This is a genomic window from Kineococcus terrestris (genome assembly GCF_041020755.1).
In the GTDB taxonomy this organism is placed as follows: Bacteria; Actinomycetota; Actinomycetes; order Actinomycetales; family Kineococcaceae; genus Kineococcus; species Kineococcus terrestris.
This window is the reverse complement of record NZ_JBEUEI010000029.1, coordinates 1-49,205: the sequence shown is the minus strand read 5'-3', so window position 1 is coordinate 49,205 and position 49,205 is coordinate 1. Positions and strand designations below refer to the sequence as shown.

The window sequence follows — 49,205 nt, the reverse complement described above, 5'->3', positions numbered from 1 at the left end:
GCCTCCAGCGTGCGGGGGGGTGCGGACCCGACGGGGATCCGCGCCGCGGTGGGCGCGCGGGCCCGGCCCGCGGGCCCCCCACTACGGTGGCCGCCATGACCACCTGGGAGTACGCGACCGTCCCCCTCATCGTCCACGCGACCAAGCAGATCCTGGACCAGTGGGGGTCCGACGGCTGGGAGCTCGTGCAGGTCGTGACGGGCCCGGACGGCAACGGCCTCGTCGCCTACCTCAAGCGCCCCAAGGGCTGAGGGTGACCTCCCCGAGCGAGCGGCTGGCCGAGCTCGGCCTGCAGCTGCCCGAGGTCGTCGCGCCGCTGGCCGCGTACGTGCCGGCGGTGCGCGAGGGCCACCTCGTGCACACCTCCGGGCAGCTGCCGGTGAGCGGCGGGCAGTTGCCCGTCACCGGCAAGGTCGGCCAGGGCGACGGCACCGTCGACCCCGGCACGGCCGCCGAGCTGGCCCGCACCTGCGCGCTGAACGCCCTGGCCGCCGCCGCGAGCGTCGCCGGCGGCCTCGACGCGATCGAGCGCGTCGTGAAGGTGACGGGCTTCGTGGCCAGCGACCCCGCGTTCACCGGCCAGCCCGGCGTCGTCAACGGCGCCAGCGAGCTGCTGCAGCAGGTGTTCGGCGAGGCGGGCCGGCACGCCCGCAGCGCCGTGGGGGTCGCGGTGCTGCCCCTCGACGCGCCCGTCGAGGTCGAGATCACGGTGCGTGTCCGCTCCTGAGGCGCCCGGGCGCGGTGGCCCGGTCACCGACCGGGCCACCCGCGTCCTGCAGGACAACCCCGGCCCGCTGACGCTGGACGGGACCAACACCTGGGTGCTCGCCGAGCCGGGGGCCCGCGACGCCGTCGTCGTGGACCCCGGTCAGGACGGCCCGTCGGCCGCCGCGCACCGCGACGCCGTCCTGGCCCGGCTGGCCGGACGGGGCCTGCGGTGCGCGCTCGTCGTGCTCACCCACCACCACGCCGACCACACCGGCGCCCTGCCGCTGCTGCTGGCCGCCTGCCCGGGGGCCGGGGTCGTGCGCCGGGACGACGTGGCCGACGGCGAGGAGCGCGAGGTCGGCGGGCTGGTCCTGCGGTTCCTGCGCACCCCCGGCCACACCGCCGACTCGCTGTCGGTGCTCGTGCCCGCGGACCGGGCGCTGCTGTCCGGGGACGTCGTCCTGGGCCGCGGCAGCACCGTCGTCGGCCCCGACGGCGACCTGGGCGACCACCTGCGCTCGCTGGGGCGGCTGGCCGCCGAGCCGGACGCGGAGGTCCTGCTGCCCGGTCACGGCCCGGCCCGCCGCGACGGGCGGGCGGTCGTGCGCGAGCAGCTGGACCACCGGCTGCAGCGGCTGGAGCAGGTGCGCGCCGCGGTCGACGCGGGCGCGGGCAGCGTCGCGGCGGTCGTCCTGGCGGTGCACGGGCCGCTGCCGGAGCCGCTGGCCCGCGCCGCGCGCTGGTCCGTCGAGGCGCAGCTGCGCCACCTCGGCCTGCACCTGCCGGCCTGACCCCGGGGGGTCAGCGGGCGCGGCGGGCCAGGCGGTCGACGTCGTGCAGGACGACGGCGCGGGCCTCCAGGCGCAGCCAGCCGCGCGAGGCGAAGTCGGCCAGCGCCTTGTTCACCGTCTCGCGCGAGGCGCCGACCAGCTGCGCCAGCTCCTCCTGCGTCAGGTCGTGCGCCACGAGCAGGCCGTCGGCGATGGGCCGCCCGAAGCGGCGCGACAGGTCCAGCAGCGCCTTGGCGACGCGGCCGGGCACGTCGGTGAAGACGAGGTCGGCCAGCGCCACGTTGGTGCGACGCAGCCGCTGGGCGAGGGCCTGCAGCAGGTGCTTGGCGACCTCGGGGCGCCGCTGCAGCCAGGCCATCATCTCCTCGTGGTTGAGGGCCACGAGGTCGGACTCGGACACGGCGCGCGCCGAGCTGGTGCGCGGGCCCGGGTCGAACAGGGACAGCTCGCCGAACATCTCGCCCGGCCCCAGGACGGCGAGCAGGTTCTCCCGGCCGTCCGGCCAGCGGCGCACCAGCTTGATCTTGCCCGCGCGCACGACGTAGACGCGGTCGCCCGGGTCGCCCTCGGCGAACACCTGCTCACCGCGCTCGAGGTGCACCGGCTCCATGGAGCGCAGCAGCTCCACCGCGGCCGGCTCGTCCAGCGCGGCGAACAGCGGCGCCCGGCGCACGACGTCGCTGAGCGCGTCCCCGCCCGCGTCGACCGCCGCGTCCCCCTGGCCCTGGCTCACCCGTGCTCCCCTCCGTGCCGGCGCCGGGCCGCCACGCCCGTGCGTGGCCGGTGGTCTCGACGCGCTGCCAGTGTGCCGCACGTCTCACGATCGGGCTCGCCGCTGCGCGCGGGCCGTCCCCCGGCGGTGGGTCCCGGGCCTCCGCGGGCGGGCCGGTGTGAGGGGTCAGCCGGCGCTCGGGCGGCGCACGGGCAGCGGGCGGGCGCCCAGGGCCTGCGCGACGACGGCCAGCTCCTCCTCCAGGGCGGCGCCGTAGTCCTCCAGCAGCCGCAGCGTGCGCGAGACCTGCGCGAGCTCCTCGCTGCTGCGCCCGTCGGCCTCGGCCGGGCGCACCCCGGCCAGGGCGCGCAGGCCCGCGCCGGGGTCGGCCAGCGGCCCGCCGCGGGCGGCCAGCCACCGCTCGACGGGACCGCCCGCGGCGGCCGCCTCCACGGGCACGCGCAGGTCCTCCAGCTCCACGACGCCCGCGACGAGCAGGTCCCGGCGCGCGCGCACCAGCCGGGCCCAGTGGCCCACCCGGCGCACCTCGTCGGTGAGCAGGTCGCGGCGCCGGCGCAGCAGCGGCAGCGGCAGCGCGTCGAGCTCGGCGCGGGCGACGCGCACGGCCCGGCGCGCCGCCCCGACGCCGCCGCTCGTGCGCCCGGCCGGCTCGGCGGGCCCGGTGGACGCGGTGGACGCGGTGGACGCGGTGGACGTGGCGCGCTGCGGCTCCCGCGGGGCCGCCGGGACGTCCAGCGGCGCCGCCGGCGGGAGCACCAGCGGGGTCACCAGCGGGGCGTCCGGCGCGGCCGCCACCTCGAGGGCGGGCGCGTCATCGCCGGGGACGGCGGGTCCGGGGTGTTCCACAGGGTCCACGTCGTCGCCGGGACCGCCCGCCTTGACCGCGCGGGCGGCCGCCTCACCCTCCCGGTCCACGCGCCTCACCCGCCCGCGCGGGCGGCCACGCCCCGCCACCGGCCGGGCGGCGGGGTCCGCCGCGTCCCGACGTACCCTCGGCGCGTGGACGCACCGGCCCTGCTGCGCGCGGAGACACCCCTCGCGCGGACGCGGCGGGCCCGCAAGGTGCACCGCCTCCTCACCGAGCGCTACCCCGACGCGCACTGCGAGCTGGACTTCACCACTCCCCTGCAGCTGCTGGTGGCGACGGTCCTGTCCGCGCAGTGCACCGACAAGCGGGTCAACGAGGTCACCCCGGCGCTGTTCGCGCGCTACCCCTCGGCGGCCGACCTGGCCGGCGCGGACCGCGCGGAGCTGGAGGCGCTCGTGCAGCCCACCGGGTTCTTCCGCGCCAAGGCCGACGCCCTGCTGCGGCTGTCGGCGCAGCTCGTCGAGCGGCACGGCGGGCAGGTGCCGGGGCGGCTGGAGGACCTCGTCGCCCTGCCCGGGGTGGGCCGCAAGACCGCCAACGTCGTCCTGGGCGACGCGTTCGGCGTGCCGGGGCTGACGGTGGACACGCACGTGGGCCGGCTCTCGCGCCGGCTGGGGTTCACCGTCCACGAGGACCCGGTGAAGGTGGAGACCGACCTCGCCGGGCTGATCCCCCGCCGCGACTGGACGATGTTCAACCACCGGATGATCTTCCACGGGCGGCGCACCTGCCACAGCCGTCGGCCCGCGTGCGGGGCGTGCCCGGTGGCCCGGCTGTGCCCCTCGTACGGCGTGGGCGAGACGGACCCCGCGCGCGCCGCGCGGCTCGTCAAGGGTCCGGACGCGCCCGGAGGCCCCGGCGCGGCGGTCCCCGCGTGAGCGCGACCGGCCGCGCCCCGCACCCGCCGTCGCGGCCCGCGGCCGTCCCGGACGCGGGCCTGCCGGTCTGGCTGCGCCCGCTGGCCGCCGCGCTGCCCGGGCTGCGCGCCGAGGACGTCGGCTGGCCCGAGCACCGCCTCGACGACGGCGCGGACGCGCGGGACGCCGCCGTGCTCGTGCTCTTCGCCGACGGCCCGGCCGGCCCGGAGGTCCTGCTCACCGAGCGCGCCGGGACGCTGCGCCAGCACTCCGGCCAGGTCGCCTTCCCCGGCGGGCGCGCCGACCCGGGCGACGCCGACCCGGCCGCCACGGCGCTGCGCGAGGCCGCCGAGGAGACTGGGCTGGACCCCGCGGGCGTCGACGTGGTCGGCCAGGTCCCGGCGCTGCTGCTGTCGCACTCGCGGCACGCGGTCACCCCCGTCGTCGCGCACTGGCGCGCGCCCGGCCCGGTGGGCGTGCGCGACCCCGCGGAGGTGTCGCGGGTGGAGCGGGTGCCGCTGGCCGAGCTGCACGCGCCCGGCGCCCGGCGGCGCCTGCGCGGGCCCGGCGGGTACACCGGGCCGGCGTTCGCGGTGCGGGGGCTGCTGGTGTGGGGGTTCACCGCCGAGGTGCTCGTGCGGGTGCTCGCCCTGGGCGCCCTGGACGTCCCCGAGGCCCCCGGCACGCCGGAGCTGACCCTGGACGAGGCGCTGCGCTGGGCCGATGAGCGCGGCGGGCGGGTGAGCGGGTGACGCCCTCCCTCGTGCTGGACGTCCTCCTCGTGCTGCTGCTGCTGGCCCAGCTGGTCGCCGGCTACCGGGAGGGCCTGCTCGTCGGGCTGTTCAGCCTCGCCGGGCTGCTGGGCGGCGCGGCCGCCGGTGTCCTCGTGCTGCCGGGGGTGGTGGCCGACTGGGCGCCGGGCGCCCAGCGCACCCTCGTGGTGGTCGTGGGCACGCTGGCGCTGGCGCTCGTGGGCCGCCTCGTCCTCGGCGTCGTCGGGCTGCGGCTGCGCCGGGCCGTCTCGTGGGCGCCGGCGCGCGCCGTGGACGCGCTGCTGGGCGCCGCGGCGAGCGTGCTCGCGACCCTGCTGGTGCTGTGGGTGGTCGCGGGCGCGGCCCGCACCGCTCCCCTGCCGGGGGTGGTGTCCGCCGTGACGGGCTCGCGGGTCGTCGCGGCCGTCGACCGGGTGGTGCCCGCGCGCACCGCCTCGGTGCTCACGCAGTTCTGGTCCGCGGCCCAGGCCAGCGGGTTCCCCCGCGTCTTCGACGGCCTGGCGCCCGAGCCGATCCGCTCGGTGGACCCGCCCGCCAGCACCGTGCCGCAGACGGAGGGCCTGCGCGCCGCCCAGCCGGGGATCGTCAAGGTCACCGGCGTGGCGGCCTCCTGCCAGCGCGGCCTGGAGGGCAGCGGGTTCGTCGCCGAGCGCGGCGACGGCGCGGTGCGCGTGGTGACCAACGCGCACGTCGTCGCCGGTGTCAGCGCCCCGCTCGTGCAGCCGCAGGGCGTGGGGCGGCAGTACCCGGCGACCGTCGTCGCCTTCGACGCCCAGCGCGACCTCGCCGTGCTGGAGGTGCCGGACCTGGACGCGGACCCGCTGCCGCGCCGCGATCGCCTGGAGCCCGGGGACGCGGCGATCGTCGCGGGCTTCCCGCTGGACGGGCCGTACACGCTGGCCACGGCCCGCGTGCGGCAGGTGCTGCAGGCGCAGGGCCGCGACATCTACGACGCCGCGGTCGTCTCCCGCGAGGTGTACTCGGTGTACGCGACGGTCGAGCCGGGCAACTCCGGCGGGCCGCTGCTGACCGAGGACGGCGAGGTCGCCGGCGTCGTGTTCGCCCGCTCGCTGGACGACCGGTTCACCGGGTACGCGCTGACCCTGGTGGAGATGGACGCCGCGCTCGCCGCGGCCGGGACGTCGGCGGTGCCCACGGGGGCGTGCGCGGCAGCCTGAGCGGACGACGCTCTACAGGCGGGCCAGCCAGGAGGTCAGGACGGCGGTCATCCGCTCCGGGGCCTCCTCGGGCACGTAGTGCCCGGCGCCGGGCACCTCGACGACCAGGTGCGGGCCGTGCGCGTAGCGGGCGGCGGCGTCCAGGGCGGCGCGCCCGACGGTGGGGTCCAGCTGCCCGCGCACCTGCAGCACGGGCACGTCCGTGCCGGGGCGCAGCGCGGCGGCGAAGCGGCGGCCGTCGGCGCGCACGGCCGAGCGCACGGCCCAGCGGTGCTGCTCCAGCGCCGAGTGCGCCACGAACGGCACGCGCACGGCCTCGGTGTAGCGGCGCACGTCCTCCGCGGTGGGCCAGCCGGGTCCCGAGCGCGAGCGCAGCACCTGCTCGACGCCGTCGCCGCGCAGCAGGGAGCGCTCGGGCAGGACGGGCACCTGGCGGCGCAGCGCCGCCCCGGTCACCCCGGCGCCGGTGCGCGAGACGCGCTCGCGCAGCACCGAGCGCGACAGCAGGGGGTGCGCGGCGCCGACCGTCACCACGGCGCGCGCCTCGGCCGGGTGCAGCGACGGCAGCGCCCACGCGGTGCGCCCGGAGACGCCGTGGCCGACGACGACGGCCTCGCGCTCCCCGAGGGACCGCACGAGGGCGGCCACGTCGGCCGCGGACGTCGGGGTGTCGTACCCGCGGGGCGGCTTGTCGCTGGCCCCGTAGCCGCGCAGGTCCATGGCGACGGCGCGGTAGCCGGCCGCCGCCAGCCCCTCCAGCTGGGCGCGCCAGGCCCACCAGAACTGCGGGAAGTCGTGCAGCAGCAGCACGAGCGGGCCGCTGCCCAGCTCGGCGACGTGGAAGCGCGCGCCGTGGGCGGCGACCAGCCGGTGCCGCCACGGCCCCTCGACGAGGACGGCGGAGACGTCGGTGGCGGCGCGGGCCACGGGCGCCGGGCCGGCGGTGAGCGCGGTCAGCGGGTGCTGGCCGCGCCGCTGACGCCGGCCTTGACCGCGGCGATGGTCTCCTTGGTGCTGCGGATGGTGCGCTCGGGCGGGCGGACCTTGCGCACGCGCCCGAAGCCGATCGCGCCGGCGAGGCCCGCGACGGCCAGCAGGGCGACGGCGACGACGAGGTAGGACAACCACAGCGGCCAGCCGGCGCCCTCGTGCAGGGCGTAGGCGACGGTGATGCCGAGGAAGACGAAGGCGACGAAGCCGAAGACGCCCGCGACGGCGAACAGGCCCGCGCCCAGGCCGGCGTTCTTGACGTCGGCGGTGACCTCGGCCTTGGCCAGGGCGATCTCGTAGCGGACGAGGGCGGAGACGTCCTGGGTGGCGTCGGCGACGAGCTGGCCGATCGTGCGCTCCGGGACTGCCGGGGTGGGTCGGTCCTGCAGGGTCGCCATCACTTCCTCCTCCGCACCGCCGCGGTCAGCGGCGGGGCGCTCAGCCGGGCCGGTCGCGGTCTCGCGCGGCGAGGAGAACCCTAGGCGTCCGCGGGGTCCGCTGCAGCGGCAGGTCCCGCGACACGCGAGGGCCGGCATCGGCGGCGCGCGAGGAGGGGGTGGGGCGGGGTCGCGCCGCCGTCGGCGGGGGGACCGACGGCGACGCCCGGTCGTCCATGATCAGGGGGACGTGGCCGACCAGGAACGACGGTAGGGGCCCGCGGCCGCGCGCGCGGCAGAACCGACGAACCTGTGAGTGGGCCGGGGGTCAAGTCCCCCGTCCGGGGGTGTCAGCGGGTCCCCTCGTGGTCACCGGGTGACGCCGTCCCCGGTGCGGCGACCGGGCGCCAGCGGGCCACCACCGCGCGGTGGTCGCTGCCCGGCAGGTCCGCCACGACCGTCCCCGCCGGCTCCCACGAGGCGGCGTGGCCGAGGACGTGGTCGATGCCCGCGCCCAGCGCGGCGGGCACCCGCTGCGGCCAGGTGCCGCGCGCGCCCGTGCCGGTGGCGCGACCCGCGTCGACGCAACCGTCCGCGCCGGCCAGGCCGGGGTGGTCGAGCGTGGCGTTGAGGTCGCCGGCCACGAGCGCGTCCGGTGTCGCTCCGCACCAGTCCGCGACGGCGGCGACCTCCGCGCGCCAGGCCTCCAGCAGGGCGCTGACGGGGGCCGCGGTGTGGGCGGCGGCCAGCACGGGCCCCTCGCCCGCGACGGGCGCGGCCGTCACGACGGCCTTGAAGCCGTCGTCCAGCTCGCCGGTGTCGCGGTAGGGCCCCCACCGGTCGGTGACCAGCAGGGCGGTGCCGAAGCGGTCGCGCCCGTCACCGCGGTCGGTGCGGAAGAGCACCTGCATCCGCGGTCCGCCCGCCGCGGCCACGCGGGCGGCGACGTCGCGCGCGTAGGCCAGGTCCGCCTCGGGCAGGGACAGCGCGTCCGCGCCGTGCCTCACGACGAGGTCCGCGACGGCGTCCCGGTCGGCGGAGGCGAACCGGACGTTGGCGGCCACGACGGTGACGTCCGCCGGGCCGGCGGGCGGCAGGGACCCGGCGGACAGGCCGCGGGTCAGCGTGACGCCCAGCGACCCGGCCGCGGCGACCCCGAGCACCGCCGCGACCGGGGCGGCGAGCTGCCGGCGGAACCCGCCGCGCGGACCGCTCAGCCCGACGAGCCCGGCCAGCCCGGCCAGGCCCGCCAGTCCCAGCCCGAGGGGCAGGCGGAAGGACACCGCCCACGCGAACGGGCGGGTGCCGCCCAGGCCCCACCAGTGCGGGGCGGCGACGACGGCCGCCCCCACGGCCGCAGACACCGCCGTCCCCACGACGAGCGCCGCCCCGGCGCGCGGGCGCCGGCCGGCCGTCCCCTCCTGCACGCGACCACCGTGCCGCAGCGCGGGTCGCGGCGGGTGGCCGCCCCGCGCACGGGCGGTGCAGACCGTGTGCCCGACCCTCCCCGCCTCCTCCCCTCCCCTCCTCCGTCGTGATCACGGAGGGGTCGAGCGGGCGGGGTGGAGCGGGCGGGGTGGGGGGGCGGAGCGGGGCGGGGCGGTCAGTCGGCGGACGTCATCCCGGAGCGGATGGAGTCCATCACCGAGGAGTCCGTCAGCGTCGTGACGTCGCCCGGCTCGCGGTTCTCGGCGACGTCGCGCAGCAGCCGGCGCATGATCTTGCCGGAGCGGGTCTTGGGCAGCTCCGCCACGACGAGGATCGACTTGGGCTTGGCGATCGGCCCGATCTCCTTGCCGACGTGCGCGCGCAGGTCCGCGACGGTGTCCGGCGTCTCCTCGTGGCCGCCGCGCAGGATGACGAACGCGACGACGGACTGCCCGGTCGTCTCGTCGCTGGCGCCGACGACGGCCGCCTCGGCGACGTCCGGGTGCGACACCAGCGCCGACTCGATCTCCGCGGTCGAGAGCCGGTGGCCGGAGACGTTCATGACGTCGTCGACGCGGCCCAGCAGCCAGATGTCGCCGTCCTCGTCGCGCTTGGCGCCGTCGCCGGCGAAGTACTTGCCGGGGAAGCGCGACCAGTAGGTGTCCTTGTAGCGCTGCTCGTCGCCCCAGATGCCGCGCAGCATCGACGGCCACGGCTCCGGCAGCACCAGGTAGCCGGCCTGCCCGTGGGCGACGGGCTCGCCGGCGTCGTCGACGACCTCGGCGACGATCCCCGGCACCGGCACCTGCGCCGACCCGGCCTTGAGGGTGGTGACGCCCGGCAGCGGGGCGATCATGTGACCGCCGGTCTCGGTCTGCCACCACGTGTCGACGATGGGGGTGCGCCCGGAGCCGATGACGCGCCGGTACCAGCTCCACGCCTCGGGGTTGATGTTCTCCCCGACGCTGCCCAGCACCCGCAGCGAGGACAGGTCGTGCCGCTGGGGGTACTCCTCGCCCCACTTCATGCACGTGCGGATGGCGGTGGGCGCCGTGTAGAGGATCGTCACGCCGTACTCCTCGACGAGCGACCACCAGCGGTCCTTGTCGGGGGTGTCGGGGGTGCCCTCGTAGATGACCTGGGTGGCGCCGTTGGCCAGCGGGCCGTAGGTGACGTAGCTGTGCCCGGTGACCCAGCCGATGTCGGCGGTGCACCAGTACACGTCCCGCTCGGGGCGCAGGTCGAACACCGCGCGCGTCGTGTACGCGGTCTGGGTCAGGTAGCCGCCGGAGGTGTGCAGGATCCCCTTGGGCTTCCCGGTGGTGCCGGAGGTGTAGAGGATGAACAGCGGGTGCTCGCTGTCGAACGCCTCGGCGGTGTGCTCGGGGCTGGCGGCCTCCAGGGCCTCGTGCCACCACACGTCGCGGCCGTCGGTCCAGTCGACCTGCTCGCCGTTGCGCCGCACGACGAGGACGTTCGTGACGCTCGGGCAGCCCTTGGCGATCGCCGCGTCGACGGCGGGCTTGAGGGTGGTGGGCTTGCCCCGCCGGTAGGAGCCGTCGCAGGTGATGACGACCTTCGCCTCGGCGTCGTTGATGCGCGAGTGCAGGGCGTCGGCGGAGAAGCCGCCGAAGACGACGGAGTGCGGGGCGCCGATGCGCGCGCAGGCGAGCATCGCCACGACGGACTCGACGAGCATCGGCAGGTAGACCGCCACCCGGTCCCCGGCCCGCACGCCCAGGGCGGTCAGCGCGTTCGCGGCGCGCGAGACGTCCTCCTGCAGCTGGGCGTAGGTGACGGTGCGCCGGTCCCCCGGCTCGCCCTCGAAGTGCAGCGCGACGCGGTCGCCGTTGCCGGCGGCGACGTGCCGGTCGACGCAGTTGACGGCCACGTTGAGCTTGCCGCCGACGAACCACTTCGCGAACGGGGCGCCGGACCAGTCGAGGACGTCGGTGAAGTCGGTGTCCCAGTCCAGGGCGGTGCGCGCCTGCTGGGCCCAGAAGGCGAGCCGGTCGGCGGCCGCGGCCTCGTACAGGTCGGCCCCGGCGACGGCCTCGGCGGCGAACTGCGGGTCGGGGGCGACGGGCGCCGGCTGGCTCGGACCCTCGGTGGTCGTCATCGACGTCTCCTTCGGCGGTCGGGCTGGTCCTGCCGACGCGGCACCGGCGCCGCCGTCGGCTCGTGCAGGAGGTTAGTCCGGGTCCCGTCGCGCGCACGTGGCACCGGGTGGCGGCACCGGTGTGGCGCCCGCCACAGCGGCGGTGCCCGTCGCGTCCGCGGTCCCGCGGTCCGGGCGGGGCCGCGAGCGCGCCGTGAGGGTGGAGCCGGCGCTGGCGACGACGACGACCGCGATCGCCGCGACCGAGGTGGCCGGCAGCGCCTGCGACAGCAGCAGGAAGCCCACGAGCGCGGCCAGCGCGGGTTCCAGGCTCAGCAGCACGCCGAAGGTGCGCTCAGGCAGGCGGCGCAGCGCCACCAGCTCCAGGGAGTAGGGCACGACGGAGGAGGCGAGCGCGACGACCACGCCCAGCAGCAGGACGTGGACGTGCAGCAGGTCCGCGCCGGCGCCGGCCGCACCCGCCGGGGCGACGAGGACGGCGGCCACGACGCTGGCGACGGCGAGGCCGCCCTGGCCGGGCACGGCCGCTCCCACGCGGGCGCTGAGCAGCACGTAGGCGGCCCAGAACCCGCCGGCCACCAGGGCCAGCGCGACGCCGAGGGGGTCCAGGCGCCCGCCGGCGCCGTCGCCGCCCAGGCCGAGCGCGACGACCCCGGCCAGCGCCAGCACCACCCACAGCAGGTCGCGGGCGCGGCGGGTCAGGACGGCCGCCAGCGCCAGCGGCCCGAGGAACTCGCACGTGACCGCCACCCCGAGCGGGACCCGGGCGATGGCGGCGTAGAAGGCGGAGTTCATCGCGGCCAGGCTCACGCCGAACGCCGCGGACAGCAGCCACTGCCGCCGCGTCCACGTGCGCACCCGCGGGCGGACGAGGAGCGCCATGACGAGCGCCGCGCAGACCAGGCGCAGCGCCGTGGCCCCGCTCGCCCCGACCAGCGGGAACAGCTGCGCGGCCACGCCGGCGCCCACCTGCACGGACGCCGCGGCGCCCAGGACCATGACGACCGCGCCCGCGTCGCCGCGGCCGGTCGCCACGCCCTCCGAGCCGGTGGTGGAGCCGGCGCTCACCGGGAGGAGCGGGTCACTTGCGCCCGGTGCGCCAGCGCATGCCCCAGCCGTAGGCCTCGTCGAGGGCCTGCTGCCCGCCCTGGACGTAGCGCACCTCGCGCTGCACGGACACCTCGCGCCCGTCGGAGACGAGCTGGGCGATGGCGCACATCGGGGAGCGGTCGTCGTGCTCGTCCAGGCGCACCTCGACCTCGGGGCCCTGGGCGGGGTGCAGGGTGACGACGCCGTCGGCGGCCGCCCAGTTCGGCACGCCCTCGTAGATGAACGCGAAGACGAGGACGCGCTTGATCCGGGAGGGGTCGCGCAGGTCGACGTACAGGTTCTCCCCGCCGCCGCCGCGCCGGTCGTCGCCGTCCAGCCACACCAGCGGGTCGCCGGTGCCGCGGTCGCGGAAGGCGTTGCCGAGGGCCTGCACGACGCCCTTGGAGCCGTCGGCGAGCTCGTACAGGGCGCCGAGGTCGAGGTCGATCGCGCCGTCGCCCGCGGCACCGGTGGCGGCCTGCTTGAGCTTGGCGAGGAAGCCGCCGCCGGCGGGGGCGGGCGCCTGGCCGGGGCGGGCGTTCCACGCGAGGTGGACGCGCAGGGTGCCGCCGGTGGAGCCGGCCTTGGTCAGCGAGACGCGCGGCGCGGCCTTCGTCAGCGTGACCTTGCTGAGGTTCACCCCGCCGGCGGGAGCGCCGGCGGGCGGGCTCGCCGGGGCGCTGTCCGCGGGCTGTCCGGGCCGCTTGGTGTAGTCGATGGGCACGCTGCCTCCAGCTGTCCGTCCGCGACCGGTCCGCCCGGTCCGCGCACGGGCAACGCCCGCGCGCTCCCCAGCGTGCCCCAGGCGCCCGTGCACCACCGCCCCGCCCCACCCCCTGCCTCCGCGGTGGTCATGGAAGGGTGAGCGTTCACCCATCCATGATCACCGCTGGGGAGGAGCGGAGGAAGCCGACCGGGCTCAGGTCCAGGGGCCGGCGAGCAGGGCGCCGGTCAGCGGGGCCGAGGGGTCGGCGGCCAGGTCCAGGCCCGAGGCGGGGGCGCCGCCGCGCACGAGCAGGTCCCCGACGGCGGCGATCATCGCGCCGTTGTCCGTGCACAGCCGCGGGCGCGGCACCCGCAGCTGGATCCCGGCCGCGGCGCAGCGCTCCTCCGCGAGGGCCCGCACCCGCGAGTTGGCCGCCACCCCGCCCACCAGCAGCAGCGCGTCGACGCGGTGCTCGTGGCAGGCCGCCAGCGCCTTGCGGGTCAGCACGTCGGCCACGGCCTCCTGGAAGGAGGCGGCCACGTCGGCCACGGGCACCTCGCCGCCGGCGTCGGCGCGGGCCTCCACCCAGCGCGCCACGGCCGTCTTCAGGCCCGAGAAGGAGAACGCGTACGGCGGGTCGGAGGGGCGCGAGAGCGCGCGCGGGAAGGCGATGGCGCGCGGGTCGCCGTCGCGGGCGGCGGCGTCGATCGCGGGCCCGCCCGGGTAGGCCAGGCCCAGCACGCGGGCGACCTTGTCGAACGCCTCCCCGGCCGCGTCGTCGGTGGTGTCGCCCAGGTGCACGACGGGGTCGCGGGCCAGGTCGCCCAGCAGCAGCAGCGACGTGTGCCCGCCGGAGACGACGAGCGCCACGCAGCGCGCCGGCAGCGGCCCGTGCTCCAGGACGTCGACGGCCGCGTGCCCGGCGAGGTGGTGCACCCCGTACAGGGGCCGGTCGATCGCGAACGCGAGGGCCTTGGCGGCCGCCAGCCCGACCTGCACGGCCGTGGACAGCCCCGGCCCGGCGGTCACCGCGACGGCGTCGACGTCCGCCAGGTCCAGCGAGGCCGCCTCCAGCGCCTGCCGCACGACGGGAACCATCGACTCCAGGTGGGCGCGGGCGGCGACCTCGGGCACGACGCCGCCGAAGCGGGCGTGCGCGTCCATGCTGGAGGCGAGCGCGTCGCCGAGCAGGACGCCGTCGCTGACCAGCCCGACGCCGGTCTCGTCGCAGGACGTCTCCACGCCCAGGACGACGGGGGCGCTCACGCCAGCCCCGCGGCGGCGAGGATCTCCTGGCGCTGCCCGGCGGGCAGGCGGTCCACGTACACGACGCCCTCGAGGTGGTCGCTCTCGTGCTGCAGGCAGCGGGCCAGCAGCCCGGTGCCGACGATCTCCACGGGGTTCCCGTGCACGTCGACGCCGGTGACGCGGGCGCTGTCGGGGCGGCCCAGCTCGGCGTACTCGCCGGGCACGGACAGGCACCCCTCCCCGTCCACGTCCAGGCGGCGGCGCCGGCCGGTGGGCAGGTGCAGGACGGGGTTGACGACGTGGGCGACGACGTTGCGGCCGGTGGTCTCCGTCTCGTCGTCGGGGCAGTCGACGACGAAGACGGCGGCGTCGACGCCGATCTGGTTGGCGGCCAGGCCCACGCCGTCGGCGGCGGCCATCGAGGCGAACATGTCGGCGACCAGCTGCACGAGGTCGTCGTCGAAGGCGGTCACGGGGCGGCAGCGGCGGTGGAGGACGGGCGTGCCGTAGGTGGTGACGGGGTGCACCGCGCCGGTGCGGCCCTCGAAGACCACGGGCTCCCGCTCCCCCGGCCCGCCGTCGTGCTGGTGCTGGTCCTCGTCCGCCACGGCGTCGATCGTAGGCGGGCGGGTGGTGCTCAGTCCTGGGGGTGGAAGCGGACGGCGAGCACGGCCACGTCGTCGCCGTCGGTGCCCAGCTCGGCCAGCAGCGCGTCGAGGCCGGCGGCCAGGTCGGGGTGTGCCAGGACCCCGCCGACGGCCCGCAGCCGCTGCAGCCCGGCGTCCAGGTCGCCGCGGCGGCGCTCGACGAGGCCGTCGGTGTAGAGCAGGAGCGTGGAGCCGGCGGGCACGGGCGCGAGGTGGTCGGTGCGCTCCAGGCCGGCGCCGGTGCCGACGATCAGCTCCGGCGGGGAGGTCAGCAGCCGGGTGCGCCCGTCGGCCTGCACGAGCAGCGGCGGCGGGTGACCGGCGTTGGCCCAGCGGAACCAGCGCAGCGAGCGGTCGAGGTCGTCGCGGCGCTGCTCGACGCGCCCGACGAGGCAGCTGGCCAGCAGCTGCTCGTCGCCCAGGGAGGTGACGACGCCCTCCAGGCGGGTCAGCAGGGCGGCCGGGCCGTCGTCGCGGTCCACCGCGAGCGCCCGCAGCGCGATGCGCAGCTGCCCCATGGCCGCGGCGGCGCGCACGTCGTGGCCGGCGACGTCGCCGATGACGGTCAGCGTGCTGCCGGTGGGCAGCAGGAGGACGTCGTACCAGTCGCCGCCGACCTGCCCGCCGCCGGCGGCGACGTAGCGGGCGATGACCTCCAGGTGGTCCGGCTGCGGCAGGCTGCGGGTGAGCATGGCCCGCTGCAGGGTCCGCGCGGTGCGGGTGTGCTCGGCCAGCAGCTGGGCGCGCTGCAGCGCCTGGGTGGCGCCGGCGGCCAGCGCGACGAGGAGGGCGCGCTCGTTCTCGTCGAGCGCGAGGTCCTCGTGCCAGACCATGGTCAGCAGGCCCACGGAGGTGTCGCGGGCGAACAGGGGCACGGTGACGACGTAGCGCACGTCCGCGGCGCGCCAGCGGTGCGCCAGCTCGGGGAACTCGGCGTGCAGGGTGGCGGCGTCGTCGAAGCGGGGCCGGCCGGTGCGCAGGGCCAGGGTGCCGGGGCCGGGCCCGTCCAGGGGCAGGTCGGTCCACTGCTCGACGGCGCCCTCGGCGTACTCGCCGGAGAACGGGGTGCGCAGCAGGCCGCGCTCGTGGTCGACGACGGACAGCGCGGCGTAGGCGGCGCCGAACTCGCGGCGGGCGACGTCGACGACGGCGTCGGCGACGTCCTGCAGGGTCTCGGTGGCGGTCAGCGCCTGCGACAGGCGCAGCAGGCGGCGGGTGTGCTCCAGGCCCTCCTGGGTGGTGCGCAGCAGCTCGTCGCGCTCGACCTCGACGCGGTGCTGCTCGGTGACGTCGCGGAAGGCGCACAGCACCTTGCCGTCGACGCGCTGGGCGCGGGCGGTGAACCACAGCTCGCGGCCGGGCACCTGCCCGGTCCAGGTGACGAGGTCCTCGGTCTCGCGGGTGCGGGCCAGCGCGGCGCGCCAGCCGGCGCCGCCCGCGTCGGGGAAGAGGTCGGCGAAGGGGCGCCCCACGACGTCCTCGACGGGCAGCTCCAGCAGCCGGGCGCCGGTCGCGTTGACGTGCAGCACCTCCCAGCGGTGCTCGGCGTCGAGGACGACGATGCCCTCGGACACCTCCTGCCACGCCCGCAGGAGGAGCGGGTCGACCGCTGCTCCGGCTGCCACGGGAGCGACCTTAGGGACGGTCGGAGCGCGGCGCAGGTGATCGCGCGCTTCGCCGCCGTCCCGCGACCGGCCCGCGACCGGGGGACAGCGGGCGGGCGGCGCGCGGGCGCGGGGGCGGGCGCGTCAGCCGCGGGCGGCGAGGACGGAGAACTCCAGCTCGCCGTCGCCGGCGACGGCCACGAAGCCGAGGTCGGGCGGGGTGACGCCGAAGTCCGTCCAGGTCACGGGCACGGCTCCGGTCACGGTGACGGCGTCCTCGCCGGTGCGCTCGACGGCCGCGGGGACGGTGACGGGGCGGGTCTCGCCGTTCAGCGACACGGTGCCGGTCAGCTCGACGGTCACGGCCGCGCCGGTCTCCTCCAGGCCGCCGAGGGGTGCGGGGGCGGTGAGGGTGAAGACGGCGTCGGGGTGGGCGGCGACGTCGACGACGGAGCTGCGGAAGTACTGGTCGCGGCTGCCGGAGTCGGTGGCCACGCTCGCCAGGTCCACGGTGAGGACGGCGCCGGTCAGCTCGCCGCCGCCGACGGTCAGCTCGCCGTCGACCTGCTCGGTGCGGCCGGTGACGGTGATGTCGCGCCCGTCGAGGACCTCGTCGACGCGGTACCCGGCGAGGCTGCCGGGGGCGACGGTCCAGGTGCCGTCGAGCCGGGCGTCGGCGGCGGGGGCGGTCGCCGTGGCGGTGGGGGCGGTGGCGGGGGCGAGCTGGGCGTCGGGCTCCCCGGCGACGAACCGCGCGTAGAGGGCGGGGCCGGCGAAGACGGCCAGGGCCGCCCCGGCGAGGGCGAGGACGGCGAGCGCGGCGACCACCCACGGCCAGCGCCGGCGACGGCGTCCCGTCCCCCGCTGCTGCTCCTGCTGCTGCTGCTGCGCCACCGTGCCTCCCCCCGCGCGCCGCCGGTCGCGGCTCCCGCGGGGTCAACGGCGCGGGCGCCCTCCGGGTTCGCCGGGCCCGTCCGGCGGGCCGGGCCGACCGGGCGGCTCGGCGTGGGCGAGCAGGCGCCGGGCCGCGCGCGCCACGGCCGCGCGCACCTCGGGCGGCGCGGACAGCCGGTGGGGCACGTCCTCGGGGATCCACAGCAGGGCGGCGGCCACCTGCTCGGGGTGCTCGACGGCGAGCGGCCAGCGGGTGCCGCCCGCGCCGTCGTCGACGGCGTCGCGCAGCCACCAGCCGAAGCGGGCGCGCGCCCGCTCCAGCGGCAGGTCGAGGTGGACGTCGGCGTGCACGCGGGCCCGGTCGGCGCCGGAGACGGCGCGCGCGACGAGCTCGGCGGCGCCGGCGGCCGGCAGCGGGCGCGGCGCGAACCGCACCCCCGTGGGCTCCAGGGCGCCGGCGCGGTCGAGGCGGAAGGTGCGCCAGGCGTCGCGGTCGAGGTCGTGGGCGACGAGGAACCAGTGCCGCGCCTCGGCGACGAGGGCGTGCGGCTCGACGTGGCGGCGGGTCTCCCGCCCGGCGCCGGAGACGTAGCGGAAGCGCACCCGCTCGTGGTCGCGGCAGGCCAGGGCGAGGCGGCTGAGCAGGTCGGTGGGCACGGGCCGCCCGCGCGGTCCGGCCGGCTGCAGGTGCTCGGCCAGGGCGTTGACGCGCCGGCGCAGCACCGGCGGCAGGACCTGCTCGAACTTCGCCAGCGCGGAGGCGGTCGTGTGCTCCCCGTCGGCGAGGCCCTGGGTGGCGGCCGCGCGCAGGCCGACCGCGACGGTGACGGCCTCGGCGTCGGTGAGCAGCAGGGGCGGCACGCCGCCGCCGGCCTCCAGCCGGTACCCGCCGGCGGCGCCGCGCGCGGCGGTGACGCGGTAGCCGAGCGCGCGCAGGCGCTCGACGTCGCGGCGCAGGGTGCGCTCGGTGACGCCGAGGCGGCGGGCGAGCTCGGGGCCCGTCCACTGCCGGTGGGTCTGCAGCAGGCCGAGCAGTTCCAGCGCCCTCGCGGTGGTCCCGGACACGGTCCCGATCCTGGCAGCGCAGCAGGACACGAGCTGTCCTGTTGGGCTCCTAGCGTCGGGGTCACCAGGAGGAGCGGCGAGGAGGCCACCGTGGACGTGAGGATCGAACTGCTGACCGTGCCCGTCACCGACGTCGACCGCGCGATCGCGTTCTACGTCGAGGGGTGCGGGTTCGCGCTGGACCACGACGTGCGGGTCGACGACGCCACCCGCTTCGTGCAGGTCACCCCGCCGGGGTCGGCCTGCTCGATCATGCTGGACTCGTTCACCGGCACGATGCCGCCGGGGTCGCAGAAGGGCGTGCAGTGCGTCGTCGCGGACGTCGGCGCGGCGCGCGCGGACCTGGTGGGCCGCGGCGTGGCGTGCACGGAGGTGGACGAGCAGCCGTGGGGCCGGTTCGTGTTCTTCGCCGACCCCGACGGCAACGCGTGGGCGCTGCAGGAACTGCCGCGGGAGGGGTCGCGGTGATCGACCACATCGGCCTGCCGTGCACCGACCCGGCGGCCTCCGCGGAGTTCTGGCTGCGGGTGTTCGCGCCGCTGGGGGTGCGCGAGGCGGTGCGGATCCCCACCCCCGCCGGCCCGGTCGTGGGGCTGGCCGGGCCGGGCGGAGGACCGGACCTGTGGTGCGCACCGGCCGAGGGGCACGGCTCGCGGCCGGTGCACCTGGCGCTGGGCGCACCGACGCGCGGGGCCGTCGACGCCGTGCACGCGGCGGCGCTCGGCGCGGGCGCGGAGGTCCTGCACGCGCCGCGGCTGTGGCCGGAGCACCACGAGCACTACTACGCGGTGTTCGTGCGCGACGCGGACGGGAACAACGCCGAGGCGGTCTGCCACCGGCCGCCGGGGTGAGGCCGCAGGGCTCGCTCCTGCGGCGGGTGCGGCGGGAGGATGGCCCCGTGACGACGGCGTCCCCCGCCCCGCCCCGGCCGCTGACCGCCCGCGAGCGCGGGGCCCTCACAGCGCTGCTGGAGCGCGGCACGAGCGTCGACGACGAGCGCACCGTCACCGGCGAGGACCGCGCCCGGTGGCTGGCGCAGGTGCCGGGGACGTTCGCCGGGCGCCGCTGCGGGTGCGGTTCCTGCCCCTCGGTCGAGCTGACCGACGCGGCCGGGCGCACCCCGGCGGCCGGCGACGGGCGCGTCGTGCTGGAGGCGTCGGCGCCCGGGGCGCTGCTGCTGCTGTTCGTCGACGAGGACCGGCTCAGCTACCTGGAACTCGCGCCGCTGGACGACGACGGCGTGGAGGAGTTCCCGGACGCGGAGGAGATCAGCGACCCGTCGTGACCGGTGGTGCGCCGGCGCCACCGGGTGGCCGGGCCGTCGCGCGGTGGCCGACCCGGGCGGGCCGGTGCAAGCTGCGGTCCCGACCCGAGGAAGACCCGAGGAGGAGGTGCACGTGCTGGACGGGCTCGGCGAACCGTGGGTGTGGGCGGTGGGCCTACCGCTGGTGCTCCTGAGCTGGTGGCTGCTGCCGAGCCGACAGGAGGCCGGTGAGGCCGGCGAGCGTTGGGGGCTGCGGCAGCTGCGACGGCTGCACGCCCGGCGGAACCGCCACGGCCGCGAAGGCTGACAGCGGGGTCAGGGGCGGCTACCGCGCGCCGTAGCGGGCGAGCACGGTCAGCACGGCCTCCTCGACCTCGTGGGCGACGGCGGCGTCCGAGGGGTTCCAGTCGACGAGGAACATCCGGGGCCACAGCACGAAGTTCGAGATCATCCCGAGGAACTGGGTCGTCGCCGTGGTCGGGTCCGGCACGTGCAGCGAACCGGCCTCGGCGGCGGCCCGCAGGTAGCGGCGCACCTCGTCGAAGAACGGCAGCTTGCCGAGGTCGAACTGCCGGCGCCCGAGGTCGGGGGACGAGGGCGCCTCGGCGATGACGAGGCGGAAGAGCCCGGCGGTGTCCGGCCGGCCCAGCAGCTCCGCGTACACCGCACCCACCGCGCGCAGGCCCGTGGCCGGATCGGCGGGGTCGAGGTCGTCGGTCAGGTGCACCCGGGGCGCCCAGACCTCCTCGACGATCGCGTCGAACAGGGCGTCCTTGGTCGGGAACTGCTTGAACAGGGTGGCCTTGGAGACCTGCGCCGCGGCCGCGACCTGCGCGAGGGAGGTGCGGGCGAACCCCTGGTCGCCGAACAGCGTCCTGGCGGTGGTGAGGATCGCGGCCCGCTTGTCGGCGGCGACCCGCTGGTGGAACGAGGACGTACCGGGCACGCACCGAGGGTACCGAAAGGTGAGTCGCTTGACTCACCTCATCGGGGGGCGCATCCTCGTGTGAGGTGAGTCGACTGACTCACCTCAGAGGAGGAACCGATGCACCAGCGGTACACCGAGGACATCGTCCTCGTCACCGGAGCCACCGGCGGCATGGGCTCGTCCCACGTCCGCGGCTACCACGCCGAGGGCGGCCGCGTCGTGGTCGCCGGCCGCCGCGACGCCGAGGGACGGGCCCTGGCCGCCGAGCTGGGCGAGCGCGCCGCCTTCGTCCACCTCGACGTCACCGATCCCGCCGACTGGGCGCGCGCGGTCGCGACCGCTGAAGAGGTGTTCGGGCCGGTCACGGTCCTGGTCAACAACGCCGGGCTGCAGACGCCGCCCGCCACGATCGAGGACACCGACCTCGCGGACTGGTCGCGCGCGCTCGCGGTCAACACCACCGGCACGTTCCTGGGGATCCGGGCGGTGGCCCCGTCGCTGCGCCGCGCGGGCGGCGGGAGCGTCGTCGACGTCGTCTCCACGATGGCGGACACCGGCACCGCCCTGTTCGCGCCCTACACCGCCGCCAAGTGGGCCGTGCGCGGGCTGACCCGGACCGCGGCCCTGGAACTGGGCCGCGACGGCGTCCGCGTGAACTCCGTGCACCCGGGCGTCGTCTCCACCCCGTTCGTCCAACAGCCGGTCCCCGGGTCCGACGTCGTCATCGCCGACGCCTTCTCCCCCGACGCCCTCGCCGTGCCGCGCCTGGCGGAACCCCGGGAGGTCACCGACGTGCTGCTGTGGCTGACCTCGCGGGAGGCGAGCTTCGTCACCGGGGCCGAGATCGTCGTCGACGGCGGTCTGCTGCTGGGGCCGGCGCTGCAGGCGGAGGCGACCGGTGCCTGACGCCCGCCCCGACCGCGAGGCGGTCCGGGCGGCCCTGGCCCTCGACCGTCGCTCCAGCGCCCGCGCGCGCACGATCGACCTCACGACGACGGGTGCGCGTTCCGGGCGCCCGGCGCATCGGGACCTGGTTCCACCGGGCCGGCGACGAGCTGTACCTCTCGAGCACCCCGGCGCGGCGGGACCGGTGCGCCGACGTCCTGGTGAACCCGCGGACCGTCGTCCACTCGAAGGACGCCGTCCGCGCGGGGTTCACGCGTCGTGCACGTCCGAGAGGTCCAGGACGAACCGGTAGCGGACGTCGCCGTCGGCCAGGCGCCGCAGGGCGGTGCCGACCTGCGCGGAGGGCAGCACCTCCACGTCGGCGGTGACGCCGTGCCGGCCGGCGAACTCCAGCAGGTCCCGGGTCCACCGGAGCCCGCCGCTGCCGGCCGAGGCCAGCGACTTGCGGCCGATCAGCAGGTCGGTGGTCTCGACGGTCACCGGGCCGAGGTGGCCCAGCGAGCACAGGGTCCCGTCCAGCGCGAGCACCCGCAGGTACGGGGCGAGGTCGTGCGGCGCCGGGACGCAGTCCAGCACCAGGTCGCACGAGCCCTCGGCGTCGCCCATCGCCGCGGCGTCGGTGGACACGACGCTGCGGTGGGCGCCGAGCCGCGCGGCGTCGCCGGCCTTCGCGGCCGAGGTGGTGAAGACGGTGACGTGCGCCCCCAGGGCCGCGGCGAGCTTGACGGCCAGGTGCCCCAGCCCGCCCAGGCCGACGACGCCGACGCGGGTGCCCGGCCCGGCGCCCCAGCGCCGCAACGGTTCCCACACGGTGATCCCCGCGCACAGCAGCGGCGCGACACCGGCGGGGTCGAGGTGGGCGGGCCGGTGGTGCACGAACCGGTCGCGCACCACGTACCCGCCCGCGTAGGCGCCGAGGGTGGTCGAACCGTCGCGGCGGTCGCGGCCGCCGTAGGTGAGCGTCGGGAACTCCCGGCAGTAGTTCTCCTGGTCCGCGCGGCACATCTCGCACGTGCCGCAGGAGTCGACGATGTTGCCGACCGCGACGGGGTCGCCGACGGCGAAGTCCCGCACGGCGGAGCCGACCTCGACGACGTCACCGACGAACTCGTGGCCGGGCACGAGGGGGAACACGCCGGCGGGGTCGTGCAGGGCGTGCAGGTCGGAGTGGCAGACGCCGCAGTGGGTGACGCGGACGGCGACGTCGTCCGGCCGCAGGTCGCGGCGGGTGGTCCGGGTCGGTCGCAGGGCACCGCCGGGGGCGGTGGCCTGGTAGGCGGTCACGGTGCGCACGTGGCGGCTCCTGGGGTTCTGGTGGGGATTCGTGTGCAGTCGCAGCGTCGCGGGGACTGCTCGCTACCAACTGGTTGGTAGCTAACATAGCGACCGCCCGCCGCCGGAGCAACCGACCGGTCGGTCGCCGGTAACCTGACCGCGTGCGAGACGCGGCGGCGACCCGGCGGCGGCTCCTCGACGCCGCGACCGAGGAGTTCGCGGCCCACGGCATCGCCGGTGCCCGCGTGGACCGCATCGCGGCGGCGGCGAGGTCGAACAAGGCGCAGATGTACGGCTTCTTCGGCAGCAAGGACGGCCTGTTCGACGCCGTGCTGGCCGAGCACTTCGAGCTCATCGTCAACGCCGCCCCCCTGGACGGGGCCGACCTGCCCGGCTACGCCACCGCCCTGTACGACGCGTACCTGGAGCACCCGCGGGCCGTGCGCCTGGGCACCTGGTCGCGGCTGGAGCGCCACGGCGCCGGCGGGGACCTGTTCGCGGACGGCGTCGACCACAGCGCGCCCAAGGTGGCCGTCATCGCCGCGGCGCAGCGGGACGGGCACGTCGACCCCGGCCTCGACCCCGCCGACGTCCTCTCCCTCGTCGTGGCCATGGCCATGGCGTGGAGCCCGGCCAGCGTGCTGGTGGCGGCCGGCGCGGACGAGCCCGCCGTGGTGCACGAGCGGCGGAAGGCCGCGCTGGCGGCCGCCGTGCGCCGCGCCGTCGCGCCGGCGGGCTGAGCCCCGCACCCGCGGATCCCCCAGCCACGGTCCGTCAGGCCGTGGTTGCGCCCGGGCGCAGCGGGCAGGCTCGGTCGCACGCACCCGCCGGACGGCGGGTGCGACGACCACCGGCCGCCACACCCGCCGGCCCCCGCCGAGGGAGCCGGGGAGGCGGGACCGGGCCCGAGACCCCCCGGGAGACACCGTGCCTCGCACCCGCTCCGACATCACCGTCCCCGACCTGACCGGGAAGACCGCCGTGGTCACCGGCGCGAGCGACGGGGTCGGCCTGGCCCTGGCCGCCCGCCTCGCCGCGGCCGGCGCCGAGCTCGTCCTGCCCGTGCGCAACCCCCGCAAGGGCGAGGCCGCGATCGCCGAGGTCCGCCGCCGCGTGCCCGGCGCGCGGGTCTCGCTGCGCGAGCTGGACCTGTCCTCGCTCGCCTCCGTCGCCGCGCTCGGGGCGACGCTGCGCGAGGAGGGCCGCCCGCTGCACCTGCTGGTGAACAACGCGGGCGTGATGACCCCGCCGGAACGGCGGTCCACCACCGACGGTTTCGAGCTGCAGTTCGGCACCAACCACCTGGGCCACTTCGCGCTCGTGGCGCACCTGCTGCCGCTGCTGAGCGCCGGGAAGGCCCGCGTCACCTCGCAGATCAGCATCGCCGCGCGGTCGGGGAGCATCAACTGGGACGACCCGAACTGGCGGCGCTCCTACGACGGCCAGCGCGCCTACAGCCACTCCAAGATCGCCTTCGGGCTGTTCGGCCTGGAGCTGGAGCGGCGCTCGCGAGCGGCCGGGTGGGGCATCACCAGCAACCTGTCCCACCCCGGCGTCGCCCCCACGAACCTGCTCGCCGCGCGCCCGGAGGTCGGGCGCGCGCGGGACACCGGCGGCCGGCGCCTCATCAGCCTCATGTCCCGGATCGGCCTGACCGGCACGGTCGAGACAGCGCTGCTGCCCGCGCTGCTCGCCGCCACCTCCCCCGACGCCCGCCCCGGGCGGATGTACGGGCCCAGCGGGTTCGGGCACGTCAGCGGCCCCCCGGCCGAGGAGGCGCTGTACCGGCCGCTGCGCAGCGCCGAGGACGCCGCGCGCATCTGGGGCGTGTCCGAGGACCTCACCGGGGTCTCGTTCCCGGCGGCCGGCGCGGCCGCGTCCGGGTCCGCTCCCGGGTCCGCTCCCGGGTCCGCTCCCGGGGCCCTCGCCTGACCGAGCCGGCTCGTCCCGGGAGCGACCACCCGCCGGCTCACGCCCCGGCGCCCCCGTCGACCGGCACGATCGCCCCGGTCACCATCGAGGCCCGGTCGCTGAGCAGCCAGGCGGCCACCTCGGCGACCTCCCGTGGTTCGGCCATCCGCCCCAGCGGGACGGTGGCGGTGATCCGGTCGGTGACGCCGGGCGCGGCCGCCTCCCACTCCTCGATCATCCGCGTCGCGGTACCGCCCGGGGTGACGGCGTTGACCCTGACGCCGTGCGGGCCCCAGGTGACGGCGGCGGTCTCGGTGAGGCTGTTCAGCGCGCGCTTCATCGCCCCGTAGGCGGGCAGGGCGGGGTTCGCGCGGCGGCTGCCGATGCTGGAGGTGTTGACGATCGCGCCACCCCCGGCGCTGCGGCGCATGAGCGCGGCCTCAGCCGTCATGGCGGTCCAGTGCGCGCGGAAGTTCACGGCGAACTGCTCGTCGATCTCCGCCTCGCTGGTGCTCTCCAGCGGCCCGGGGCGCTGGATCGTCGCGCCGTTGTTGAACGCCCCGTCGAGGCGCCCGTGCAGCTGCTCCGCGCGGTCGACGGCGGCGCGGACGCTGGCGGGGTCGGCCAGGTCGAGGGCGACGGTGTCGGCCCGGCCGCCACCGTCGCGGATCCGGGCCGCGAGGCGGTCCAGGTCAGCGGTGCTGCGGGCGGCGAGCACGACGGCGGCGCCCTCGCGGGCGAACAGCTCGCCGGCGGCCGCGCCGATGCCTCGGCTGGCACCGGTGATGAGCACGACCTTGCCGGTCAGCAGGCCGATCGCGGGAGTCGTGGTGGTCGTGGTGTTCGTGTCGGTGTTCGTCACGGCTCCCACGCTGCGCCGTTCCGCGGAGCTCAGGCAGGCACGAGCTGTACCAGGATCCGGTGCCGCGACGGGGTCAGACTGCGGGGGTGGACGAGCAGCAGCTGGGCGAGTTCCTCCGCAGCCGCCGGGAGCGGTTGCAACCGCAGGACGTGGGCCTGCCGCGGGGGTCGCGGCGCAGGACGCCGGGGTTGCGCCGCGAGGAGGTCGCCGTCCTCGCGCACATCTCCACCGAGTACTACGTCCGCCTCGAGCAGGCCCGGGCACCGCGCCCCTCGGCGGAGGTGCTGGCCGGTCTCGCCGGTGCGCTGCGGCTGACCGCCGCCGAGTCCGAGCACCTGCACCTGCTGGCGGGGACCGCCGCCCTGCGCACGGGACTGCACCGCCGCGACGTGCGTCCCAGCGTGCTGGCGCTGGTGCAGCGGCTGCCGCAGACGGCCGCCGTCGTCCTCTCGGCGGTCTTCGAGGTGCTGGCCCACAACGAGCTGGCGGCGGCGCTGATGGAGGACTTCGACCGGGCGGCCCCCCACCGGCGCAACCTGGCGCGCACGGCGTTCCTGGCGCCGGACGGACCGTCCGGACCGCTGTACGGCGTCTCCGACGTCGCCGAGTTCCGCCTGCACGCCGTCGCGCAGCTGCGGGCGGCGCGGGCCCGCTACCCCGCCGACCCGGTGGTGACCGGCCTGGTCGAGGAGCTGCGCGCGGGCAGCGCCGACTTCGCCCGCCTGTGGCAGCGGCACGACGTGCAGGCGCCGCCGACGCTGACCAAGACGTTCCGGCACCCGGTGGTCGGGGACGTGGTCGTCGACTGCGACGCGCTGCTGCTGCCCGACCGCGACCAGCACCTCGTGCTCTACACCGCGCCGGCGGGTTCCCGCAGCGCCGAGGCCCTCGCGTTCCTGGACGCCGCGGGCCCCGCGGGCATCGAGGTGGGCCGGACCGGCTGACCTCCCGCGACGAGCCGCACCGCACCTCTCGACGGCAGGACCTCCCGCACGGTCCGGCCGACCAGCCCGGACCCCGGGACGGTGGACGCGCTCGCTCCTGACGTACGTCGAGCTTACGATCGACGTACGTCAAACCGGGAGGTCCCGTGACCTACACCCACATCGACATCGACGACGAGCTGCTCGGCCGAGCGGCCGGCGCGCTGGGCACCACGCAGAAGAAGGACACCGTCGAAGCCGCCCTGCGCGCGGTCGTGGCGAAGGCGGAGAAGGACCGCGCGTGGGCCGAGCTCTGGGAGTACGTCGACGCCGGTGGCCTCTCCGCCGAGGCCTACCTCGACGCCCAGCGCGAGCACCTGGCCCACGAGCGGACCCGGCTGGAGGAGGACGCTCAGGACCTCACCCCGCGCGACACTCCGGACGGGAGCGGTGCGTGAAGTTCGTCCTCGACAACAGCGTCGTCCAGCGCTTCGGCAAGCCCCGCGTGCGGGAGACCGTCGAGCGGTTGCGCGCTGACCACGAGCTGACCGTCTGCGTGCCGACCCTGCTGGAGGTGGGGGTCTCCGCTCGCGACGCGGCCGACCACGCCCGGCAGCAGCGGATGCTCGCCGCCGCCATGCGTGTCCTGGAAGGCTCCCGCGACGTCGACGCCGCTGCGCAGGTCATCCAGGGCCGGCTGGTCGCCAGGGGGCAGCACCGCGGGCCGGGGCCGGTGGACGTCCTCGTCGCGGCTCACGCGGTCGTGGAGGAGGCCGCGGTGCTGCACTACGACCGTGACTTCGAGCTGATCGAGGAGCACGCGGGCGTGCCGCAGCGCTGGGTGCTCCCGCGCGGTACGGCCGATCGAGGTTGACCGGGCACCGGGGGCAGACTGCGGAGCACCGAGTCCGCCGGAGGGAGCTGCGCACCGTGGTCGACGTCCCCGACGCGCTGGTCCCCCTGTACCTGCGCCTGAGCCGGGCCGACCGGCCCTACGCCACCGTCGAGGGCGCGCGGCGGCGGCTGCGCGAGGCGACCCTGCGGCCCCGCCCCTACGGGCCCCCGCGGCGGCTGCGCCGCGACGTGCGCGTGGAGGTCGCCGACGACCGGGGGTGGCCGGTGTACACGCTCACCCCGGCCGCGGGATCCGCCCCGGTCGGCAGCGTCGTCTACGTCCACGGCGGGGGGTGGGTCAACGAGATCTCCTCGCAGCACTGGCAGCTGGCGGCCGACGTCGCCGCCGGGGCGGGCACCACGGTCGTCGTCCCGATCTACCCGCTGCTGCCCCGCGGCAGCGCGGCGCCGGTAGGTGAGCGGATCGTCGACCTGGTGCGGCGCACCGCCGACGCGCACGGGCCGGCGTGCCTGGCGGGCGACTCCGCCGGCGGGCAGATCGCCCTGTCCGCGGCGCTGCGGCTGCGCGACGCGGGGACCGTCCTGCCCCTGGTCCTGCTGATCGCCCCGGCGCTGGACCTGACCTGGAGCAACCCGCGGATCCCCGAGGTGCAGCCGTCGGACCCGTGGCTGGGACGGCCCGGGGGGCGGTTCTTCGCCGACGCCTGGCGCGGCGAGCTGCCCCTGACCGACCCCGCGGTGAGCCCGCTGTTCGGGGACCTGGCGGGCCTGGGGCCGCTGAGCGTGTTCAGCGGGACCCGCGACATCCTCAACCCCGACGCTCACCTGCTCGTCGAGAAGGCCCGCAGCAGCGGTGTCGACGTCGTGTTCCACGAGGCGGTCGGGCAGGTCCACGTCCACCCCCTGGTGCCCACCCGGACGGGCCGGGCGGCCGCGCGGACGGTGGTGCGGGAGCTGCGGGCCGCCTGCCGGGGGTAGCGGCGGCCCGCGGCCGGTCAGGACGGCGCGACCCACCGCGCCGCGTCCGGCGACCACCAGCTGCCCGGCGGCCGGTCGGCGGTGGCGCCCAGCGGGTCGCGCGCCGGGGCGACGGGTGCGGCGCCGGCGTCAGCCACGGACGACCTCCCGCTGCGCGCGGTGGGCCGCGAGCGCCGCCCGGGTGTCCTCCGCGACGAGGTCGGCGTTGAGGGCCGCCCCGGCGGTCATACCGGCCGCGGCCGAGGCCACGACCTGGGTCATGGGGTTGGCGACGTTGCCCGCCACCCACACCCCCGGCACCGCGGTCGCGCCGGTGGGGTCGGCGGCCACGTGGGTGGCGACGACGACGTCGCCCATCCGCATCTCGGTGACCTCCAGGCCCAGGTCGGTGAGCAGGTCGGCGTTGGCCGCGAAGAACGGGGCGACGACCAGGGCCTCCAGCGGGACGGTCTCCCCGGAGGCCAGCCGCACCCCGCGCAACCGGTCGTCGGCGACGTCGATGTCGACCACCTCCCCGTCGACGACGTCGACGCCGCGGGCGGCGAGCACCTCGGACTGCTCGGCGGTGAGCGCGGGACCGGTGTGGGTGAACAGCGTCACCGAGCCGCTGAGCTGGCGGAACAGCTGCGCCTGGTGCATCCCGCCGGCGGGCCCGGCCAGCACCCCGATCGCCCGGTCGCGCACCTCCCAGCCGTGGCAGTAGGGGCAGTGCAGGACGTCGCGGCCCCACCGCTCGGCCAGGCCCGGCAGCGCCGGCAGCCGGTCGGTCAGCCCCGTGGTGACGAGCAGCCGGCGCGCGCGGACGGTCGGGCCGTCCTGCACGTGGACGTCGAAACCCCGTCCGTCACCGTCACCCCCGTCCGGCGGACCGGCGGGGCCGGCGAAGACGACCCGCCCGTCCAGCACCCGCGCCCCGTACGCGACGGCCTCCGCGCGGCCGTCGGCGAGCAGGTCCGCCGGCACCACGCCCTCGCGCCCGAGGTAGTTGTGGGCGTGCCCCGCGGTCGCGTTGCGGGGCTCCCCGGCGTCCACGACCAGGACGCTGCGCCGGGAGCGGGCCAGGGCGACGGCCGCGCTCAGCCCCGCGGGTCCACCCCCCACGACCACCACGTCGTACTGCTCGCCGATCCGCTGTCCGCCGACCCGCTGCCCACCGGACTGCCCCGCCATCGCCTGCTCCTCCGTCTCCAGCGCGGCCGCCGCGCGGCCGTCACCGTCGACACTGCGCGAGCGCTCCCGCTCGCGGCGAGGAGAGTTGCGGTTCCGGCAAAACCGGCCTGGACGTGGAACGCCGGTGCGGAGCCGGCGCCCGCCCGGACCGGTCCGCCGTCCGACGGCACGGTCCGGTGGGACCGGCGCTGGTGCTGCACCACCCCTGTCGCCAGGATCGGTCCGTGACCCCGTCCGACCTGATCGACGCGCCCGCGGCCTCCCCGGCCCGGCGCGAGCGCGCCCTCCTCGTGGGCGCCGCCTCGGTGACCGTCCTGCTGTGGGCGTCCGCCTTCGTGGGCATCCGCGCCGCGGCCGAGGACTTCGCCCCCGGCCCGCTGACGCTCGCGCGGGTCGTCGTGGGGACCCTCGCCCTGGCGCTGCTGCACCTGGCGCTGCGCGCGCGGGCGACCCGGGGCGGTGGGCCGGACGCCCGGCGGCGGCTGCGCGACGCGCCGCGGTGGGTGCTGATCGGCGTCGTGCTGTGGGGGGTGGCCTGGTTCGGGGTCTACAACGTCGCGCTCAACGCCGCGGAGCACCACGTCGACGCGGGGACCGCGGCCCTGCTGGTCAACGTCGCCCCGGTGGTCACCGCCGTGCTCGCCGGCCTCCTGCTCGGCGAGGGCTTCCCCCGCCGGCTGCTCGCGGGGATGGCCGTCGCCTTCCTCGGCGTCGCGGTCGTGGCCGCCTCCACCTCGACCGGCCGGTACGACGCGGTCGGCGTCCTGCTCGGGCTCGTGGCCGCGGTGGTCTACGGGAGCGCCGCGACCGCCCAGAAGCGGCTGCTGCGGCACGTGGACGCGCCGACGATGACCCTGGTCGGCTGCGCGGCCGGGGCCGTGGCGTGCCTGCCGTTCGCGCCCGGCCTGGTGCGGGCGCTCGCGGCCGCGCCCACGTCGTCCGTCCTGGGCGTCGTCTACCTCGGGGTGTTCCCCACCGCCGTGGCCTTCACGACCTGGGGCTACGTGCTCTCGCGCACCAGCGCCGGGCGCACCGCGGCGACGACGTACGCCGTGCCCGCGGTCGTGGTCGTCCTGTCCTGGCTCGTGCTGCGCGAGACGCCGCCAGCGCTGGCCCTGCTGGGCGGCGCGCTGGCGCTGGCCGGCGTCGCCGTCGCGACGACGCGCAGGTCCTCCCCCGCCCGTCGCGGCCCGACCCCGTGATCACGGTCGGGGTGGACCTGGCGACCCAGCCGGCCCGCACGGGCCTGGCCGTCGTCGAGTGGTCGCCGGGCCGGGCGCGGGTCGCGCACCTCGCGCTGGGCGCCACCGACGCCGACGTCGTGGCGGCCGCGGGCGCGCCCGCCGACAAGGTGGGGATCGACTGCCCGCTGGGCTGGCCGGACGAGTTCACCGCGTTCGTCACCGCGCACACCGCCGGGCGCCTGGCCGAGCACGTCGACACCGGCCCCCGCGCGGACGGCGACGAACTGCGCCGCCGGGTCGCGTACCGGCACACCGACCGGGTGCTGCGCCGCGCCGGGTACGTGCCGCTGAGCGTGTCCACGGACCGCATCGGGCTGACAGCGGTGCGGGCCGCGGTCTTGCTGGAGCGGCTGGCCGCGGCCGGCGTCGCCGTGGACCGCTCGGGCGCGGGTGTGGTCGCCGAGGTGTACCCGGCGGCGTCCCTGCACCGGTGGGGGTTCACCCACCGCGGCTACAAGGGCCGCGAGGGCGCGCCCGCGCGGTCGGCGCTGGTGGCGGACCTGCTGGCGCGGACGCCGTGGCTGGACGTCGGCGCCCACCGGGCGCTGTGCGAGGCCTCCGACGACGCCCTCGACGCGCTGGTGGCGGCGCTGGCCGCGCGAGCGGCAGCGCTGGGCCGCTGCGCGTTCCCCGCACCCGGCGAGGTGGAGCGGGCGCGCCGCGAGGGGTGGATCGTCCTGCCGGACGGGCCGGTCGAGGACCTGGTGGACCCCGCGGTGTGAGCTCAGCCTTCCGGGGCCGGTTCACCCTCCGGCGCGGGCGGCGCCTCGGGCGGCGGCGCGGGGGTTCCCGTCGGCGACGGGGTGCCCGTCGGACTGGGCCGCACGGTGGCGGGGTCGGGGCCGCAGACGATGCGGTTCTGCGGGTTGTAGCGCGTCGTCCACGTCTCCCGCTCCTCCGGGCCGCCGCCCACGGGCGTCATGATCCGCGTGACGTCGATGGTGAAACCCGGGTTCGCCGACTGCGGGGAGCAGTCCGAGCTGGTGTCGTAGATGGTGCGCGGCTGCGTCACGGCGTAGCGGCCGGAGGACTCCGCCCGCACCTCGCGGAACCTCGTCCCGTACAGGGAGACGGTGACCTCGCCGTCGGCGACGTACGCCTGCACGTAGACGCCGTTGCCGGAGTCGTTGCGGAACCGGTTGTCGATGCTGCGCCAGTCGATCGTCGCCTCGCGCCCGGCCGGGTAGCGGGAGATGTAGAACGAGTGCGGCCGGTGCTCGACCTCGTCGAGCCCCGCGAAGAACACCGCGTTGAACAGCGTGGTGGACAGCTGGGAGACACCGCCGCCGTAGTCGTCGACGAGGCGGCCGCCGGAGATGACGCCGGCGCGGTTGTAGCCGCGCTCGGGGGTGCGCTCGCCGACGACGTCGTTCATCGAGAACTCCTCGCCGGGGCGCAGCAGGGTGCCGTCGACGGCGGCGGCGGCCAGCCGGATGTTCTCGGTGCGGGCGCGGTTGGCGGTCAGCGTCGTGGAGAACGTCGACATGCGCTCCACGACGTTCAGCTGCTGCAGCTGCTCGGTCGTCAGCGCGGGCACCGCGGGCCGCAGGTCCACCTCGGCGCGCCGGGAGGGTTCCGGCGCGGGACCGGGTTCCGCCGTCTCCGTCGCGGTGCCGGTCGCGGTGGCGGCGGGTGTCGCGGCGGGGACGGTCAGCGCCGCGGTGACGGCGCCGGCGAGGTCCTCGGGGGCGAGGTCGCTGCCCTCCACGGACGGCACGACGCGCGGCACCTCGCCGTCGACCTCGATGCGGGCGTCCTGCGCGGGCACCTCGAAACCCGGGTCGGCGGCCAGCACGGCGGTCTGCAGGGCCTCGCCGTCGGCGACCAGCTGCGGGGTGCCGTCCACGGGCCGCACGGCGAGCGCCGGCGCGAACACCGCCGGGGCCAGGACGACGTCGCGACCGCCGCCGGCGACGACGAGGTCCCCGTCGACGGCCGGGCGGGCGACGTCCTCGGCGGCGGCCTCGATCGCGGCGGCGTCGGCGCTGGGACGCTCGACCTCGGCGGTCAGCTCGACGGGGCCGTCGGTGGGCCAGGCGGCCGCGACGGTGTCGGCGGCGGCCGCGACGTCCAGGGAGCGGCCGTCGGCGGGAGCCTCGACGACGGGCTCGACGCGCGCGGGTGCGCCGCCCTCGCCCGGGGTGACGGCGAAGACGACGGCGCCCTCGGCGGCGGGCGCGTCGACGTCCTCGGCGACGGCGCGCAGGGCGCCGGTGAGGGCGTCGCGGTCGACGTCGACGACGGGGCGCTGCTCGCCGCCGCCGGCGAGGTGGCGCCACAGGTCGCGCGGGTCCCACGCGGGGGCGGTGAGGGTTCCGGCGGTGGCGTCGACGTCGACGGCCAGGCCCGCGGCCGCGGGGTCGAGACCGGTGTCCAGCGCGGCGCCCGCACCGGTGACGCGCAGGGGCAGCGGACGACCGGCCACCTCGCCGGCGGGGCCGGCGAGGGCGTCGGCGGCGGCGGCGCGGTCGAGGCCGCCGAGGTCGGCGCCCAGCACGGTGGTGCCGCGCGGGACGGTGCCGCCCAGGGCGAGGGCGGCGGCCACGTACCCGCCGCCGACGGCGGCGACGGCACCCGCCACGACCCAGGTGCGGGGTCGGCGGACGGCGCGGCCGACGGCCGTGCGCGCGCCCCGCTCCCCCGTGCCCCGTGCCCCCGCGGCGCGGTCCTGCGTGGTGCGACGGTCCTGCTCCGCCGGGCGGTCGCCCCGGTTGCTCACTGCGTGTCCCCCCATCGGCCCGCGCGGCCGGACGCTCCGCGCAGGTGGCACCACCCTACGGAGCGGCCGGGGGTGCTGCCGGGGGAACGAGCGGGACGGCGGGGGGTGTGGCGGGGTTCACCCCGCCCGACGGCGGATGCAGTCCGTACTCGATACGTTCTGCATCCACCGGGGGCTACGGTGGTGGGGTGACCGAACCACCCGGACGCGGCACGCGCCGGCGCGCGCAGACCCGCCAGCGCCTGCTGGACGCCGCCCTCGCCGTCGTCGCCGACGCGGGCCTGGCCCGCACCAGCGTCGAGGCCGTCTGCGAGCGCGCCGGCTACACGCGCGGTGCCTTCTACTCCAACTTCGCCACCCTCGACGAGGTCGTCTCCGCGCTCTTCGCGCAGCAGGCCGACGCCCTCCTCGCCGAGGTCGGCGCCCGCCTGGCCGAGCCGGACGGGACGGGCCCCGGGAGCGCCGGAGGTCCCGCCGACCTGGCCGCGCTCGTGGCCCGCGTCCTGGACGTCCTCCCGCGCGAGCGCACCTGGCAGCTCGTGCGCACCGAGTTCACCGCCCAGGCCCTGCGCGACCCCGCCGCCGCGGCCGCTCTCGCCGCGCACCGCGCGGCCCTGCAGGCGCGCCTGGCGGTCCTGCTCACCGCGGGCGCCGAGCGCGCCGGGCGGCGCCTGGGCGTGCCCGCCCCCGAGGCCGCCCAGGCCGTCGTCGCCGTCCACGACGGCTTCAGCACTCCCGCCCTGCTCGCCGGCCCGGAGGACGCCGCGACCGTGCGGCGGCTGGAGGCCGACGCGCTGACCGGGGTGCTGCTCGCCCTGAGCAGCCCGCTCGACGGGGCGGCGGGGAGCGACCGGTGAACGGGCGCCACCTCGCGGGCACCTGGCCCGCCCCGCGCGAGGACGCACCGGACGGCGCACCGGACGGTGGCGCACCGGCGGCCGTGCGCGGGCGCGGGCTCGCGCTGCGCGGGCACCGCCCGGCCGCCGCCTTCGAGGGCGTGGACGTGGAGGCGCCCGCCGGCGCGCTCGTCGTCGTGCGCGGGGGCACCGGCAGCGGCAAGACGGCGCTGCTGCTGGCGCTCGCCGGGCGCCTGCGCCTGGACGCCGGCCGCCTCGACGTCCTGGGGCACCCCCTGCCCGGCGGGGCGGGCGCGGTGCGCCGGGCCGTGGCGCTGGGCGGGGTGCGCGGGGTCGACGACCTCGACGACGTCCTCACCGTCGGCCAGCACGTGGCCGAGCGGCTCGTCCTGCACCAGCCGTGGTGGCGGCCGTGGGCCTCGCGCGCCGCCGTCGAGGACCGGCTGGCGCACCTGCGCGACCTGCTCGGCGCGGCGGACGGCGAGCGGGCCGCCCTGGACGCCGACGCGCCCGTGGGCGACCTGCCGCCGCTGGACCGCGCGCTGCTGGCCGCGGGCCTGGGCCTGCTGGGGCGCCCGGACGCCCTGGCCGTCGACGACGTCGACGCCCTGCGCCGCGCCGCGGACCGCCGCCGCGCGTGGGCGGCGCTGGCCGCGCTGCGCACCGCCACCGGGCGGCCGCTGACGGTCCTGGCCACCTGCACCGACAGCACCGACCTGCCCGCCGACACCCCCGGCCCCGTGGTGGTCGTGGACCTGGAGGACCCCCGATGAGCCCGCGCCCGACGACCCTGCCCGCGACCCTGCCCGGCCTGGAGCTGGCCCGCTTCGGGCGCGCCACGATCACCCGGCTGGCGCTGCTCGTGGTGGTCGTCGTCCCGCTGCTGTACGGCGGGCTGTACCTCAGCGCCAACCACGACCCGGTCGCGCACCTGGACCGGCTGCGCGCGGCCGTCGTCGACGAGGACGTGCCCGCGACCGCCACCGGGCCCGACAGGGCGAGCACGCCGGTGCGGGCGGGCGCCGACCTCGTCGAGCAGCTGACCGGCCCGGACGCCGACGCCGGGTTCACCTGGGAGGCCACCACCGCCGAGCGGGCCCGGGAGGGCCTGGCCGACGGCGACTACGCGGCCGTCCTCACCGTCCCGCGGGACTTCTCCACCGCCCTGGCGTCCACGACGGGCGACGCCCCGCGCAGCGCGCGGCTGAGCGTCACCACCGACGACGCCGTCAACCACGTCGTCAGCCAGGTCACCGACACGGTGGCGACCAGCGTGCGCACCGGTCTGCAGCGCACGGCCACGGCCGGTCACCTCGACGGCGTCTACCTGGCCTTCAGCGACGTCCACGACTCCCTGGACCGGGCCGCCGACGGCGCCGACGAGCTGACCGACGGCGCCGCGCGCACCGACGACGGCGCCCGCGAGCTGCTCGTGGGTCTCGGCGACCTCGACCGCGGCGCCGCCCGGCTCGTCGACGGCACGGGCGACCTGCGCACCGGCTCGCGGGAGCTGGCCGACGGCACCGCGGCCCTGGCCGGCGGGGCGGCCGCCGCGGACACCGGCGCGCGCGAGCTCGCCGGCGGCCTGGGCGCGCTGCGCGAGGGGACCGCCGCGCTGCCGCAGCGGACCGCCGAGCTGGCCGACGGCTCCCGGCGGGTCGCCGACGGCGCCGCCCGCCTCGCGCAGGCCGTGGACGGCCTGGACACCGGGGCGCTGGACGCCGTCGCCGGCGCCGGCGCGGACCTGGGCCCGGCCCTGGACGACGCGCTGGAGCGGGCCCGCGCGGTCGCCGCCGCCTCCGGCGACCCGCAGCTGCAGGAGGCCGTGGAGCAGCTGGCGCGGGCGCGCGCCGGCCTTGACGACGAGCGGGTGGCGGCCACGGTGGCCGACGCCGCGGCGCGGGCCCGCCAGCTGGCCGCGGACGTCGACGCGCTGGCCGCCGGGGCCGACGCCGTCGCGACCGGCAACCGGGCGCTGGCCGACGCCGCGCCCGCGCTGGCCGCCGGTGCCGCCTCCGCGGCCGGCGGGGCGGACGAGCTGGCCGCCGGCACGTCGTCCCTGGCGGCCGGGGCGCGCTCGGCGGCCGCGGGCGCGGGCGAGCTGGCCTCCGGCGCCGCCGCGGTCGACGACGGCGCCCGCTCCCTGCTGGGCGGCACCGAGGCGGCCGCCACGGGCGCCGGGGCGCTGGCCGACGGCACGGGCCGGCTGACCGACGGCGCCGGCGAGCTGGCCGGGAGCCTGCGCGAGGGCGCCGGGCAGGTGCCGGCCCTGAGCGCGGCCCAGCGCGAGCAGCGGGCGGGCGTGGTGGCCGACCCCGTCCAGGCGCAGCGGGTGGTCGAGAACCCGGTGGCGCACTACGCCGACGGCCTGGCGCCGCTGTTCGTGCCGGTCGCCCTGTGGGTGGGCGGGATGGTCACGTACATGGTGCTGCGGGCCCTGTCGCCGCGGGCGCTGGCCTCGACGGTCTCCCCGGTGCGGGCGGCGCTGGCGGGCTGGGCGCCCGGCGCGCTGCTGGCCGTGGCGCAGGGCCTCGTGCTGGGCGTGGTGCTGCTGACGGCGGTGGGGATCTCCTCGCCGCGACCGGCGGCCACGCTGGCGTTCACGGTCCTGGTGGCGGTGGTGTTCACGGCGCTGCACCAGTGCCTGGTGGCGCTGTTCGGCGGGGCGGGCCGGCTGGGGGCCCTCGTGCTGCTGGTGCTCCAGCTGACCTCCACGGGCGGCACGTACCCCGTGCAGACGGCGCCGGGCTTCTTCCAGGTGCTGCACCCGCTGCTGCCGATGACGTACGCGGCCGACGGCCTGCGCCACCTCGTCGTGGGCGGGTCCGGAGCGGCGGTGTGGTCGTCGGCGGCCGTGCTCGCCGGGTTCGGGCTGCTGGGCCTGGCGGTCAGCGTCCTGGCCGCCCACCGGCGCCGCACCTGGTCCCCCGCCCGCCTGCACCCGGCCCTGGCCCTCTGACCCTCCCCGCCGACGCCTCCACTCGCCCCCTCCCCGCCGTGATCTTGCTGGCATTCCCAGCAAGATCACGGTGGGTGGCGCGGGGATCAGCCGCCGGCGGGGTGCAGCTGCTTGGCGAAGCAGACGTGGCCGCGCTCGGGACCGTCGACGGCGACGAAGACCTCGTCGCACCAGCGGCGCACCGCGGCGGCGTCGGCGAACGAGCCGGCCGCGAAGGTGTTCCAGTACGCCTCGCCGCGCGGGTCGCGCAGCTCCTCGCGCAGGTCGGTGCTGCGCAGCACGAAGACCTCCCCGCTGGCGACGCCGGCGGCGAGGTCCTGCACCTGGGCGAGGATGTCGGTGGCGTAGAAGGTGTTGCTGCCGTTGGCGGCCGTCTGCTCGGGGTCGGTCAGGCCGACGCTCTTGGCCGACAGCTGCGCCACCCACTGCCCCTCGGGGGCGTGCCGGCGCAGGCCGTCGGCGCGCAGCGCCTCCAGCCGGGCGAGGGCGTCGCTGTCGGTGGTGACCCGCGGCAGGGGCGTCGGTGACGGCTCGGCGCCGCCGGCGGGCGGGCCGGTCAGGGCCTGCGCGGCGTGGACGCCGAGCAGGCCGGTGAGGACGACGGCGAGCACGGCCGAGGTGCGGCGCAGCGCCGCGAGGCCGCGCGGCGCCGGCGCGCGGGACGAGCGGGAGACCTCCAGCCGCGGCTCGGCGAGCTGTCCGCGCACCACCGGCCGCACCTCCTCGTCCCGTCCTGGCGTCCCGGTCCGGTCGTCGGACGCGCTCCCCACCACCGCGGTTCCCGCAGAGCGACGACCCCTCGACAGGGTGTCACGACGGGGGCGGCGGGGCGGGCGCGTGCGCAGCGCCGTGCTCACGGCGCGACCGGACCGGGACGGCGGCTCATCCGGCGAAGACCTGCGTCCAGTAGGACCCCGCGCGCCCGGGGGTCTCCGCGATGCCCACCTGGGTCAGGCGGCAGTCCAGGACGTTGCGGCGGTGCCCGTCGCTGGCCAGCCACGCGTCGACGACCTGGTCGGCGGCGTACCCGAAGGCGACGTTCTCGGCGGTGCGGCGCGGGGAGACGCCCTGGGCGAGCAGGCGGGTGCGGGGGGTGCTGCCGTCCGCGCCGGTGTGGGTCATGGCGCCCCGGGCGGCCATCTCGTCGGAGTGGCGCTCGGCGGCGGCGACCAGCGGGAGCGCCAGCTCCAGCGGCGCGCAGCCGGCGGCGGCGCGCGCGACGTTCGTCTCGTGCAGCACGTGCAGGGCCAGCGGGTCCGGCGGCGGCGGGGGCCCGACCGGCACGGCGACGGCGGGGACGGCCGTGGCGGCGGCCAGCGCGAGACCGGCGAGGGTGGCGACGGGCAGGGCGGCGAGGCGTGCGGCCCGGCGCGGGCGCAGGGCGGAGCGGGGGGAGGGACCCGGGGTCGGCATGGCGCGTACCCAACCAGCCGGCGACCGGGCCGCGGCGCGGTTTGTGAGCTGAACCACACTCCACGTGAACGTGGGGTTACGCCGAGTCACTGGCGCCTTCGAGGTGGGACGCGCGCCGGCGCCCCGCGGTTCCCGCGGTCCCGCAGGTTCCACCTGCGGGACCGCGGGGACCAGGTCGGCCCCGGGTCAGCCCTTCGAGCTGAAGGCGGCGTCGAACGCGGCCGCCGGCGGCTGGATCAGCTCGCCGAGCCGGCGCACGAACGCCAGCGCGTCGGGCGCGCCGCGCAGCCGGTCCACGCCCGCGTCCTCCCACTCCACGCTCGTGGGGCCCTCGTAGCCGATGACGTTGAGCTGGCGGAAGATCGCCTCCCACGGCACGTCGCCGTGCCCGACGGAGACGAAGTCCCAGCCCCGGCGGGAGTCCGCCCACGCCAGGTGCGAGCCCAGCCGGCCGGCGCGGCCGTCGAGCTGCTTCTTGGAGTCCTTGCAGTGCACGTGGTAGATCCGGTCGGCGAAGTCGCGCAGGAACCCGACCGTGTCCAGGTCCTGCCACACGAAGTGGCTCGGGTCGAAGTTCAGCCCGAACGCCGGGCGGTGTCCGATCGCCTCCAGCGCGCGCTGCGTCGTCCAGTAGTCGTAGGCGATCTCGGACGGGTGGACCTCGTGGGCGAAGCGCACGCCGACCTCGTCGAAGACGTCGAGGATCGGGTTCCAGCGGTCGGCGAAGTCCTGGTACCCGGCGTCGACCATGGCGGCCGGCGTGGGGGGGAACATCGCCACGGTGTGCCAGATCGAGGACCCGGTGAACCCGGTGACCGTCTTCACGCCCAGCTTGGCGGCCGTGCGGGCGGTGTCCTTGACGTACTCGGCGGCGCGCTGGCGCACGCCCTCCGGGTCGCCGTCGCCCCACACGGCCGAGGAGACGATGTCCTTGTGGCGCTCGTCGATGAGGTCGCAGACGGCCTGCCCGGACAGGTGCGCGGAGATGGTCCACACCTTCAGGCCGTACTTCTCGAGCGTGGCCTTCTTCTCGGCGATGTAGTCGTCGTCGCGGGCGCCGCGCGAGGAGTCCAGGTGGTCGCCCCAGGTGGCGATCTCCAGGCCGTCGAACCCCCACTCGGAGGCGAGGCGGCACACCTCCTCGAACGGCAGGTCGGCCCACTGGCCGGTGAACAGGGTGACGGGACGAGGCATCGGGGCCCTCCTCAGATCGTCGTGTAGGCGGAGTCGTTCTCGGCGCTGCGCTGCACCGCGTCCAGGACCTTCTGGACCTGCAGGCCGTCGGCGAACGACGGGCTCGGGTCGCGCTCGTCGGCGATCGCGCCCAGGAACTCCTGCAGCTCGTGCACGAACGGGTGGTCGTAGCCCAGGCCGTGCCCGGCCGGCCACCAGTTCGACACGCCCGGGTGGTCCGGCTCGGTCGCCAGGATCCTCCGGAACCCGTTCTCGGCGTCCGGCAGGGTGCCGTCGAAGAACTGCAGCTCGTTCATCGACTCGAAGTCGAACGCGACGCTGCCCTTCGAGCCGTTGACCTCCAGGCGCATGGCGTTCTTGCGGCCCAGCGCCATGCGGGTGGCCTCGAACGTCATGAGGGCGCCGCCGTCGCCGCGGCCGAAGAACACCGCCGCGTCGTCGACGGTGACCTCGCCCAGCTCGGTGCCGGCCTCGGCGCCCAGCCCGGTGTTGGAGCCGGTGCGCTGCGCCTCCACGGGCCGCTGCTTGACGAACGTCTCGGTGGCGCCGGAGACCCCGGTGAGCAGCTGGCCGGTGACGAACTGCGCGGCGTCGATGATGTGCGAGCCGATGTCGCCGAGCGCGCCGGCGCCGGAGCGGTCCTTCTGCAGGCGCCAGGTCAGCGGGAAGGACTCGTCGACGATCCAGTCCTGCAGGTACAGGGCGCGCACCTGGCGGACGGTGCCGAGGCGGCCGTCGGCGACGAGCTGGCGGGCCAGCCCGAGGGCGGGCACCTTGCGGTAGTTGAAGGCGACCATGCTGCGCACGCCGCGCGCGGAGGCGGCCTGAGCGGCCGCCGTCATGCGCTCGGCGCCGGCGACGTCCTTGGCCAGGGGCTTCTCGCACAGGACGTGCTTGCCCGCCTCCAGGGCCGCCACCGAGATCTCCTCGTGGCTGTCGCCGGGGGTGAGGACGTCGATGACGTGGACGTCGTCGCGCTCGATGAGCGTGCGCCAGTCGTCGGTGGACTCCTCCCAGCCGAACTGCTGCGCGGCGGCGGCGGCCCGGCCGGCGTCCCGCCCGGCGAGGGCGACCCGGCGGGTGCGGAAGCGCGGCGTGCCGACGTGGTCGACGGTCCGCCAGGCGTGCGAGTGGACGGCTCCCATGAAGGAGTGGCCGATGACGGCCACGCCGAGCTCGGGAAGGGACGTGTCGGGCAACTCAGACCTCCTCGTCGATCGTGCGGGCATCCTGCCACCCGGGCCCGCCGGGCGGGGCGACGGGCTGGACCGGTTCACCCGCCCGTCACCCGGGCCCGCTCCCCCGTCCACCACCCCCTCCCCCGCCGTGATCATGGACGGGTGAACGGTCATCCATCCATGATCACGGCGAGGGGGGCGATCAGCCGGGCGGGACGGGACGGCGGAGCGGGACGGGGACGGACCGGGTCAGGGGCGGGGGGTGAGGGCGCCGCGCACCGACGTCCACGACGCCAGCCGCGCGCGCACGTCCTCGCGCTCCTCCTGCTCCAGCGCCCGGGCGTAGGCGCGGTCCAGGACGTCGTCGACGAGCACGCGCGCGCCGCTGGTGGACGACTCGACGGCGGCCTCGACCATCACCAGGCTCAGGACGTTCTCGTGGACCTCGCCCGTGGGCACCGGCCCGCCGCGCAGCGCGGCGGTGAACGCCTCCAGCGCGCCCGCGATGCCCTCCCCCACCGCCGGCACGGCCGGCGGGTCCACGGGCGGCTCCGTCTCCAGCACCGGCTCGGTGTCGCCGTCCCACAGGGCGCTGCCGCGCTCGCCGGACAGCCGCCACGCGCCGTTCCACGACGTCTCGCGGCCCGGGCTGCACCAGCTGCCCGTGTAGGCGTAGCGCACCCCGCCGGTCATCTCGAAGACGGCCGCGGCGCCCGCGTCACCCCGGTACCAGCTCCACGGCGGGTTGAACTCCTCGCAGTACACCGACACCGGCTCGGCGTCCAGGACGAAGCGGGCGGTGTCGAAGGGGTGGATCGCCATGTCCAGCAGCAGCGGGTGGTCCATGTCCTCGCGGAACCCGCCGAAGTGCGGGGCCTTGAAGAACTCCGTCGTCAGGACGCCGAGCCGGCCCAGGGCGCGCGCCTGCTCGCGCAGGGCGTGCACGTGCGGGTTCCAGCGGCGCGACTGGCTGGTGACGAACAGCTCCCCGCTGACCTCGCTGGCCGCCACGAGGGACAGCCCGCGGGCGACCGTGTCGGCGACGGGCTTCTCCCCCAGCACCGGCAGCCCCGCGAACAGCGCGGCCGTGGTGACGGGGTGGTGCGCGCGCGGCACGGTGACGTTGACGACCGCCTCGGCGCCGGTGGCGCGGGCCAGCTCGACGGCGTCGCGGCCCAGCGGGACGTCCGGGACGCCGGCGGAGGCGGCGGCCTTCTCGGCCACCTCCAGGTCCAGGTCGACGACGCCGGCCAGCTCGGTGCTCGGGGAGGCGAGGATCGTGGACAGCCACGCCTTGCCCATCCCGCCGGCGCCGACGAGGACGACCCGCACGGGCCCGTCCGCGCGCCCGCCGGTCACCGGGCCGCCTCCTGCGCCTCGGCGCTCAGGGCGCCCTGGTAGCCGTGGCCGTTGAAGAAGTCGTCCGTGTCGTAGCGCAGCAGCGTCGGCAGGGTCCGCTCGGGGCGCACCGTGACGGCCCACTCGACGGCGTTGGCGATGACCTTGCGCACGTCGGCGTGGAAGTACGTGGGGTACTCCTGGTCGCCGGGGCGGAAGTAGAAGACCTTGCCGAAGCCGCGCCGCCACGTGCAGCCGGAGCGGAAGACCTCCCCGCCGGAGAAGGAGGAGATGAAGACGAGCTCGTCGGGGGTGGGGACGTCGAAGAACTCCCCGTACATCTCGTCCTCCTCGATGACCAGCGGGTGGGGGACGCCCCGCGCGATGGGGTGCGTGGGGTCGACGGTCCACACCAGCTCGCGGTCGTGCTCGGCGCGCCAGCGCAGCGTGCACGTGGTGCCCATGAGCTTGGTGAAGACCTTCGACCAGTGCCCGGAGTGCAGGACGATGAGCCCCATCCCCTCCAGGACGTGCCGGTGCACGCGCTCGACGACCTCGTCGGAGACCTCCGCGTGGGCGGCGTGCCCCCACCAGGTGAGGACGTCGGTGCCGCGCAGCACCTCCTCGCTCAGGCCGTGCTCGGGGTCGTCGAGGGTCGCGGTGCGCACGACGACGCGGTCGCCGAGGTTCTCCTCGACGCCCTGGGCGACGGCGCCGTGCATGCCGTCGGGGTAGCGCTGCGCCACCTCGGGCTCGAGCTGCTCGTGGCGGTTCTCGCCCCAGACGGTGACGCGGATCGGGCCGGTGGCGGCCATGGGAGCTCCCTGGGTGGTCACTTGACGGCCCCGCCGGTGACGCCCGCGGCGACGTACCGCTGGGCGACGACGAGCAGGGCGATGGCGGGCAGCGACGACAGGATGGCCGTCGCCATGATCGGCGACCAGTCGCTGACGAAGGTGCCGATGTAGTTGTAGAGGCTGAGCGTGATGGGCCGCACCTCGGGCGTGGTGGTCAGCGTGAGGGCGAACAGGAAGTCGCCCCACGCGAAGAGGAACGTGAACAGGCCGGCCGTGATGAGCGCGTTGCGGCTCATCGGCAGCACGACGGACACGAAGGCGCGCACGGGACCGGCGCCGTCGACGAGGGCGGCCTCGATCACCGAGCGGGGGATGCCGCCCATGAAGGCGCGCATCACGATGATCGAGAACGGGATGCCGAGCGCGGCGTCGGCCAGCACCAGACCGCCCACGGTGTTGAGCAGGCCGAGGTCGCTGTAGGCGCTGTAGAGGGCGTTGGCGACGACGATCCCGGGCACCATCTGCGTGATGAGGATGCCGAACAGCAGGGGCGTGGCCCAGCGGATCCGGAACTGCGCCAGCGCGTAGGCGGCCGGGGTGGCCACCAGGAGGCTGACGACGACCGCGCCCAGCCCCACCGCGAGGCTGGTGAGCAGGTTGCGCCGCTGCTCGCTGATCGCGGTGGCGTAGCCGTCGAACGTGAGGTCGAACGGCAGCCACGGCGTGGCGACGGCGTTGCTGGACGGCTGCAGGGACACGTTGAGCATCCAGTACAGCGGGAACAGCATGAACGCCAGGATCAGCAGGCCGACGAGGACGTGGCCCGGCTTGCGGGGCGCGCGGACGCGGGCCGGTGCGGGCCGGCCGGTCGTCCGGGCGAGGGTCGGGGTGCTCACGGCGCTCCTCACTCGTCCACGGCGCGCCGGTTGAAGCGCAGGTAGACGATCGCGAAGACGAGGGACAGCAGGACGAGGACGTTGCCGAGGGCCGCGCCGCCGCCGAAGTCGAACTGGCGGAAGGAGGTGTCGTAGGACAGCGTCGAGATGAGCTGGGTGGAGTTGGCCGGCCCGCCGTTGGTCAGGCCGAGGATCACGTCGAGGACCTTCAGCGTGTAGACGACGCCGAGGACGAGGACGACGGTCACCACGGGCCGCAGCATCGGCCAGGTGATGTGCCGGAACGCCCGCCACCCGGTGGCGCCGTCCAGCTCGCCGGCCTCGTACAGCTCCTCGGGGATCTCCTGCAGCCCGCCGTACAGGATCGTCATGTTGAACGGGATGCCCAGCCAGATGTTGACGCCGATGACGGCGACCAGGGCCAGCGACGTGCTGGTCAGCCACTGCGGGCCGGCGTCGACGAACGGCAGGGCCTCCAGCACCCGGTTCAGGACGCCGTTGTCGGCGTCGAGGATCCACCGCCACACCGCCGAGCCCGCGATCATGGGGATGAGCCAGGGCAGCAGGATGAGCGAGCGCATCACCCCGGACAGCGGGAACCGGCGCTGGAAGAACAGCGCGATGGCCAGGCCGAGGACGAACTGCCCCGCGATGGACCCCAGGGTGAACAGGACGGTGTTGAGCAGGGCCCGGTCGAACACCGGGGAGGTGACGACGTTGACGTAGTTGTCGACGCCGACGAACGGCGCCTCGCCGGTGAAGAACGTCCGGGTCGTGTACTCCTGGAAGCTCATCACGACGTTCTTGACGACCGGGTAGCCGAAGAACAGCAGCAGGTAGAGCGCGGCGGGGACCAGGAACAGCGCCTCGACCAGGCGCTGGCCCCGGCGTCCCGGCCGGCCGCGCCGGCCACCGCCCGGGCGGGCGGTGACCGGCGCGGCGGGTGCGGAGGTCCCGCCGCGCACGAGCGCGTCAGCCATCCTGCGCCTGCCGCAGGGCGTCCTCGGGCGTCATGCCGCCGACGAGCGCGTTCTGCACGGCCGTGTAGATCTTCGTGGCGGCCGCCGGCCACTCCTCGCCGAGCTGGCCGGTGCGGGCGCGCAGGTCGGGGACCTGCTCGGCGAAGCTCTCCAGCTCCGGCACCTGCGCGACGGCGTCGTCGGTCAGCTCGGGCCGGGTGGGCACGGTGTTGGTGCCCACGGAGGCGGCGACCACGTTCTCGTCGGAGTTCAGGCACTGCACGAACTCCGCGGCCTTCGCCATCTTCTCCTCGTCACCGGTCTGCGGGACGGTCCACGCCTCACCGCCGAACGGGGAGACGACGGTGCCGCCGGCCTCGGGCGCGGGGATCGGGACGACGCCGTAGCGCAGGTCCGGGTTCTCGGCCAGCGAGCCGAAGTTCCACGGGCCGTTGACCATCATGGCCGCGTTGCCGGCCTTGAACTGGTCGTTGACGTCGCCCTGGCCCCACGTGACGACGGACTGCGAGGCGGAGCCGTCGCGCAGCAGGTCGACCCACAGCTGCAGCGCCTCGGCGGTCTCGGGGGTGGCGATGTCGGCCTCGTCGCCGCCGTTGGACCACATGAACGGCAGGAACTGCCAAGTGCCCTCGTAGCTGTTGGTCGCGGAGAAGGCCACGCCGTAGCGGTCGCCCTCCGTGAGGGCCGCCGCGGTCGTCTTCAGCTCCTCCCACGTGGTGGGCGGGGTGAGCCCGGCCTCCTCGAAGACCTGCTCGTTGTAGAAGAGGGCGATGGTGTTGGTGACGGGCTGCAGCGCGTACAGCTCCCCGTCGTAGGTGGAGGCGTCCACGACACCCTCGGCGTAGCCCTCGGTGCCCAGGCCGAAGTCGGTGAGCGGCGCGAGGGCCCCGGAGGCGGCGATCTGCTGGATGTCCGGGTTGTCCAGCATGAGGACGTCGGGCAGCGTCCGCGAGGAGCTGGCCTGCAGCACGCGCTGGATGAGGCCCTCGCCCGGCACGGACTCGCGCTCGATGCTGACGCCGACCTCGGTGGCGCAGCCGTCGAGGACGCCCTGCCAGACGCTCCGGTTCGGTTCGTCGTTGTAGTAGTCCAGGACGCGCAGGGTGTCCGGGTCCCCCGCGGCGGTGCCACCGCCGCCGCCGGAGCCACCGCCGCACGCGCCCAGGGCCAGCGGGAGCGCCAGGGCGAAGGCCAGTCCGGCGCGCACGGTTCCTCGTCGAGCCATGTCGTTCCTCTCGTCGGCCCACGGCGTCGTGGGCGGTCGGGTCCAGCCCCCCATCGTCGATACGCATCGACGATGGGGATGGTTCAGCCCCTCCCGGGGACGGGCGGGGTCAGGGTCGGGGTCGGACGGAGTCCCGCCGGGTCACCTCGGCGGGGAACAGCTCCACCCCCGGCGGCGCACCGGCGCCGTCGAGCAGGCGGAACAGGCGGGTCACCGCGCGCCGGGACACGTCGCGCGGGTGCTGCGAGCAGGCCGTGACCGCCACGGCCTGCGCCTGCGCCTCGGCCGCCGTGCACAGCGCGACCAGGCTCAGGTCGGTCCCGGGGCGCAGCCCGCGGCGGGCCAGCGCCCCCATCGCCTCCGGCAGGGCGGTGGCGACCACGAGCGCCGGCGGGGCCTCGCGGCCCGCCAGCACGTCCTCGAGGAGGGGGTCCAGGACGCGGTCGGCGGGGACGGGCGCCCACTCCAGGGCGACGCCGTGGCGCTGCGCCGAGCGCCGCGCGCCGCGCTCGAAGCGCGGCACGTAGTTGATGTCCCGGCTGGTCGTGTCGTCGCCCCAGGCCACGACCACCACGTCGCGCTCACCCGCGGCGGCGAGCTCGCCGACCAGCAGGTCGGCGGCGGACTCGAAGTCGAAGTCGTTGCAGTGCAACTTCTCTGAGTCGTCGGGCACACCGATGAACAGGACCGGGACGCCCAGGTCGCGGGCGACCGCGACGCGGTCGTCGTCGGTGCGCACCTCCATGACGACCACGGCGTCGCACAGGCGCCGGCCCGCCACGCGCCGCAGCCCGGCGATGCCCTCGTCGGCCGTCACGAGCAGCACGTCGTGGTCGTGCGCGCGGGCGACCAGGGCGATCTCCTCGACGAAGGACATCAGCCCGTGCGCGCTCACCGGCGTGGCGAACGGCACGACCACGGCGATGACGCTGGTCCGCTGCCCGGCCAGCGCACGCGCCCCGGCGTGCGGTTCGTAGGTCAGCTGGGCGATCGCGTCCTCGACGAGCTTGCGGGTCTTGGCCGAGATCGGCCGCTTGCCGCTCATCACGTAGGACACGGTGCTCTGCGAGACCCCGGCGATCCGGGCGACGTCCTTGCTGGTCGGGCCGGAGCCGCCGGAGCTGGTGGTGCGCGGCACGTCGCCCTCCCCTCGTCGCCGGTGACGCCTGGCCCCCGCCGGTCGCTCGCGGCCCGCTGGCCGTCGATGCGCATCGACGTGGTGTGCCGCGACTGTAGGCGGACGGGACGCCCGGGGACAACCCCCCGACCCGGGCGCGTCCCCGGATCGGCTCAAGTCCGCCCGATCACGCACCGAGGTGCGAGAGGTTCGGCGCGTCACCCCTCGGGTACACAGGGGTGACGACCGCAGGCACCGCCCGCACCACCGCACCGGGAGACGCATGTCCGAGCACGCGAGCACGCCGACGGCACGGCCGCGGCACCGGGCGACCCCGCTCCTCGCGGGCGCGGGCGCGCTGGTCCTGCTGCTCGCGGCCGCACCGGCCGCCGCGGGCGCGGACCTGGACACCGCCCCCGTCGTCGTGGACGTCATGCGCGTCGTCGACGGCCGGCCGCAGGTGACCTCCACCGTCGTCGCCGGCGCGGGGACCGCCGAGCGCCTCGTGGCGCGCCTGGACGCCGACCCCGCGGTCGCGGCCGCCGACGTGCAGACCACCTACCGGCTGGACGCCGCCGACCCGCTGCTGCCGCGCGCCACCCACCTGGACGTCGTGCGCGCCCCGCAGGCGTGGGCGACCACGACCGGCCGCGGCGTGGTCGTCGCCGTCGTCGACTCCGGCGTGGACGCCACCCAGCCCGACCTCGCCGGCCGGGTCCTGCCGCAGGCCGACTTCGCCCGCGCCGGCGACAGCGGCCCGCACGGCACCTGGGTCGCCACCGTCCTGGCCGGCGCCCTCGGCAACGGCGTCGGCGCCGCCGGGGTCGCCCCCGACGTCACCGTCCTGCCGGTGCGGGTGTGCGAGGTGGACGTGTGCGCCTCCGCGCCGCTGGCGCAGGGGATCGTCCACGCCGCCGACGCCGGCGCGAGCGTCGTCAACCTCTCCCTCGGCGGCGGCGCCCCCAACGACGTCGTCCGCCAGGCCGTCGCCTACGCGCTCGGCAAGGGCGCCGTCGTGGTCGCCGCCGCCGGCAACACCGGCGACAGGGGCAACGTCGTCTCCTACCCGGCCTCCTACCCGGGCGTCGTGTCGGTGTCCGCGGGCACCGACCAGGCCGCCTCGCCGTGGGCGCAGCACAACGAGTTCGTCGACCTGTCCGCGCCCGGCACCGGGATCGTCGCCGGGGGCCCCGCCTCCGCCCGCCACGTCTACAGCGCCGTCACCGGCACGTCGTTCTCCGCCCCGATGGTCTCGGCGGCCGCGGCGCTGGCCCGCTCGGTCGCCCCCGCCGCCGGCCCGGCGACCGTCGAGCAGTGGCTGCGCAGCAGCGCCCGGCCGGTCCCGTCCTGGCCCGCCGGGTACGGCACGGGCGTCCTGGACGTGGCCGGCACGGTGTCGGCGGCGCGCGCGTGGGCGGCGGGCGCCTCGGTGACCGCGCGCCCGGACGGCACGGTCGCCTACGCGCGCAGCGGGTCCACGGCCGTGCTGCGCGGGGCGGTCCTGGAGCGCTACCGCGCCGCGGGCGGACCCGCCTCGTCCCTGGGCTGGCCGGTGACCGGCGAGGTGCCCGTCGCGGGCGGGGCGTTCGCGGCCTTCGAGGGCGGGTCGGTGTACTGGTCGCCCGCGACGGGCGCCCAGGTGGTCAAGGGCGACGTGCGCGCCCGGTGGGCCTCGCTCGGCTGGGAGCGCTCGTGGCTGGGGTTCCCCGCCGGCGAGGAGGTCGCCGTCCGCGGCGGGGTCGTGCAGCGGTTCACCGGCGGGAGCGTGTGGTGGTCGCCGGCCACGGGCGCGCAGGCCGTGCGCGGCGCGGTCCTCGACCGCTACGCCCGCAGCGGCGCCGAGACCGGCCCGCTGGGCTTCCCCACCACGTCGGAGGCGCCGCTGCGCGGCGGCGCGTTCTCGGTGTTCCAGGGCGGGTCGGTCTACTTCTCCCCCGCCACCGGCGCGCGCGTGGTCACCGGCCGCATCCGCGACGAGTGGGGCCGGCTCGGCTGGGAGACCGGCCGCCTGGGCTGGCCGCGCACCGAGGAGGTCCCCGTCCGCGGCGGCGTGCGCCAGGACTTCACCGGCGGGTCGGTCACGTACTCCTTCTCCACCGCCCGCACCACCGTCACCTACCGCTGACCCCCACCCCCACCCC

At 77.0% G+C, this 49,205-nt stretch carries 51 protein-coding genes; 23 read left to right on the top strand and 28 right to left on the bottom strand.

The annotated features are described in order from the left end of the window. Window positions 1-95 precede the first annotated feature (95 nt). Genes sp36 through AB8M62_RS15895 form a run of 3 tightly spaced genes read left to right on the top strand, consistent with a single transcriptional unit; the run spans window position 96 to window position 1,499 of the window. A complete protein-coding gene (gene sp36, locus AB8M62_RS15905) occupies window positions 96-251 on the top strand; it encodes a Sp36 family protein (protein WP_369052658.1) in 156 nt (51 codons plus the stop codon). Window positions 252-253: 2 nt separating this feature from the next. Next, complete coding sequence (locus tag AB8M62_RS15900) at window positions 254-727, top strand: RidA family protein (RefSeq protein WP_369070176.1); 474 nt, start codon at window positions 254-256, stop codon at window positions 725-727. Next, on the top strand, window positions 714-1,499 hold the full coding sequence (locus AB8M62_RS15895) for an MBL fold metallo-hydrolase (protein ID WP_369070175.1): 786 nt from the start codon (window positions 714-716) through the stop codon (window positions 1,497-1,499). The genes AB8M62_RS15900 and AB8M62_RS15895 overlap by 14 nt, the downstream gene beginning before the upstream one ends. Before the next feature lie 10 nt (window positions 1,500-1,509). Here the strand turns inward: AB8M62_RS15895 and AB8M62_RS15890 are convergent, their stop codons facing one another. Continuing rightward, a complete protein-coding gene (locus tag AB8M62_RS15890) occupies window positions 1,510-2,232 on the bottom strand; it encodes a Crp/Fnr family transcriptional regulator (protein WP_369052664.1) in 723 nt (240 codons plus the stop codon). A gap of 165 nt (window positions 2,233-2,397) precedes the next feature. Continuing rightward, a complete protein-coding gene (locus AB8M62_RS15885) occupies window positions 2,398-3,147 on the bottom strand; it encodes a hypothetical protein (protein WP_369070174.1) in 750 nt (249 codons plus the stop codon). Between the two features lie 84 nt (window positions 3,148-3,231). Between AB8M62_RS15885 and nth the strand changes: the two genes are divergently transcribed. From nth to AB8M62_RS15870, 3 genes are read left to right on the top strand one after another with little or no spacing between them, the layout of a single operon-like run. Next, on the top strand, window positions 3,232-3,978 hold the full coding sequence (gene nth, locus AB8M62_RS15880) for an endonuclease III (RefSeq protein WP_369052667.1): 747 nt from the start codon (window positions 3,232-3,234) through the stop codon (window positions 3,976-3,978). After that, complete coding sequence (locus tag AB8M62_RS15875; protein ID WP_369052668.1) at window positions 3,975-4,709, top strand: NUDIX hydrolase; 735 nt, start codon at window positions 3,975-3,977, stop codon at window positions 4,707-4,709. The genes nth and AB8M62_RS15875 overlap by 4 nt, the downstream gene beginning before the upstream one ends. Then, a complete protein-coding gene (locus AB8M62_RS15870; RefSeq protein WP_369052669.1) occupies window positions 4,706-5,908 on the top strand; it encodes a MarP family serine protease in 1,203 nt (400 codons plus the stop codon). Before AB8M62_RS15875 ends, AB8M62_RS15870 begins: the two co-directional genes overlap by 4 nt. Before the next feature lie 12 nt (window positions 5,909-5,920). Here AB8M62_RS15870 and AB8M62_RS15865 read toward each other — a convergent pair whose 3' ends face one another. The 11 genes from AB8M62_RS15865 to AB8M62_RS15815 form a co-directional block, all read right to left on the bottom strand. Further along, the gene (locus AB8M62_RS15865) at window positions 5,921-6,835 is read right to left on the bottom strand and encodes an alpha/beta fold hydrolase (RefSeq protein ID WP_369052671.1); all 915 of its coding nucleotides are present in this window, start codon (window positions 6,833-6,835) and stop codon (window positions 5,921-5,923) included. A 26-nt stretch (window positions 6,836-6,861) separates the two neighbouring features. Further along, entirely contained in the window at window positions 6,862-7,296 is a 435-nt protein-coding gene (locus tag AB8M62_RS15860; RefSeq protein WP_369052673.1) for a phage holin family protein, read from the bottom strand. A gap of 329 nt (window positions 7,297-7,625) precedes the next feature. Next, on the bottom strand, window positions 7,626-8,702 hold the full coding sequence (locus AB8M62_RS15855; protein WP_369070173.1) for an endonuclease/exonuclease/phosphatase family protein: 1,077 nt from the start codon (window positions 8,700-8,702) through the stop codon (window positions 7,626-7,628). 176 nt (window positions 8,703-8,878) lie between these two features. Further along, on the bottom strand, window positions 8,879-10,822 hold the full coding sequence (gene acs, locus AB8M62_RS15850) for an acetate--CoA ligase (protein WP_369070172.1): 1,944 nt from the start codon (window positions 10,820-10,822) through the stop codon (window positions 8,879-8,881). 72 nt (window positions 10,823-10,894) lie between these two features. Next, complete coding sequence (locus AB8M62_RS15845) at window positions 10,895-11,890, bottom strand: EamA family transporter (RefSeq protein ID WP_369070171.1); 996 nt, start codon at window positions 11,888-11,890, stop codon at window positions 10,895-10,897. A 13-nt stretch (window positions 11,891-11,903) separates the two neighbouring features. After that, a complete protein-coding gene (locus AB8M62_RS15840; protein ID WP_369052681.1) occupies window positions 11,904-12,635 on the bottom strand; it encodes a tellurium resistance protein in 732 nt (243 codons plus the stop codon). 195 nt (window positions 12,636-12,830) lie between these two features. After that, entirely contained in the window at window positions 12,831-13,883 is a 1,053-nt protein-coding gene (tsaD, locus tag AB8M62_RS15835; RefSeq protein ID WP_369052683.1) for a tRNA (adenosine(37)-N6)-threonylcarbamoyltransferase complex transferase subunit TsaD, read from the bottom strand. Further along, the gene (gene def, locus AB8M62_RS15830; RefSeq protein ID WP_369070179.1) at window positions 13,880-14,419 is read right to left on the bottom strand and encodes a peptide deformylase; all 540 of its coding nucleotides are present in this window, start codon (window positions 14,417-14,419) and stop codon (window positions 13,880-13,882) included. The genes tsaD and def overlap by 4 nt, the downstream gene beginning before the upstream one ends. A gap of 83 nt (window positions 14,420-14,502) precedes the next feature. Next, entirely contained in the window at window positions 14,503-16,137 is a 1,635-nt protein-coding gene (locus AB8M62_RS15825; RefSeq protein ID WP_369070170.1) for a SpoIIE family protein phosphatase, read from the bottom strand. 123 nt (window positions 16,138-16,260) lie between these two features. Further along, a complete protein-coding gene (locus AB8M62_RS15820) occupies window positions 16,261-17,010 on the bottom strand; it encodes a YceI family protein (protein WP_369070169.1) in 750 nt (249 codons plus the stop codon). A gap of 42 nt (window positions 17,011-17,052) precedes the next feature. Next, a complete protein-coding gene (locus AB8M62_RS15815; RefSeq protein ID WP_369052689.1) occupies window positions 17,053-18,075 on the bottom strand; it encodes a helix-turn-helix transcriptional regulator in 1,023 nt (340 codons plus the stop codon). Window positions 18,076-18,165: 90 nt separating this feature from the next. On the opposite strand from AB8M62_RS15815, the gene AB8M62_RS15810 reads away from it, so the two are divergent. The 4 genes from AB8M62_RS15810 to AB8M62_RS15795 all read left to right on the top strand — a co-directional run bounded on the left by AB8M62_RS15810 (window position 18,166) and on the right by AB8M62_RS15795 (window position 19,646). Beyond that, window positions 18,166-18,543 (top strand): glyoxalase superfamily protein, encoded by a 378-nt coding sequence (locus AB8M62_RS15810; RefSeq protein ID WP_369070168.1) that lies wholly within the window; start codon window positions 18,166-18,168, stop codon window positions 18,541-18,543. Beyond that, on the top strand, window positions 18,540-18,926 hold the full coding sequence (locus AB8M62_RS15805; protein ID WP_369070167.1) for a VOC family protein: 387 nt from the start codon (window positions 18,540-18,542) through the stop codon (window positions 18,924-18,926). Before AB8M62_RS15810 ends, AB8M62_RS15805 begins: the two co-directional genes overlap by 4 nt. Before the next feature lie 47 nt (window positions 18,927-18,973). Continuing rightward, a complete protein-coding gene (locus AB8M62_RS15800) occupies window positions 18,974-19,360 on the top strand; it encodes a hypothetical protein (RefSeq protein WP_369070166.1) in 387 nt (128 codons plus the stop codon). A 112-nt stretch (window positions 19,361-19,472) separates the two neighbouring features. Next, the gene (locus AB8M62_RS15795) at window positions 19,473-19,646 is read left to right on the top strand and encodes a hypothetical protein (RefSeq protein WP_369052696.1); all 174 of its coding nucleotides are present in this window, start codon (window positions 19,473-19,475) and stop codon (window positions 19,644-19,646) included. A gap of 18 nt (window positions 19,647-19,664) precedes the next feature. On the opposite strand, the gene AB8M62_RS15790 is transcribed toward AB8M62_RS15795, so the two are convergent. Beyond that, window positions 19,665-20,285, bottom strand: coding sequence for a TetR/AcrR family transcriptional regulator (locus AB8M62_RS15790; protein WP_369052697.1), 621 nt, complete (start codon window positions 20,283-20,285; stop codon window positions 19,665-19,667). 99 nt (window positions 20,286-20,384) lie between these two features. Here AB8M62_RS15790 and AB8M62_RS15785 point away from each other — a divergent pair, with 99 nt between their 5' ends. Continuing rightward, on the top strand, window positions 20,385-21,173 hold the full coding sequence (locus tag AB8M62_RS15785) for an SDR family oxidoreductase (protein ID WP_369052698.1): 789 nt from the start codon (window positions 20,385-20,387) through the stop codon (window positions 21,171-21,173). 249 nt (window positions 21,174-21,422) lie between these two features. Here AB8M62_RS15785 and AB8M62_RS15780 read toward each other — a convergent pair whose 3' ends face one another. Beyond that, a complete protein-coding gene (locus AB8M62_RS15780) occupies window positions 21,423-22,466 on the bottom strand; it encodes an NAD(P)-dependent alcohol dehydrogenase (RefSeq protein ID WP_373694972.1) in 1,044 nt (347 codons plus the stop codon). 143 nt (window positions 22,467-22,609) lie between these two features. On the opposite strand from AB8M62_RS15780, the gene AB8M62_RS15775 reads away from it, so the two are divergent. Continuing rightward, the gene (locus AB8M62_RS15775; RefSeq protein WP_369070165.1) at window positions 22,610-23,188 is read left to right on the top strand and encodes a TetR/AcrR family transcriptional regulator; all 579 of its coding nucleotides are present in this window, start codon (window positions 22,610-22,612) and stop codon (window positions 23,186-23,188) included. Window positions 23,189-23,375: 187 nt separating this feature from the next. Next, the gene (locus AB8M62_RS15770) at window positions 23,376-24,380 is read left to right on the top strand and encodes an SDR family oxidoreductase (protein WP_369070164.1); all 1,005 of its coding nucleotides are present in this window, start codon (window positions 23,376-23,378) and stop codon (window positions 24,378-24,380) included. 37 nt (window positions 24,381-24,417) lie between these two features. Here AB8M62_RS15770 and AB8M62_RS15765 read toward each other — a convergent pair whose 3' ends face one another. Continuing rightward, window positions 24,418-25,221 (bottom strand): SDR family NAD(P)-dependent oxidoreductase, encoded by an 804-nt coding sequence (locus tag AB8M62_RS15765; RefSeq protein ID WP_369070163.1) that lies wholly within the window; start codon window positions 25,219-25,221, stop codon window positions 24,418-24,420. A gap of 86 nt (window positions 25,222-25,307) precedes the next feature. Between AB8M62_RS15765 and AB8M62_RS15760 the strand changes: the two genes are divergently transcribed. The 4 genes from AB8M62_RS15760 to AB8M62_RS15745 all read left to right on the top strand — a co-directional run bounded on the left by AB8M62_RS15760 (window position 25,308) and on the right by AB8M62_RS15745 (window position 27,977). Next, window positions 25,308-26,165 (top strand): helix-turn-helix transcriptional regulator, encoded by an 858-nt coding sequence (locus tag AB8M62_RS15760; protein ID WP_369070162.1) that lies wholly within the window; start codon window positions 25,308-25,310, stop codon window positions 26,163-26,165. A gap of 146 nt (window positions 26,166-26,311) precedes the next feature. Further along, window positions 26,312-26,602: a type II toxin-antitoxin system VapB family antitoxin gene (locus AB8M62_RS15755; RefSeq protein WP_369052708.1), complete on the top strand. Its 291-nt coding sequence runs from the start codon at window positions 26,312-26,314 to the stop codon at window positions 26,600-26,602. Further along, complete coding sequence (locus tag AB8M62_RS15750; RefSeq protein WP_369070161.1) at window positions 26,599-27,018, top strand: PIN domain-containing protein; 420 nt, start codon at window positions 26,599-26,601, stop codon at window positions 27,016-27,018. Before AB8M62_RS15755 ends, AB8M62_RS15750 begins: the two co-directional genes overlap by 4 nt. A 56-nt stretch (window positions 27,019-27,074) precedes the next feature. After that, entirely contained in the window at window positions 27,075-27,977 is a 903-nt protein-coding gene (locus AB8M62_RS15745) for an alpha/beta hydrolase fold domain-containing protein (RefSeq protein ID WP_369070160.1), read from the top strand. Window positions 27,978-28,106: 129 nt separating this feature from the next. On the opposite strand, the gene AB8M62_RS15740 is transcribed toward AB8M62_RS15745, so the two are convergent. Further along, window positions 28,107-29,105, bottom strand: a complete 999-nt coding sequence (locus AB8M62_RS15740) for an NAD(P)/FAD-dependent oxidoreductase (RefSeq protein ID WP_369070178.1) — start codon at window positions 29,103-29,105, stop codon at window positions 28,107-28,109. Between the two features lie 266 nt (window positions 29,106-29,371). Between AB8M62_RS15740 and AB8M62_RS15735 the strand changes: the two genes are divergently transcribed. Together AB8M62_RS15735 and AB8M62_RS15730 are read left to right on the top strand one after the other, a co-directional pair. Continuing rightward, window positions 29,372-30,349, top strand: a complete 978-nt coding sequence (locus tag AB8M62_RS15735) for a DMT family transporter (RefSeq protein ID WP_369070159.1) — start codon at window positions 29,372-29,374, stop codon at window positions 30,347-30,349. An 11-nt stretch (window positions 30,350-30,360) separates the two neighbouring features. Further along, window positions 30,361-31,113: a DUF429 domain-containing protein gene (locus AB8M62_RS15730; RefSeq protein ID WP_369052714.1), complete on the top strand. Its 753-nt coding sequence runs from the start codon at window positions 30,361-30,363 to the stop codon at window positions 31,111-31,113. A gap of 2 nt (window positions 31,114-31,115) precedes the next feature. Here AB8M62_RS15730 and AB8M62_RS15725 read toward each other — a convergent pair whose 3' ends face one another. Further along, on the bottom strand, window positions 31,116-33,110 hold the full coding sequence (locus tag AB8M62_RS15725) for a VanW family protein (protein ID WP_369070158.1): 1,995 nt from the start codon (window positions 33,108-33,110) through the stop codon (window positions 31,116-31,118). Between the two features lie 188 nt (window positions 33,111-33,298). On the opposite strand from AB8M62_RS15725, the gene AB8M62_RS15720 reads away from it, so the two are divergent. From AB8M62_RS15720 to AB8M62_RS15710, 3 genes are read left to right on the top strand one after another with little or no spacing between them, the layout of a single operon-like run. Beyond that, window positions 33,299-33,967, top strand: coding sequence for a TetR/AcrR family transcriptional regulator (locus AB8M62_RS15720; protein ID WP_369070157.1), 669 nt, complete (start codon window positions 33,299-33,301; stop codon window positions 33,965-33,967). Further along, the gene (locus AB8M62_RS15715; protein WP_369052720.1) at window positions 33,964-34,740 is read left to right on the top strand and encodes an ATP-binding cassette domain-containing protein; all 777 of its coding nucleotides are present in this window, start codon (window positions 33,964-33,966) and stop codon (window positions 34,738-34,740) included. The genes AB8M62_RS15720 and AB8M62_RS15715 overlap by 4 nt, the downstream gene beginning before the upstream one ends. After that, the gene (locus AB8M62_RS15710; protein WP_369070156.1) at window positions 34,737-36,926 is read left to right on the top strand and encodes a YhgE/Pip family protein; all 2,190 of its coding nucleotides are present in this window, start codon (window positions 34,737-34,739) and stop codon (window positions 36,924-36,926) included. The genes AB8M62_RS15715 and AB8M62_RS15710 overlap by 4 nt, the downstream gene beginning before the upstream one ends. Window positions 36,927-37,012: 86 nt before the next feature. Here the strand turns inward: AB8M62_RS15710 and AB8M62_RS15705 are convergent, their stop codons facing one another. The 10 genes from AB8M62_RS15705 to AB8M62_RS15660 all read right to left on the bottom strand — a co-directional run bounded on the left by AB8M62_RS15705 (window position 37,013) and on the right by AB8M62_RS15660 (window position 47,085). After that, window positions 37,013-37,636: a hypothetical protein gene (locus AB8M62_RS15705; RefSeq protein ID WP_369070155.1), complete on the bottom strand. Its 624-nt coding sequence runs from the start codon at window positions 37,634-37,636 to the stop codon at window positions 37,013-37,015. A 172-nt stretch (window positions 37,637-37,808) separates the two neighbouring features. Then, window positions 37,809-38,339 carry a CAP domain-containing protein gene (locus tag AB8M62_RS15700; RefSeq protein WP_369052723.1) on the bottom strand — a complete coding sequence of 177 codons (531 nt, stop codon included), beginning with the start codon at window positions 38,337-38,339 and terminating at the stop codon, window positions 37,809-37,811. A gap of 186 nt (window positions 38,340-38,525) precedes the next feature. Further along, window positions 38,526-39,533, bottom strand: a complete 1,008-nt coding sequence (locus AB8M62_RS15695) for a sugar phosphate isomerase/epimerase family protein (protein ID WP_369052724.1) — start codon at window positions 39,531-39,533, stop codon at window positions 38,526-38,528. Between the two features lie 11 nt (window positions 39,534-39,544). Then, window positions 39,545-40,762: a Gfo/Idh/MocA family protein gene (locus AB8M62_RS15690; RefSeq protein ID WP_373694971.1), complete on the bottom strand. Its 1,218-nt coding sequence runs from the start codon at window positions 40,760-40,762 to the stop codon at window positions 39,545-39,547. 198 nt (window positions 40,763-40,960) lie between these two features. Further along, window positions 40,961-42,070 carry a Gfo/Idh/MocA family protein gene (locus tag AB8M62_RS15685; RefSeq protein WP_369052727.1) on the bottom strand — a complete coding sequence of 370 codons (1,110 nt, stop codon included), beginning with the start codon at window positions 42,068-42,070 and terminating at the stop codon, window positions 40,961-40,963. Next, window positions 42,067-42,864 (bottom strand): ThuA domain-containing protein, encoded by a 798-nt coding sequence (locus AB8M62_RS15680; protein ID WP_369070154.1) that lies wholly within the window; start codon window positions 42,862-42,864, stop codon window positions 42,067-42,069. The genes AB8M62_RS15685 and AB8M62_RS15680 overlap by 4 nt, the downstream gene beginning before the upstream one ends. 17 nt (window positions 42,865-42,881) lie before the next feature. Beyond that, window positions 42,882-43,634 (bottom strand): carbohydrate ABC transporter permease, encoded by a 753-nt coding sequence (locus AB8M62_RS15675; RefSeq protein WP_369070177.1) that lies wholly within the window; start codon window positions 43,632-43,634, stop codon window positions 42,882-42,884. A gap of 116 nt (window positions 43,635-43,750) precedes the next feature. Then, window positions 43,751-44,722, bottom strand: a complete 972-nt coding sequence (locus AB8M62_RS15670; protein WP_369052731.1) for a carbohydrate ABC transporter permease — start codon at window positions 44,720-44,722, stop codon at window positions 43,751-43,753. After that, window positions 44,715-45,947, bottom strand: a complete 1,233-nt coding sequence (locus AB8M62_RS15665; RefSeq protein WP_369052732.1) for a sugar ABC transporter substrate-binding protein — start codon at window positions 45,945-45,947, stop codon at window positions 44,715-44,717. The genes AB8M62_RS15670 and AB8M62_RS15665 overlap by 8 nt, the downstream gene beginning before the upstream one ends. 109 nt (window positions 45,948-46,056) lie before the next feature. Further along, complete coding sequence (locus tag AB8M62_RS15660; protein WP_369070153.1) at window positions 46,057-47,085, bottom strand: LacI family DNA-binding transcriptional regulator; 1,029 nt, start codon at window positions 47,083-47,085, stop codon at window positions 46,057-46,059. 262 nt (window positions 47,086-47,347) lie between these two features. On the opposite strand from AB8M62_RS15660, the gene AB8M62_RS15655 reads away from it, so the two are divergent. After that, window positions 47,348-49,189 (top strand): S8 family serine peptidase, encoded by a 1,842-nt coding sequence (locus AB8M62_RS15655; protein ID WP_369052735.1) that lies wholly within the window; start codon window positions 47,348-47,350, stop codon window positions 49,187-49,189. Window positions 49,190-49,205 lie beyond the last annotated feature (16 nt).

Coding starts and splice junctions, on each gene's coding strand:
- sp36 (WP_369052658.1), top strand. CDS start 96: ATGACCACCTGGGAGTACGCGACCGTCCCCCTCATCGTCCACGCGACC.
- AB8M62_RS15860 (WP_369052673.1), bottom strand. CDS start 7,296: ATGGCGACCCTGCAGGACCGACCCACCCCGGCAGTCCCGGAGCGCACG.
- acs (WP_369070172.1), bottom strand. CDS start 10,822: ATGACGACCACCGAGGGTCCGAGCCAGCCGGCGCCCGTCGCCCCCGAC.
- AB8M62_RS15785 (WP_369052698.1), top strand. CDS start 20,385: ATGCACCAGCGGTACACCGAGGACATCGTCCTCGTCACCGGAGCCACC.
- AB8M62_RS15710 (WP_369070156.1), top strand. CDS start 34,737: ATGAGCCCGCGCCCGACGACCCTGCCCGCGACCCTGCCCGGCCTGGAG.
- AB8M62_RS15700 (WP_369052723.1), bottom strand. CDS start 38,339: ATGCCGACCCCGGGTCCCTCCCCCCGCTCCGCCCTGCGCCCGCGCCGG.
- AB8M62_RS15695 (WP_369052724.1), bottom strand. CDS start 39,533: ATGCCTCGTCCCGTCACCCTGTTCACCGGCCAGTGGGCCGACCTGCCG.
- AB8M62_RS15690 (WP_373694971.1), bottom strand. CDS start 40,762: ATGCCCGCACGATCGACGAGGAGGTCTGAGTTGCCCGACACGTCCCTT.
- AB8M62_RS15680 (WP_369070154.1), bottom strand. CDS start 42,864: ATGGCCGCCACCGGCCCGATCCGCGTCACCGTCTGGGGCGAGAACCGC.
- AB8M62_RS15675 (WP_369070177.1), bottom strand. CDS start 43,634: ATGCTGTTCCCGCTGTACTGGATGCTCAACGTGTCCCTGCAGCCGTCC.
- AB8M62_RS15670 (WP_369052731.1), bottom strand. CDS start 44,722: ATGGCTGACGCGCTCGTGCGCGGCGGGACCTCCGCACCCGCCGCGCCG.
- AB8M62_RS15665 (WP_369052732.1), bottom strand. CDS start 45,947: ATGGCTCGACGAGGAACCGTGCGCGCCGGACTGGCCTTCGCCCTGGCG.
- AB8M62_RS15655 (WP_369052735.1), top strand. CDS start 47,348: ATGTCCGAGCACGCGAGCACGCCGACGGCACGGCCGCGGCACCGGGCG.